The sequence below is a fragment of the Parachlamydia sp. genome (assembly GCF_050255895.1).
Lineage (GTDB): Bacteria > Chlamydiota > Chlamydiia > Chlamydiales > Parachlamydiaceae > Parachlamydia > Parachlamydia acanthamoebae.
Genome location: NZ_JBFWIR010000005.1, coordinates 1 through 57,671, shown reverse-complemented (window position 1 = coordinate 57,671; position 57,671 = coordinate 1). Strand labels below are relative to the sequence as shown.

At 39.7% G+C, this 57,671-nt stretch carries 51 protein-coding genes, 1 tRNA gene and 3 pseudogenes (1 of these 55 running past the window's edge); 30 read left to right on the top strand and 25 right to left on the bottom strand.

The window, feature by feature from the left end; translation table 11 throughout:
* Both der and AB7E63_RS01825 read left to right on the top strand, forming a co-directional pair.
* A protein-coding gene (gene der / locus AB7E63_RS01830) for a ribosome biogenesis GTPase Der (protein ID WP_013924338.1) crosses the window boundary here: on the top strand, positions 1-1,348 show its 3' portion. Its footprint begins 119 nt before the window's first position; 1,348 of the gene's 1,467 nt are visible here — the last part of the coding sequence; its start codon lies beyond the left edge, outside the window; its stop codon occupies positions 1,346-1,348.
* A gap of 734 nt (positions 1,349-2,082) precedes the next feature.
* The gene (locus AB7E63_RS01825) at positions 2,083-2,406 is read left to right on the top strand and encodes a hypothetical protein (RefSeq protein WP_013924336.1); all 324 of its coding nucleotides are present in this window, start codon (positions 2,083-2,085) and stop codon (positions 2,404-2,406) included.
* Positions 2,407-2,466: 60 nt separating this feature from the next.
* Here AB7E63_RS01825 and AB7E63_RS01820 read toward each other — a convergent pair.
* Both AB7E63_RS01820 and AB7E63_RS01815 read right to left on the bottom strand, forming a co-directional pair.
* Positions 2,467-3,171 (bottom strand): annotated as a pseudogene (locus AB7E63_RS01820) (SDR family oxidoreductase).
* A gap of 103 nt (positions 3,172-3,274) precedes the next feature.
* Positions 3,275-6,979 carry a DEAD/DEAH box helicase gene (locus AB7E63_RS01815; RefSeq protein ID WP_428418531.1) on the bottom strand — a complete coding sequence of 1,235 codons (3,705 nt, stop codon included), beginning with the start codon at positions 6,977-6,979 and terminating at the stop codon, positions 3,275-3,277.
* 123 nt (positions 6,980-7,102) lie between these two features.
* Between AB7E63_RS01815 and AB7E63_RS01810 the strand changes: the two genes are divergently transcribed.
* The 7 genes from AB7E63_RS01810 to AB7E63_RS01780 all read left to right on the top strand — a co-directional run bounded on the left by AB7E63_RS01810 (position 7,103) and on the right by AB7E63_RS01780 (position 13,849).
* Positions 7,103-8,302 (top strand): amino acid permease, encoded by a 1,200-nt coding sequence (locus AB7E63_RS01810; RefSeq protein WP_006340333.1) that lies wholly within the window; start codon positions 7,103-7,105, stop codon positions 8,300-8,302.
* Between the two features lie 186 nt (positions 8,303-8,488).
* The gene (gene pcnB, locus AB7E63_RS01805; protein WP_006340332.1) at positions 8,489-9,760 is read left to right on the top strand and encodes a polynucleotide adenylyltransferase PcnB; all 1,272 of its coding nucleotides are present in this window, start codon (positions 8,489-8,491) and stop codon (positions 9,758-9,760) included.
* Positions 9,744-10,511 (top strand): alpha/beta hydrolase family protein, encoded by a 768-nt coding sequence (locus tag AB7E63_RS01800; protein ID WP_006340331.1) that lies wholly within the window; start codon positions 9,744-9,746, stop codon positions 10,509-10,511. Before pcnB ends, AB7E63_RS01800 begins: the two co-directional genes overlap by 17 nt.
* A gap of 65 nt (positions 10,512-10,576) precedes the next feature.
* Positions 10,577-11,296 carry a glycosyltransferase family 2 protein gene (locus tag AB7E63_RS01795; RefSeq protein ID WP_006340330.1) on the top strand — a complete coding sequence of 240 codons (720 nt, stop codon included), beginning with the start codon at positions 10,577-10,579 and terminating at the stop codon, positions 11,294-11,296.
* Positions 11,293-11,982 (top strand): lipid-A-disaccharide synthase N-terminal domain-containing protein, encoded by a 690-nt coding sequence (locus AB7E63_RS01790; protein ID WP_013924332.1) that lies wholly within the window; start codon positions 11,293-11,295, stop codon positions 11,980-11,982. Before AB7E63_RS01795 ends, AB7E63_RS01790 begins: the two co-directional genes overlap by 4 nt.
* Entirely contained in the window at positions 11,979-13,151 is a 1,173-nt protein-coding gene (lpxB, locus tag AB7E63_RS01785) for a lipid-A-disaccharide synthase (protein WP_006340327.1), read from the top strand. The genes AB7E63_RS01790 and lpxB overlap by 4 nt, the downstream gene beginning before the upstream one ends.
* The gene (locus AB7E63_RS01780; protein WP_006340326.1) at positions 13,148-13,849 is read left to right on the top strand and encodes a lysophospholipid acyltransferase family protein; all 702 of its coding nucleotides are present in this window, start codon (positions 13,148-13,150) and stop codon (positions 13,847-13,849) included. Before lpxB ends, AB7E63_RS01780 begins: the two co-directional genes overlap by 4 nt.
* A 128-nt stretch (positions 13,850-13,977) precedes the next feature.
* Here AB7E63_RS01780 and AB7E63_RS01775 read toward each other — a convergent pair whose 3' ends face one another.
* Entirely contained in the window at positions 13,978-14,289 is a 312-nt protein-coding gene (locus tag AB7E63_RS01775; protein ID WP_006340325.1) for a GNAT family N-acetyltransferase, read from the bottom strand.
* A gap of 165 nt (positions 14,290-14,454) precedes the next feature.
* On the opposite strand from AB7E63_RS01775, the gene AB7E63_RS01770 reads away from it, so the two are divergent.
* A complete protein-coding gene (locus tag AB7E63_RS01770; protein WP_332370251.1) occupies positions 14,455-14,760 on the top strand; it encodes a DUF6176 family protein in 306 nt (101 codons plus the stop codon).
* A gap of 87 nt (positions 14,761-14,847) precedes the next feature.
* Here AB7E63_RS01770 and menC read toward each other — a convergent pair whose 3' ends face one another.
* From menC to AB7E63_RS01755, 3 genes and pseudogenes are all read right to left on the bottom strand, one after another.
* Positions 14,848-15,819, bottom strand: coding sequence for an o-succinylbenzoate synthase (gene menC, locus AB7E63_RS01765; protein ID WP_006340323.1), 972 nt, complete (start codon positions 15,817-15,819; stop codon positions 14,848-14,850).
* An 89-nt stretch (positions 15,820-15,908) separates the two neighbouring features.
* On the bottom strand, positions 15,909-17,084 hold the full coding sequence (locus tag AB7E63_RS01760) for a trypsin-like peptidase domain-containing protein (RefSeq protein ID WP_006340322.1): 1,176 nt from the start codon (positions 17,082-17,084) through the stop codon (positions 15,909-15,911).
* Between the two features lie 223 nt (positions 17,085-17,307).
* A pseudogene (locus tag AB7E63_RS01755) lies at positions 17,308-17,744 on the bottom strand (hypothetical protein).
* Between the two features lie 76 nt (positions 17,745-17,820).
* Between AB7E63_RS01755 and AB7E63_RS01750 the strand changes: the two are divergent.
* From AB7E63_RS01750 to AB7E63_RS01740, 3 genes and pseudogenes are all read left to right on the top strand, one after another.
* A pseudogene (locus tag AB7E63_RS01750) lies at positions 17,821-18,540 on the top strand (IS1 family transposase).
* A gap of 395 nt (positions 18,541-18,935) precedes the next feature.
* A complete protein-coding gene (locus tag AB7E63_RS01745; RefSeq protein WP_039378372.1) occupies positions 18,936-19,349 on the top strand; it encodes a hypothetical protein in 414 nt (137 codons plus the stop codon).
* Positions 19,350-19,378: 29 nt separating this feature from the next.
* The gene (locus AB7E63_RS01740; RefSeq protein ID WP_428418525.1) at positions 19,379-19,630 is read left to right on the top strand and encodes a hypothetical protein; all 252 of its coding nucleotides are present in this window, start codon (positions 19,379-19,381) and stop codon (positions 19,628-19,630) included.
* A 223-nt stretch (positions 19,631-19,853) separates the two neighbouring features.
* Here AB7E63_RS01740 and AB7E63_RS01735 read toward each other — a convergent pair whose 3' ends face one another.
* From AB7E63_RS01735 to AB7E63_RS01715, 5 genes are all read right to left on the bottom strand, one after another.
* The gene (locus tag AB7E63_RS01735) at positions 19,854-21,125 is read right to left on the bottom strand and encodes a trypsin-like serine peptidase (protein ID WP_059360240.1); all 1,272 of its coding nucleotides are present in this window, start codon (positions 21,123-21,125) and stop codon (positions 19,854-19,856) included.
* A 44-nt stretch (positions 21,126-21,169) separates the two neighbouring features.
* Complete coding sequence (gene plsX / locus AB7E63_RS01730) at positions 21,170-22,183, bottom strand: phosphate acyltransferase PlsX (protein ID WP_041534457.1); 1,014 nt, start codon at positions 22,181-22,183, stop codon at positions 21,170-21,172.
* A 105-nt stretch (positions 22,184-22,288) separates the two neighbouring features.
* Positions 22,289-22,474, bottom strand: a complete 186-nt coding sequence (gene rpmF / locus AB7E63_RS01725) for a 50S ribosomal protein L32 (protein WP_079891743.1) — start codon at positions 22,472-22,474, stop codon at positions 22,289-22,291.
* Positions 22,475-22,509: 35 nt separating this feature from the next.
* Positions 22,510-22,983 (bottom strand): YceD family protein, encoded by a 474-nt coding sequence (locus AB7E63_RS01720; protein ID WP_006340245.1) that lies wholly within the window; start codon positions 22,981-22,983, stop codon positions 22,510-22,512.
* Positions 22,984-23,097: 114 nt separating this feature from the next.
* Complete coding sequence (locus tag AB7E63_RS01715) at positions 23,098-24,360, bottom strand: hypothetical protein (RefSeq protein ID WP_059360242.1); 1,263 nt, start codon at positions 24,358-24,360, stop codon at positions 23,098-23,100.
* A 63-nt stretch (positions 24,361-24,423) separates the two neighbouring features.
* On the opposite strand from AB7E63_RS01715, the gene AB7E63_RS01710 reads away from it, so the two are divergent.
* From AB7E63_RS01710 to AB7E63_RS01680, 7 genes are all read left to right on the top strand, one after another.
* Positions 24,424-24,807, top strand: coding sequence for a hypothetical protein (locus AB7E63_RS01710; RefSeq protein WP_013924319.1), 384 nt, complete (start codon positions 24,424-24,426; stop codon positions 24,805-24,807).
* Positions 24,808-25,174: 367 nt separating this feature from the next.
* Complete coding sequence (locus AB7E63_RS01705) at positions 25,175-26,713, top strand: Rne/Rng family ribonuclease (protein WP_006340241.1); 1,539 nt, start codon at positions 25,175-25,177, stop codon at positions 26,711-26,713.
* Positions 26,714-26,721: 8 nt separating this feature from the next.
* Positions 26,722-27,729: a 1-acyl-sn-glycerol-3-phosphate acyltransferase gene (locus tag AB7E63_RS01700; RefSeq protein ID WP_428418520.1), complete on the top strand. Its 1,008-nt coding sequence runs from the start codon at positions 26,722-26,724 to the stop codon at positions 27,727-27,729.
* A 9-nt stretch (positions 27,730-27,738) separates the two neighbouring features.
* Entirely contained in the window at positions 27,739-29,130 is a 1,392-nt protein-coding gene (locus AB7E63_RS01695; RefSeq protein WP_059360246.1) for an NAD(P)-binding domain-containing protein, read from the top strand.
* Between the two features lie 84 nt (positions 29,131-29,214).
* Positions 29,215-29,679: a hypothetical protein gene (locus AB7E63_RS01690; protein ID WP_013924316.1), complete on the top strand. Its 465-nt coding sequence runs from the start codon at positions 29,215-29,217 to the stop codon at positions 29,677-29,679.
* Positions 29,680-29,698: 19 nt separating this feature from the next.
* Complete coding sequence (locus tag AB7E63_RS01685; RefSeq protein WP_059360248.1) at positions 29,699-30,742, top strand: hypothetical protein; 1,044 nt, start codon at positions 29,699-29,701, stop codon at positions 30,740-30,742.
* Positions 30,743-31,094: 352 nt separating this feature from the next.
* The gene (locus AB7E63_RS01680) at positions 31,095-31,661 is read left to right on the top strand and encodes a hypothetical protein (protein WP_428418518.1); all 567 of its coding nucleotides are present in this window, start codon (positions 31,095-31,097) and stop codon (positions 31,659-31,661) included.
* 76 nt (positions 31,662-31,737) lie between these two features.
* Here the strand turns inward: AB7E63_RS01680 and AB7E63_RS01675 are convergent, their stop codons facing one another.
* The 4 genes from AB7E63_RS01675 to AB7E63_RS01660 form a co-directional block, all read right to left on the bottom strand.
* Entirely contained in the window at positions 31,738-33,054 is a 1,317-nt protein-coding gene (locus AB7E63_RS01675; RefSeq protein WP_428418516.1) for a hypothetical protein, read from the bottom strand.
* Between the two features lie 207 nt (positions 33,055-33,261).
* Positions 33,262-34,365 carry a phosphodiester glycosidase family protein gene (locus AB7E63_RS01670; protein WP_100067476.1) on the bottom strand — a complete coding sequence of 368 codons (1,104 nt, stop codon included), beginning with the start codon at positions 34,363-34,365 and terminating at the stop codon, positions 33,262-33,264.
* 13 nt (positions 34,366-34,378) lie between these two features.
* On the bottom strand, positions 34,379-34,534 hold the full coding sequence (locus AB7E63_RS01665; RefSeq protein ID WP_226987496.1) for an SDR family oxidoreductase: 156 nt from the start codon (positions 34,532-34,534) through the stop codon (positions 34,379-34,381).
* Positions 34,535-34,609: 75 nt separating this feature from the next.
* On the bottom strand, positions 34,610-35,023 hold the full coding sequence (locus AB7E63_RS01660; RefSeq protein ID WP_006340231.1) for an SDR family NAD(P)-dependent oxidoreductase: 414 nt from the start codon (positions 35,021-35,023) through the stop codon (positions 34,610-34,612).
* A 252-nt stretch (positions 35,024-35,275) separates the two neighbouring features.
* On the opposite strand from AB7E63_RS01660, the gene AB7E63_RS01655 reads away from it, so the two are divergent.
* A tRNA-Ala gene (locus tag AB7E63_RS01655) sits at positions 35,276-35,348 on the top strand.
* On the opposite strand, the gene AB7E63_RS01650 is transcribed toward AB7E63_RS01655, so the two are convergent.
* The 3 genes from AB7E63_RS01650 to AB7E63_RS01640 all read right to left on the bottom strand — a co-directional run bounded on the left by AB7E63_RS01650 (position 35,349) and on the right by AB7E63_RS01640 (position 38,940).
* Positions 35,349-36,029 carry an NYN domain-containing protein gene (locus tag AB7E63_RS01650; RefSeq protein ID WP_428418513.1) on the bottom strand — a complete coding sequence of 227 codons (681 nt, stop codon included), beginning with the start codon at positions 36,027-36,029 and terminating at the stop codon, positions 35,349-35,351.
* Positions 36,029-36,622, bottom strand: a complete 594-nt coding sequence (gene rdgB, locus AB7E63_RS01645) for an RdgB/HAM1 family non-canonical purine NTP pyrophosphatase (RefSeq protein ID WP_013924309.1) — start codon at positions 36,620-36,622, stop codon at positions 36,029-36,031. Before rdgB ends, AB7E63_RS01650 begins: the two co-directional genes overlap by 1 nt.
* Before the next feature lie 149 nt (positions 36,623-36,771).
* Positions 36,772-38,940: a GreA/GreB family elongation factor gene (locus AB7E63_RS01640; protein WP_036745875.1), complete on the bottom strand. Its 2,169-nt coding sequence runs from the start codon at positions 38,938-38,940 to the stop codon at positions 36,772-36,774.
* Positions 38,941-39,521: 581 nt separating this feature from the next.
* Between AB7E63_RS01640 and AB7E63_RS01635 the strand changes: the two genes are divergently transcribed.
* The 4 genes from AB7E63_RS01635 to AB7E63_RS01620 are packed head-to-tail and all read left to right on the top strand — an operon-like array spanning position 39,522 to position 43,014.
* Complete coding sequence (locus AB7E63_RS01635; RefSeq protein WP_039378337.1) at positions 39,522-39,968, top strand: hypothetical protein; 447 nt, start codon at positions 39,522-39,524, stop codon at positions 39,966-39,968.
* Positions 39,969-40,008: 40 nt separating this feature from the next.
* Entirely contained in the window at positions 40,009-41,178 is a 1,170-nt protein-coding gene (locus tag AB7E63_RS01630; RefSeq protein ID WP_006340226.1) for a glycosyltransferase, read from the top strand.
* A gap of 7 nt (positions 41,179-41,185) precedes the next feature.
* Positions 41,186-42,325, top strand: coding sequence for a glycosyltransferase (locus AB7E63_RS01625; RefSeq protein WP_006340225.1), 1,140 nt, complete (start codon positions 41,186-41,188; stop codon positions 42,323-42,325).
* A gap of 32 nt (positions 42,326-42,357) precedes the next feature.
* Positions 42,358-43,014: a protein-L-isoaspartate(D-aspartate) O-methyltransferase gene (locus AB7E63_RS01620; RefSeq protein ID WP_006340224.1), complete on the top strand. Its 657-nt coding sequence runs from the start codon at positions 42,358-42,360 to the stop codon at positions 43,012-43,014.
* Here the strand turns inward: AB7E63_RS01620 and AB7E63_RS01615 are convergent.
* Positions 43,008-44,843, bottom strand: coding sequence for an MFS transporter (locus AB7E63_RS01615; protein ID WP_428418509.1), 1,836 nt, complete (start codon positions 44,841-44,843; stop codon positions 43,008-43,010). The two genes, AB7E63_RS01620 and AB7E63_RS01615, sit on opposite strands and share 7 nt — an antisense overlap.
* Before the next feature lie 271 nt (positions 44,844-45,114).
* On the opposite strand from AB7E63_RS01615, the gene mutL reads away from it, so the two are divergent.
* From mutL to AB7E63_RS01600, 3 genes are read left to right on the top strand one after another with little or no spacing between them, the layout of a single operon-like run.
* On the top strand, positions 45,115-46,977 hold the full coding sequence (gene mutL / locus AB7E63_RS01610) for a DNA mismatch repair endonuclease MutL (RefSeq protein ID WP_059360260.1): 1,863 nt from the start codon (positions 45,115-45,117) through the stop codon (positions 46,975-46,977).
* 28 nt (positions 46,978-47,005) lie between these two features.
* Positions 47,006-48,088, top strand: coding sequence for a M24 family metallopeptidase (locus tag AB7E63_RS01605; RefSeq protein ID WP_006340220.1), 1,083 nt, complete (start codon positions 47,006-47,008; stop codon positions 48,086-48,088).
* A 3-nt stretch (positions 48,089-48,091) separates the two neighbouring features.
* Positions 48,092-49,855 carry an ATP-binding protein gene (locus AB7E63_RS01600; protein ID WP_006340219.1) on the top strand — a complete coding sequence of 588 codons (1,764 nt, stop codon included), beginning with the start codon at positions 48,092-48,094 and terminating at the stop codon, positions 49,853-49,855.
* On the opposite strand, the gene AB7E63_RS01595 is transcribed toward AB7E63_RS01600, so the two are convergent.
* The 6 genes from AB7E63_RS01595 to AB7E63_RS01570 all read right to left on the bottom strand — a co-directional run bounded on the left by AB7E63_RS01595 (position 49,843) and on the right by AB7E63_RS01570 (position 54,940).
* Entirely contained in the window at positions 49,843-51,465 is a 1,623-nt protein-coding gene (locus AB7E63_RS01595; RefSeq protein ID WP_039378325.1) for a ComEC/Rec2 family competence protein, read from the bottom strand. The genes AB7E63_RS01600 and AB7E63_RS01595 overlap by 13 nt on opposite strands.
* Complete coding sequence (locus AB7E63_RS01590; protein WP_006340217.1) at positions 51,443-52,045, bottom strand: hypothetical protein; 603 nt, start codon at positions 52,043-52,045, stop codon at positions 51,443-51,445. The genes AB7E63_RS01595 and AB7E63_RS01590 overlap by 23 nt, the downstream gene beginning before the upstream one ends.
* A gap of 215 nt (positions 52,046-52,260) precedes the next feature.
* Entirely contained in the window at positions 52,261-52,698 is a 438-nt protein-coding gene (locus AB7E63_RS01585) for a helix-turn-helix domain-containing protein (RefSeq protein WP_013924299.1), read from the bottom strand.
* A 660-nt stretch (positions 52,699-53,358) separates the two neighbouring features.
* Entirely contained in the window at positions 53,359-53,787 is a 429-nt protein-coding gene (locus tag AB7E63_RS01580; protein ID WP_039378320.1) for a hypothetical protein, read from the bottom strand.
* A gap of 132 nt (positions 53,788-53,919) precedes the next feature.
* On the bottom strand, positions 53,920-54,342 hold the full coding sequence (locus AB7E63_RS01575) for a hypothetical protein (protein ID WP_039378315.1): 423 nt from the start codon (positions 54,340-54,342) through the stop codon (positions 53,920-53,922).
* Between the two features lie 151 nt (positions 54,343-54,493).
* Positions 54,494-54,940, bottom strand: coding sequence for a hypothetical protein (locus tag AB7E63_RS01570; protein ID WP_013924296.1), 447 nt, complete (start codon positions 54,938-54,940; stop codon positions 54,494-54,496).
* A gap of 269 nt (positions 54,941-55,209) precedes the next feature.
* On the opposite strand from AB7E63_RS01570, the gene AB7E63_RS01565 reads away from it, so the two are divergent.
* Together AB7E63_RS01565 and AB7E63_RS01560 are read left to right on the top strand one after the other, a co-directional pair.
* On the top strand, positions 55,210-57,177 hold the full coding sequence (locus AB7E63_RS01565; RefSeq protein WP_013924295.1) for a S41 family peptidase: 1,968 nt from the start codon (positions 55,210-55,212) through the stop codon (positions 57,175-57,177).
* Positions 57,178-57,305: 128 nt separating this feature from the next.
* On the top strand, positions 57,306-57,671 hold a 366-nt coding region (locus tag AB7E63_RS01560; RefSeq protein ID WP_428418503.1), incomplete at its 3' end, for a glutamate--tRNA ligase family protein.

Genomic DNA, 57,671 nt, shown 5'->3' with positions numbered 1-57,671 from the left:
AGATCGTCTTTACGCCGAGGCAGATTTGTTTGGTCGCCATTTTCAAGTCATCGATACCGGCGGAATTAACCCTCGCTCTGATGCGCCATTCAATGAAGAAGTCAAAAGACAAGCTGAAATTGCCATCGAGGAAGCCGATACCATTGTGATGGTTGTCGATTCGCATGTCGGTTTAACGGCTCTGGATCATGAAGTTGCCCAGATTTTATTGCGCACCTCAAAACCACTTTGCTTAGCTGTTAATAAAATCGACCATCCTTCCCAAGAGCACCTTATTTATGAGTTCCAATCTCTTGGGATCACAAATAAAGTTGCCGTATCCGCCACACAAAGCTGGCGCATTGCCGAACTTTTAGAAGCCGCTTTAGATCCTTTAAGCCTTGAAATCGGGGAAGAAGAAACAGATAAGCCATTAGCAATCGCGATTATTGGAAGACCCAACGTCGGAAAATCCTCTTTGATTAACTACCTTTTAGATGAACAACGTTGCATCGTTAGTCCCATTCCGGGGACAACACGCGACAGCGTAGATGTGTCTTTTACACATAACGAACATGCCTACACGCTTATCGATACAGCTGGAATCCGTAGAAAACACTCTGAACACGAGGTCGTGGACAAATTTGCCGCGATTCGTACAGAACGTGCAATTGCCCGAGCAGATATCTGTTTATTGGTTCTGGATTCTCAACAAGGGATCACAGTTCAAGAAAAAAGGATCGCTAATCTGATTGAAGAAGCTGGAAAAGGATGCATTTTACTTTTCAATAAATGGGATCTTGTTAAAGGCTTCCGAATGGAGCATTGCCTCAAAGAAATTGAAAGTGAAGCCTCCTTCCTTAATCACTGCCCCAAGATTTTTATGTCCGCAAAAACAGGACGAAATGTTGAGAAGATCTTTGAGGAAATTCAAACAGTTCACGAAAATTCACAAAAACGGATTACCACTCACCAATTGAATAAGTTTATAGAAGTTGCGATGCAGCGAAATCACCCACCGATGATGATGGGTAAACGTTTACGTATTTATTACATGGCTCAAGTGGCAGTTAACCCTCCTAAATTTATCCTCTTCGTGAACTATCCAAACTTGATGATGGAGAGCTATAAAAAGTATCTATACAATCAGTTTAGGGAAGCTTACGGCTTCACTGGCGTGCCGATTCTGATGCACTTAAAAGGAAAAGAAAAAACCCGTCAAGAAAAGCAAGAAGAAGCCCGCGAACAAGCGCGTCCAAAACCCCCTAAAATGGCTTTCACCCCAAGTGAAGAGGAAGAACCTTTCGAAGTTGACGACGAATTATCCGATTGGGATGAAGAAGATGAAAATAATTTAAACTGGCCTTAAAAAGTCAGCTAAATGGGAAAGGATGCTGATTGAGCGGAATGTTCAATCAACATCCTTCATCAGCCTTCTTGACTCTCACTGAAAGTCCTGCTCTCATCATCTGTTAATTTTCCCAATTTTTTGCATCCATTTTAGACACTTAAAATACGAGGGAATAAATGCTGGGATTCACTGGGACTTTAAGTTGTGGGCGTGCGGCTGCAAAAAAATTTGACATCTTCAGAGATTCGATGGTGGGATAGATGACGGGATAAGCCTTAAAAAAAGAAAGCTTCCACTGTTCAATTGAGAGTTTTCAAGCTTGACATAATGAAAATTTTTCTACCCGCACTTCAAATTTATTCTATTAAACTATCTCTCATAAATGGTTTCCGATTTCCTAAAAAAGGATTTGGGTAATTTATCATCGTTTTTTACAGTTAGAGACATACTACCTCTTCAAAAAAAATGGAGGGGTTCTATTGCAGCATTTTCGCAAAAACTATGCACAATTAATAAACTAAATCGCCCTTTATTAAAGGTCATTGATTTAAATAAGTCATAGCTCGCTGGAATAGATTTGATCACCGCAATGAATTCATTCTCCATTCAAAAAAGACCCTATCATTATTTATTTACATAAATTCTTTAAATACCCAAGATAACGCAGAGTCTAAAAATTAGATTTTCTCAAATGGATCTCCATTTCGAGAGCATAGATACATTTCAATTAATCAAACTGAAATTGGAGAGTCATGAAAAAGCTTCTAGCAGCCTTTATTCTTGGTGCTTTGCTCTTTTGCTCAATTGTAGACAATCTTCTTGCTTCCGAAAAAAAACTTAACACTTCAAACAAAATTTATATCCAACCCCAAGATGCTCTCACAACTTTATCCGGTTTGTTTGTAAATATTGATGGAGTGCAACATCCAGTTTCTAGCATTCATTGTGATTCAGAAGGAATTTATATTTTTAAACCCCTCGACTGTTGGTGTGATAACGGCCATTCCACCGTCTGTTTTTTTTGTGAAGGGTGCAGTGTATGGTATTGCCCTTATCGCTGTGGTTGCCCTGAATAATTTGACAAATTCTGGGGAGGCATCTCTCCAGAATTACCCCAGCCACCATTGATCCTCTATCTATGCAAAGCCCCCATTGATACGAAGAACCTGAGAATTCACCCACCCACCGTCTGGCCCAGCAAGAAAAGACACAACATTCGCAATATCTTAGGGCTGACCAAGCCGCTCAAGAGGGGCCAATTTCGTAATTTGAGCAATCTGCTCTTGGCTTTTGCCATCAAGAAAGAGTTCTGTAGCAACTGGTCCGGGGGCTACGGCATTGACCGTAATGTTTCGACCGCGCAGCTCGTTAGCTAGCACGTGAACCAAGCCTTCCACACGCACTTTTGACGCAATATAGGGAACCATATGCTGGAAAGGATTTCGCTAATACGCTACTTGAAAAGGCAACAATTCTCCCTCCCTCAGCAACGCGTTTTGCAGCTTGTGTTGACACCAAAAATGTTCCTCGCAAATTTGTATGAATGACTTTATCAAAAAGCTCACATCTCCTCAAAGGAGAAAGTGACATGACACCAGCATTGTTCACGACCACATCGATTCTTCCAAATTTTTTCAGAGTTTCTTCAAATAAGTACTCAACATCCATAGGATTAGCGACGCCCCCCTTCAAGGCGATGGCGCATTTCCACCCGAAGACTTAATCTCTGCAACAACCTCTTCTGCATGATTTGCACTGTTAGCGTAATTAACGACGACAGAAAAGCCGTCGAAAGCTAATCGTTTCGCAACTGCGCGACCGATAATAGAGATCTTTGCCACGATGCCCCCTTATTTTTTCTAAAAAAACCATCATGACCAGGTCCTCATAAATTAATCCAAACAAAAACAGTAAGCATGGTCCGTTTCATTGGAGAAAAATCCCTTAACCTAAATCGATGAACTGTAAAAGTTGAATCAATTCTTCTCGATTGAATTGTTTTAACACTTGCTGTTCATCTACCCCTACAACATCCTCCAATAACTGCCCTTTTTGCGAAATTAACTGATCGATTCTCTCTTCTATCGTTCCTAAAGTAACCAATTTAAAAACTTGGACTCCGCGTGTTTGTCCCATCCGATGCACCCGGTCAGTGGCTTGATTTTCACGCGCAGCATTCCACCAGCGGTCATAGTGGATAACTACAGATGCGGCGGTTAAATCAATTCCCAATCCAGCTGCACGCAATGAACCGACAAAAATCTCGCAGTTGGGATCCTGATTAAAGCGTTTGATGGGAGCCCTTCGATCGACGGTTGAACCGCGAATAGTGGCGTATTCAATCCCATTTTGTTGCAAATACAACTCAAAAATATCGAGCATACCCAAATATTGAGAAAAAACCACAACCTTCTGCGAGCTTTCTCGCGCTTCATCTAGCAATTCTTTAAAGAGATCCCACTTACCAGAGGAATAATCTTGATATTCTTCAGGTGTTTTTAAAAAGGCCGCGGGGTGATTGCAAATTTGCTTGAGTGAGGAAAGCAAGGCAAAAATATGCATATATGGGATGGCAATCGTGCGATCATGCAAAACTTGCAGAATTTTTTCTCGGGATCTCTCTAAGACCTCCACATACAAATGTTTTTGATCATCCACCAAAGTGCAGTGAGAGATTTCTTCTGTTTTTTCGGGCAGATCCAGCAGCACATCTTCTTTCTTTCTTCGAATAATAAATGGCTTTACAAAACGAGAAAGCAGTTGCTTTCTTTCTACACTTCCTTGGTTTTCAATCGGTTTGATAAAAAATTCCCGAAAGGAAGCATCATTCGGCATGTAAGTAGGGACCACAATATCAAACAGAGCTTTCAGCTCCCTTAAATGGTTTTCGTTGGGTGTTCCGGTTAGGCCAATACGCATTTCGGCTTTTACATGCATCAATGAGGAATAGATTTGGCTGGTATGATTTTTTGCAATTTGGACTTCGTCAAAAAAAACGACGGTGAAAGGCACTTTAGTTAAAACTTTTTGTTCATTTCTCCATACTCCATAGGAAGTCAACATTACCTCATACTGCTCATCAAAGTCTTCCAAACGTCTTCCACTTCCATAAAAAGTAAAGACTTTGGCAGAAGGCAAGAAGATCGCCATTTTTTCTTGCCAGTGGTAGATGACGGATGTGGGGCAAATGATGAGAAATTTGGCCTGTATTTTATTTTTTTGTTTAGCTAGTGATTCCTGGATCATAGCCATTAAAGCCATGGCTTGGTGAGTTTTACCCAAGCCCATATCATCGCAAATAAATCCTGAAAGATGGTGTTGATACAAAAACCACAACCACAAAACGCCCACTTGCTGGTAGGATCGCAGCTGGCATTTCAGCTGGGGAAGATCGGGAAATTCTCGAGGATGAAAATAAAGTAGCTCTTGCAAAACGCTTAACGAAGCTTTATCGAGATGACTTAAATTCACATCTTCCAAAATTTGCAGCCGAATCAGCTCCAAAGCAGTCATTGCCATGCTTCTTGAACGCAGATCGATCCGCTTTTTATCAAATATACGCAGCCATTCATACCTTTTTTCCAGTAGGTCAAAACGGCCTGCATCTGTAAAAAGATAACGCTGGTTATTTTTAAGGGCGCGCCAAAATGTGGGAATATCAACCATCCCCTTATCTGTTTGATATGCCAATTTAAGAACATACCATCCTCGCTCCAGAACCTCTTTTTTGATGAGATTTAGGATGACTAAACTTTGATAACGAGGCACCCCAAGCTTAGGATCAATTGTCCAGGCATATTTTTTTACGCTTTCCCATTCTTCTGAAAAAAATTCAGCTTGTCTTTTGGATTCAACGACAAATGGGAAACGGTATTTTTCAGGCAGAAAACGTTCACCCGTTAATTCGTAAAAGCCTTCTCCTTCTACAAAGGAAAAGCCTTCAAAAATACGCACATTTTCAGGCTGATATCCCTTGGTATATTCATATTTGGGACTGATCATAACTTCTTGATCGTCATTGACCGAAATTTCCAGGCCACATTTGGCAACAGGACAACTGTCACTAAAAAATCGTGGGATCAGATGCAATTCATCTTGATTCATTCGGATAAACAAAGGGAGCTGCTCGGCCGAAATCGATAAACCTGGATGGGCGGCAATAAGAGCACTCGCTTCAGCTTTGGGATAAAAGCCTTCAGCTTCCAAATAGACCCAGGCCCCGAAATCGCACCCTCTAATTACCCCTTTCTCTCCCTCTACCGATTTAAAAAAATGCAGGCGATTATCATCATCCAAAATATAGCCCAAACGAGGCTCTTTGCCCGTTAAATGGACTTCAAAACCTGGTTGCATATTGAGCCATACACGATATTGACTCACAAAATCATTCATATCATTTTTTGCCACAACGACGTGCATTTCCTCAAAAAACTTCCCTTCAATGCGGAAAAAGCCCTGTGCTTTGAGAAATATCCAATCGCCAAAAATCCAGGATCCCGATTTAGAGAGATCTCCACGCTCAAATAAATGCGCTTCAATGTGCAAATTCCAGTGTGTATCAAATTGAAATGTATAGGAAAGGGGATGCGGGGTTGCTTCTAATTGAACCTTCTTCAAACGAGATTTAATAAAAGCATGATGGTTATCCAAAGCCTGAGCGATTTGTTCTCCGTGCAATTTTTTGGCAGGAAAAAGATGAGCAGGAGTTAAAGCATAAAATCCTTCGGATGGAAAATACATCCATTCATGAAAATGGATCCCATTTTTTTTAATCCAAGAGCCGTTTTCGGCAATGTGGATTTCCATAGTTCCTTTTTGATCGTCAAATTCAATTTGATCGATGGCCTCTTCGGGAAGAGAAAACACTTTTAAAGGAGAGTGGACAGTATTTAACGCAGGAATAATGAGCTCTAGGATATCTTTGGATAGTTTAAAGTATAGGTGCACTTCTTGAAATTGGATCGAAATGCCACCAGGAATTTCCCCTGTAATACCCTGAAAATCAATGGTATATGAACGCTCTAATTCTTGCATTTCCATCAGCCATTTTGCTAAATCGCTCCAAAAAGAAAGTACATAGCTCAAGCCAAGGCTCGGTTGCCCAGACCTCCACTGCATGAGCTCCTCTTGTGTGAGATTGGAAAATTTTAAAGAGGTCTCTTCCGTTTCATCTAGGGGAGAATCCAAAATTTGATGCCAACGCGTTTGCACCTCAGCAGATAGAAATTCGAGTTTTACCCAAACATCTGCATCCTTACTTCCCACATAAAGGGTGTCGTCAACCTTCGTCATCACATCTGAGGAGTAGCCCACTTGCATGGCACATCCGCGGCATAACTGGTTCCACAAAGAACGTTCAAAACGTTGATGTAGAGGCTCGTGATGCTTTCCATAAATGCCTAAAAAAGCAACAGAAAGGTGCAAACAACCAGGATTTTCTTCTTCTCCCATGCAGGAGCAAAAGCAATCCTTTATCTGCCCTTTTTCATCTAGCTGTAAAAACGCCCACTCTTTTCTTTTCGTATGTGGGTCTTTTACCTGAACTTGGTAAGTGGGACCAGAAAATTCTAAATCACGAATTGCATGATTTTTCCATGCGATTTCCGCACTTTGCTGGTAGAACTTTAAAAACTCTGGAAGTTCAACCATAGATTAACTCCTATCTAATCCGGCTTTAACCGAAGAATAAACAACTTGAAAAAGATTGCAATAGAACATACACTTTTACACGTATTTTCACTGAGAGATTTATTTATTTTTTTTAAGGTATATATGAGCCAAACTAGAGATATCATTCGCGGAACACTGCTAATTGCTGGGACCTCAGTCGGAGGTGGAATGCTGGCACTTCCCGTTTTAACCAGCCTTGGGGGATTTCTTCCTTCTTTGGTCATTTATCTACTTTGTTGGCTTTTTATGGCTTGCACCGGCCTTCTCTTTTTGGAAATCTCTCTTTGGATGGGTAAGGAATCGAATATCGTTTCCATGGCAGAACAAACCCTAGGCTTACCTGGAAAAATTGTCGCCTGGATTGTCTATTTGTTCCTTTTTTACTGTTTAACAGTCGCTTACATTGTGGGCTGTGGAGATTTAGTCGTCAATTTATTCCCGCACTCGATTTCTGAATGGCAGGGTTCTTTGCTATTTGTAATTTGTTTTGCACCAATTGTTTTTGCAGGAGCCCATGTTGTCAGCAGGGTCAATAGCTATCTCATGCTGGGACTTGCCATTTTTTTCTGTGCCTTTGTTGTCATTGGCGTCCCGTTTGTGGATCCTCAAAATTTAAGAGAGCGTAATTGGACGCTAGCACTGATTGGGCTTCCCGTTTCGTTTACAGCCTTTGCTTACCAAGGGATTATTCCTACGCTCGTGCACTACATGTCTTTTGATACCAAACGGATTCGATTTTCCATTTTGTTTGGTAGCGCAATTCCTTTCATTGCCTACATCATTTGGCAGTGGCTAATTTTGGGAATTGTGCCGACTTATGGTCCTGGTGGTTTGGCAGAAGCCCTCCAGAATGGAGATACGGCGGTGCAACCTCTTAAACACTTTATTGATCACCCCTCTGTCTATATTGTGGGACAGTGTTTTGCTTTTTTTGCGCTTGTGACCTCTTTTTTTGGGGTTACCCTAGGATTACTCGACTTTTTGGCGGATGGCCTCAAAATTGAAAAAACAGCGATGGGCAAGTTTTTTATTTGCCTACTCATTTTTATTCCTCCTCTTGCAATTGCCTTTACTTTTCCGCATATTTTTTTAACGGCATTAGAGTATGCAGGAGGATTTGGATGTGCTATTTTATTAGGCTTATTACCGATTTTAATGGTATGGTCTGGACGTTACCGTTTGGGTTTAAAGGGCCCATATGCTTTGTGGGGAGGAAGACTTTTGTTGAGCGTTCTCTTCCTGTTTGTTATATTTGAAATCATAGTAGGATTGACTTTGACTTTTCAGAAATTAATCAGCTAATTAATCCTGATAATTCGCTTGACATTTTACTAGTATTTTAATAATTTACTGATAATTAAGCTTTTGTTTAATTGAGAGTGTTAAAAAGTGATACTACAGATTAATCTGTAATTAGTGCACAATTTCTCTCTCAAATCACATTTCAAACGGATCTATTCCTGGTATTGAGGGAGCTGCGAATTTTCTGTGCAACCAAAAACCTATATTGCAAGCGAGCATGAAATTGATCATGCGATGATTGATTCCGATGCTCTTTATGTTCTTCAAAGATTAAGAGATGCGGGATACACTGCTTACCTCGTTGGGGGAAGTGTTCGAGATTTACTCATTAAGCAAACTCCTAAAGATTACGATATTTCAACTTCTGCTAAACCAGAAGAAATTAAGCAGCTTTTCCAAAAAAGCTGCCTCTTAATCGGACGACGCTTTCGTTTAGCTCACATTCGCTTTAAGCATAAAATCATTGAAGTTTCGACTTTCCGTTCTGGTGACAATGAAGGGGATTTAATCCTTCAGGATAACCAATGGGGTTCTCCGGAAGAAGATGTTTTACGTCGAGATTTTACGATTAACGGCCTATTTTACGATCCCGCTAACCACTCGATCATTGATTTCGTGGGTGGTTGGGAAGATATTAAACATAAACTTTTGCGCACGATTGGTGATCCGGCCATCCGGTTTAAGCAGGATCCCGTTCGCATGATTCGATTGCTCAAGTTCCGCGCTCGATTCGGCTTTGAAATTGATGCCGACTCCAAAAAAGCGCTTGTTCAATGTCGCAAAGAAATCATGAAAAGTTCGCCCGCAAGAGTTTTGGAAGAAATTTTTAGAATGTTAGAATCAGGTTCTGCGGCCTCATTTTTTCATTTGATGGCAAAGGGAGGAATCCTTGAGCTTTTATTTCCTCTTTTAACCCAATTTTTAGCGACGCCTGCAGGCGAACAGATTTATCGGCATTTAAAAACGGTCGATTATATCAACCAGAATGCTGGCAAAAACCTGCTTGAAAGGGCTGTCTTAAGCGCCTGTTTGATTTTTCCTATTTTACAACAGGAAGTCAAAAAGCAGTATCTCGATGACGGGAGAACGCCACATATGGGAGAGATTATGATGCTCACTTCCTCGATTATAAAGGAAGTCGTCACCTCTTCTTTTACCCATTTTCCCCGCCGTTTGAGCTCTACAATGGCATTTGTGCTGGCCATGCAATATCGCTTAACGCCCCTTTCAGGGAAAAGACATTGCAACCCTAAGTTGATGCGAAACAAAGAATTCATCTATGCCTTAAAATTTTTGAAGGTGCGTTCTTTAATGGATAAGTCTCTTGAAGAGACCTACACCCATTCCAAAAACCTTTGGAAACAGCAGGTTAAACATGGCTACAAGCGGACTCATCCGGTGACTTCTAGCCATATGCATTCTTCTAAAAAAGGTTCGCATCATGCCCAATCCTCATAAGAAGCAGGTTTTGATTGCTCCTTCTGGAATGGAAGTTTCTTTTCGTGGCCCCTCTCTTGAAGAGGGGCCTTTGCCTTCCGTTTTCTATTTCGCACTTTCTAAAAAGGATACCCTTTTTGTCGATCCTTACAATAAGCCCTCTACCGTATGGGATGCTCTTGGCATCCGTGTTTTTGCTGTCGATTTGCCAGGGCATGGAGATGGATTTGAAAATAGAGAAGCCATGCATTACTGGGCTCAAGCCTTAAGCCAGGATCCTTTTTTTCTCGAAAAATTTGTAGCTTCTTGTGGTGAGATTGTCGATTACCTGATTGAGAAAAATTATACCTCATCTGGAGCGATAGGGACAGCAGGACTCTCGCGAGGAGGATTCATCGCAACCCAACTGGCTGCTCAAAATACACATGTTTCGTCTGTTTTAGGATTTGCCCCATTGACTCAGCTTAGTTGCTTAACTGAATATCAAGAACACGCTGTTATCCCTTTCCCCCAGCATCATTTGGATACTCTCGCCCACTTGTTAATCGATAAAAATATCCGTTATTATATTGGCAATCGAGATCTTCGGGTTAGCACAGATGCCTGCTTTCAATGCATTCGCACCATTGCTGATGCAGCTTTTGAACATGGCAGGCGCTCCCCCACTGCAGAACTTGTACTTTTTCCTTCAATTGGACATAAAGGACATGGAACTCCACCTTATATCTTTGAAGAGGGAGCTCGTTGGCTAGCGGAAAAGCTAACAAACTGAACCTGCGTGCAGGATAATTGAGAAAAAGTTATAATTCTCCTCAAAATCAATTGGGACAATAAAAAATGAAGCATCCATATTACTCCATCGTGATTCCTTTAAAAGATGAAGAAGACAACATCATCCCATTAATCGCTGAAGTTGAATCAGTGATGGAAAAACTAGAACAGCCCTGGGAATTGATTTGCGTCGAAGATGGTTCGCAAGACAAAACGCCAGATATTTTAAAAGCTTTAGCGCAAGAAAAACCGTATTTACGCGCGCTTATCTTCACGCAAAATTTTGGACAATCGAGTGCATTTGATGCTGGTTTTAAAGCTGCACGAGGAGAGTTTGTGATCACATTGGATGGAGATCGACAAAACGACCCGAGTGATATCCCTCGCCTTTTAGAAGCCGCCAAAGAATATGATTTAGTTTGCGGTATCCGTACGAAACGGAAAGATAATTGGGTGAAAAGAATCACCTCTCGCATTGCCAACTTTGTGCGTAGTCGTTTATGCCAAGATGGCGTGCAAGACACCGGATGTTCCCTCAAAGTCTATCGTACGACTTGCCTTAAACAAATTAAAATGTTTCATGGCATGCATCGTTTTTTACCCGCTTTATTTCGGATGGAAGGATTCCGCATTACTCAAGTGCCCGTCAACCACCGCGAACGCACGCAAGGTACAACCAAATACAATTTCTTCAACCGCTCCTTCAATACCGTGGCAGATATGCTAGCAGTGCGTTGGATGACACAGCGTAAATTGAATTATACGATTGAAAAAGAGCTGCCATGAGTGACAATTGGCGTGAAGGATTATACATTTTAGGCTTTCTCCCCCACGCGTTGTTTACAGGGCGCGCGCTTTTGCAGTGGATGATCAGTGAAAAAGAAAAGAAGAGTTTGGTCACTCCAACTTTTTGGAAACTTTCTTTAGCCGGAAATCTGTTCTTGCTAGTGCATGCTTTTATTCAAATGCAGTATCATGTCTGTGTGATTCAAGCCGCGAATGCTGTGGTTTCTTGGCGCAATTTAAATTTAATGAAACCACAAACAGATCAAGCAGCATTTCGCACAGTAGTCCTGCTCTTTATGTTTAGCATTTGCAGCGTGACTTTGGGCTTTTATGGGCAAGCGCACTTCCTGGAAACCTCCAATTGGTTTCGGATCCCCTCTTCTCCCTGGCACCAAGGTGAAGAAACGAGCTTTTTTTGGCATTGCTTAGGCACAATTGGCCTGGCCCTATTCGCTAGCCGTTTCTGGATTCAATGGTGGTGTGCAGAAAAACACAAAAAAAGTTATTTAGGACCCTTATTCTGGTGGTTAAGTGCTGTTGGTGAATGCTTGAGTCTCGTTTACTTTTTACGCATTTTTGACCCTGTGCACTTTATTGGCCCAGCCTTTGGATTAATCCCTGCAATCCGCAATTTGATGTTGATTGCACAAGCAAAAAAACCTCTACAGGTAAAGCAGGAAGCATGAACGCAAAACAAAAATCTATTTTTCTTTTTGCTGGAGAACAAAGCGGCGACCTGCATGGTCAAAATCTGCTGCAGCATTTGCAACAAAAGCTACCCGATTATACTTTCTCAGGAGTCGGCGGACCATTAATGCGTCCTTTTTTCACCTCTTCCGTTTTGCGCATGGAAGATTTTGAGGTGATGGGTTTTTCAGATGTTTTACGTTCCCTTCCCAAGCTAACTCGTCAGTTCTATCAAGTACGAAATGCCATTCTCGACACACTGCCAGAAGCTGTCATTCTCATTGATTATCCTGGATTTAATCTAAGACTAGCTAAAGCCTTAAGAAAAAAAGGATACAAAGGTAAAATCGTCCAATATATTTGCCCAAGCGTGTGGGCCTGGGGAAAAGGGCGCATTGAGCATATGGCAAACACCTTAGATTTGCTGCTCTCGATTGTGCCCTTTGAAAAACAACTTTTTTCACACACCCCTCTACGTGTGGAATACATTGGAAATCCACTCCTTACCTCTATTCAGAGCTATTCTTATCATCAGGATTGGATGGAGCTTTTGGGTATCAAGCCCGCGAATCAATTGATTGCTCTATTTCCTGGAAGCCGCAAAGGGGAAATTCAACGCAATTTACCCATCCAGTTAAAAGCTGCTCAGCTGATGAAAAGAGAGGATCGCACATTTGCCATCTCTTGTGCACACCCTGAAATTATTCCTGTCATGCAAAGCATCCTTGAAGAGACAGACTTAAAATTGCACCAAGATGTTTTTCTTGTCCCCAAAGCGTATACTTACGAATTGATGAAGGACAGCCACGCCGCTATTGCGAAATCAGGAACTGTGACATTAGAATTGGCTCTCCATCAAAGGCCGTCGACAGTGATCTATCAACTGACGGCACTCAATCGCTTCATCGCTAAATATATTCTTCGATTGAATCTCCCCTACTATTCCATCGCCAACATTCTCGCTCAAAAACAGCTTTTCCCAGAGCTGATTGCGACTGGTCTTACACCTAAAAATGTACATGCCAAAATGGAAGATCTAGCTGATCCAGAGTCCAACAATCGCCAAACCTGCATCCAACAATGTCAAGACTTGGTCCCCTTTCTTTCGCAAAAAAACAATCCCTGTGAACAAGCCACTCAAGCGCTCTTGGAGATGCTAGGTAGATGATCCGTGCGATTTATCAAAGGTTCAAGAAAAAAAGTCTTCCTTATATCTTCGCTTACATAGGCAAAGCCATCGTGCGATTTCTGGTGTACACATGCCGATTTAAAGTCGAAGGAGTGGAGCAATTTGTTCAAATGGGTTCCAGCCGCCCTTGTATTGTCATGTTGTGGCATAACCGTTTGGCATTATGTGCGGAAATTGTTTCTCAATTTGCCCCACAGTTTATGTATGCAGCCTTTGTCAGCAACAGTCGCGATGGAGAACCTCTTGCCATTCTGGCTGAAAGCTACCCTTGTGGGACAACAATACGCGTTCCCCACACAGGTCGACACGAAGCCTTAAAAAAGATGATTGAGCGCCTGAAGCAAGGCAAAGAAGTGATGCTTATTACCCCGGATGGCCCCCGAGGGCCTCGCTACGAAGTGAAACCTGGAATAGCACTTGCGGCCCAACAAACCGGAGCGGCAGTATTTCCGATGAGCTGGTCAGCCACCCGCTTTTGGCAATTTAATACATGGGATCGTTTGATTCTGCCAAAACCTTTTTCGACCATCTCAGTGATCTTTGGATCACCTGTCGAACTCGAACAACAAAATTCGCCTCTTGAAGAAAGCACAAAAACGCTAGAAAATGCCTTAAAAGGGATTGATTTCAAGGCTTGCACTTCATTGTTTACGAATCCTGCTGAATGGCCTAATTAAAAAATTACGAACTAACCAACTATTCTGAACATTTTCTTCTGTAACAATTTTGACTTGTCTTATTTGAATAGTCATTCCAAGAACCACATTTACAGCAATCCCAAAACATATATCCTTCCCCACATTCGTCAAAGTCCTTGGACTATTTCATAACGACCTTTCGCCCATTGAAGGGCTTCTCGAATCAATTCCATGGCTAATCCACAGCCTCGATGAGCTGAATGTGTACAAATCCCATGCAGGACACCTATTTTATGCCATTTCCCTTCGATAAGCATCGGACATTCCAAAAGGGCGACATGGGATAAAATGTTTCCTTGTTCTTGCTTGATAAAGAGCTTACTTGCCTCCCAGGAAAATCCAAGAGCTTTGCGACGGATAATCACGTCTCTAATTCCCGGAAATGATTCGTCTAGAAGATTGATATAATTTTTTTCCATGAAACAGCCTTAGGTTTTCTTCCAGGTATTAGCTTTGAATGTTGCAAGTTATTCCGAAAATAATTTTTTGACTTAAATTTAAGCATTATTCAATGATCATCGGAAATGATCAAGGAAAAATTAATGAAAACAATATGCATCAAAACCAGGCTGTGAAAGGATTTAATTGAAGAAGTTAGACTGTGGTTTCAGACACTCAAAGAAAAGATGAACGAAACATTAGAGTCTTTAGAAAATGAAGGAGTTTTTGTGGAGTCAGCTTTTCTTGATCAGCAGGGGAATGACCTGTATCTCATTTACTATATGAAAGCCGAAGATATCACTCGTGCGTATGAGGTATTTACCAAATCAAATCTAGCAATTGATCATTATTACAAAAATTGCTGGAAAACATATTGTGAAGGACGCGAGGTGTTAGAGGAACTTTTAGACATTGATAGATTCGAAAGTTTAAAATCCTACAAGGAATAAAACAACCTTTAAACTCTATCAGTGAAAGCATCTTTTCAACAAATCTGTCCATGAGCCATCATTTCATGTTGATCTTAACTGAAAAACTCACGGATCATCCTCTAGCTTAGGAATGATTCTTTCCGGAATGTGGATATGTGCATTCGAAAACTGCAAGGGATACGTATTCAGATACTGGGAGAGATAATGATAGGTTCCCAATCCCACAGAGGCTGTTAACGAAAGCCGCTTCGCTAAAGATGCCACATGAGCAAGACCAATATCGCTTTCAAATGAACTACTTAATACGAGACTGATCCCTTTTTTAAGCGTCCATTCATGTAGATCAAGACATCCTAATAGCCCTCCCTGAATTGTTGGTTTATAAATCACCGCTTTCAAAGCAGGGATTTTTTCTAAATCTTCCAGAGACAAATCATGCGGGAAAGATTCATCAACAGCAAGTGGCAGTTGAAATAGGGTAAGATCCTGGGGATTTTGAAAAGGCTCTTCCACATAATCAAAAGCATCGAAAGAATATTGTGAGAAAAAATCAAGAGATTCTTTTGTATTCCATGCCCGATTAACATCTATGCGCAAACGGAATCGATTCTTCAAAAGCGCAATGATGCTTTCAGCCTCTTTAAAAGTTAAATTGCTGACCTTCAACTTGGCGGAAGTAAATCCTTCGGCGTATCTTAAAGTTGCCTGCTGCATAATCTCTTCTACAGACCCCATAAATAATGCACTGACAGGAATAAAAGTAGATGGAAGCGGATTTAAGATTGAAAAAAGGGCAGACTCAAAACCAAATGTAAGGGATGGACAGAGATCAAATTTTGCCAGTTCTTTTAAGCATGTAGACTTTTCCCATATATGATTTAATAGATCTTGTTTCTTTTGAATGAGCTCTGCTAAAGCCTCTTTCAATGTCTCTCGACTCCATTTAGGAAGAGGAGCAATTTCCCCCCAGCCACTATTCCCCAACTGATCCACAACATGCAACAAAACCCCTTCTCTCATTTGGTGGTTTTTTAAGGGAATCTGATAAGGAAAAAGAGACAGTGTTTGAATACGCATATTTATTCTAAGTTCAAATTTTTAATGAGCAACTTCCTAGCAAAACTCCGATTTAAAATGACTTGATGAATTAATGCGAGTGATTTTTTTTACTTATTGGGATAAAAATGAATGGACCAATACTTACTCTTTTCATCAAAAGTGGCCAAAAGATTGATGTAATCAGCTTCCCTAAGCTTTTTTGACATATTGTTGCTTAAAATGATATCTAATGGATTAATTTGCACGTGTATGTAAGGGATATCTCTTCTATGAGATATTCTAAGAGGAATTTGACATTTGACAATAGCTTGTGCCAACTCAACAACATCATCAAGATTAAACCATCGCAATAGACTTGTTTCTTTCTCTTCACCCGGCCAACAATGCGTGTATTTGGATTGCGCTTTTTCAATCACAATCCCTGGCACTCTTATTGCAGGCCGTCTTAAAACATAATTTCCATCTTCAAAATTTTTATGAGAAAAAAATTCCGCATGCATGTATGACAGAGGGCAAAAATCCAACTCGTAAACATATTGAGGGTTTAGCGGCAGCGTTACAGCATTTTGCTCAAGCTCATTTTTAGCAAAAGAGCTTAATATCCCCTCCGGGTGCACTTTCATTATAGCTTCAATAGAAATTGCAACACTTTGCAAATCTAAATGGGTTCTTTCTCGTTCAACGCCTAGGTGCATAGCAACAAAAGTTCCTTCTTGATTAATGTATGCTCCTCCTGAAGACCTATACTTAATTTCCCGGGTGAATAAACGGTTAGTGATTGCACCAACTCTTTGTTCTACCTCCATTTTATAAAAAGACACTTTTAAAGACTTCCCTATGGGGTAATGCAAAAAAATGGGGGTAGGAGTAAATGCTGAACCATCGCAAATTGGCAAAACACTGAGCATTTTTCCAGGTAATCCATCTAGATGGATAATGGCATAGTCTAAGATAGGATCACATTCGACGATCCCCAGTACCTTGGAAGATTGTCCTGGAAGTTCCTTTCCTTGATAAAAAACATTTCGAAAAACAGCTGTCAAATTTCTTACATCAACGTCAGCGATACAATGGTAAGGAGTAATGGCCAGGTTAAATGAAATGAGCGTACAGTTTCCAAGCTGGCTTGTAGAATCGTTTATCCTTCCTACAGCTTGCCAAATTTTTCGAAGCGTGAATGACAAATGATGGCTTACGGGTTCATTTCCGTTAGATTGCACAAACTGTTGGTTGCTCTCTAAACAGAACCCCTCTTGTGAAGAAAAATCAGTTGAAAAATGCATGACAACACCTCACTGCTTTCTAATTAAAGATAAAAAATTCTTAACAAGTTTTTTTTTATGAGAAAAGAGAAAAGTGCGCTTTCATACGCTCAATCAGATTTTGTTGGATGAAATGGACGGCTCCTGAAATACCGCTTAGCATAGAGCGAGGGGTGACATTACCGTGGCATTTAACCACAATGCGTTCAAGACCGCCTGGAGATTCGGCATGATCAAATAATTTTTAGATAGCATCAAAGTGTTCGCTATTGCCCAGTTGATTGCGAAGGAGCTTAAAAATCAGCGAAGAAATACCTTCACAAGATTTTAATAAAATATTCCCCATGAAGCCGTCCGTCACAACAACATCCACGTTTCCGCAAAAACATCTTTTCCCTCCACATTCCCAATGAAATTTAAAGGAAGATCTATTTTTTTGAGACGCCATGTCTCTACGTATTGTTGTAGTTCTTGATAAGCCTTCCTCAGTTCATGAGGCCCTTTTAAAGGTTCAATGCCAACATTCAGTAGACCCACGTTTGGACAGGTTGTCTTTTCAATGCTCTTTTGAAAGAGAGCTCCCAATTGGGCAAACTGCACATAATGCTCTGCTGTACACGTGATGTTGCCGCCTGCATCAATAAAGGAAACATTGCCTTTCTCATCGGTGGTCCTAAACATGTAATGCTGACTTAAATTTTATTGACTTTTCAGTGATAAAAGTCTTTCTTATTTAGATCTTACTTGGAGACCTACAATGACTTTGACTTGCCCAATCTGTACCTCGACGACGATCAAAAAGAATGGCCATATCCACAATGGAAAGCAAAATCATCAGTGTCTTAAATGTGGGTATCAGTTTGTCATAGCCCCCAAAACAAAATTATTAGCGAAGAGAGACGGGGTTTAATTCGTCAGTCACTTTTAGAACGGGTTTCATTAGAGGGCATTTGTCGAATTTTTACCGTCAATATGCCGTGGCTTTTACAATTCATTAACGAAATTGAGGATTTACCCGAGAACTTAAATGCCACAGTAATTAACACAGAAGAGTTCGAGTTGCCATTATTGAATTGGATGAACAGTGGAGCTATGCAGGGAGCAAGAATAATCAGCAACGGCTTTGGCTAGCTTTTCACTCGCCTACGCGACAAGTTTTAGCGATGCATGTGGGTAAACGCACACGAAAAGATGCTAAATGCTTGCGGGGAAAATTACCTGAAGACTTAAAAAAAGCCATCTTTTATGCAGATAAATTCTCAGTGTACTATGAAGTTGTTCCTTGGATACGACACCGACCAGTCGGAAAGGAGTCAGGAAAAACGAGTTACTTGAAAGATTTAATAATACGCTCAGAAAAAAATGTGCACGATGTATAAGAAAAACGCTATCATTCTCAAAGTAACTTGCAAAGTATGCCGGGATGATCAAATATTTTATTTGCGATTACAATCAACATCGAGCATTACATATTTAGGACTACCTGCAAGTGAACGATGGAAATAAAATTGGTTGGAAATATTGGTTTACAATAGAAGGAAACGTAATGGATGACTATTTAAATATCGAAAACACATTAAAAGGCATGTTCGAAAATGCATGTAAACTTATTGTTAATGAATACATAAATGAACCGAAATTTCAACTATGCGTTAATACAATAAAAACTACAATAACCCATTTTAATTCTAAAAAAACATAAGGAAAATGACAATTAATGAATATCGTATTTACGGAATGGGATAAAGCTTTAGTTTTATTAATTTTTTTTGTTTTTATATTTATTTTTTCATTTCTTTCCAGAATAACAATTTTTAATGAATTAGATTATTATGAAATCAAATATACACAAAAAACAAAAAAAAGGACGCTATGGCTAATATTTTTCAGTCTCTCCTCTGTAGCACTATGGTGGCATATTTTACAACGATTGCTTTTACGACTGCAACTCTAGTTTCTCCCCCTTTAATGGCTGCAAATCTTGATCTTGCTACTATCAATTTCGGGATTAAAATCGAAAAAATATATGAGAAAGTCAAAAGGTCTATTGATAAGGGTGAAACGAACAAACTTATAGGATACATGTATGATTTTAAACATGAAGTTGAACAGTATACTGGCACCAAAATTGATATTAATAAGCAGATAGATCAAGCCCAAAAAGAGGCGAGAGCACGAGGGCAAAAAATTGATGATAAATACATTAAACAAATAAAAAAAGACTTTAAGAAAGAAGATAAAAGCATAAACATCGCGCCGTTTGGTTTGCTCAATGTGACGAGTTAAACATTCCCTATACAAGTTTTGAAGCCGATATGCGTTTTGATATAAATTACACCATAGCAAAATCTGCAAAAGGAAAAGAAGAAAAGCGTGAGGAAGTGCCTGTAACTATTATGGTAGGTGTTACAGTTTCTTTGTGTGGATTATTTTTAATTTATGTTCCTCTTCCTGGATGTCAAATAGCAGGAGGTTGGTTGCTAAATACTGGAGTAGGAATTCTTGGAAGCGACGCTCTTGCTAGATGGGACGTTTACGATCAAGAACAAAGGAAGAAAGACAAGTAATATAAGGGCGGCTTAGCCGCTCTAAACGATAAATTCTATGTCTGAAAAATCCCCTAATAAATACCAGAGAACGTTGAAACTAAAAAAATTCAAGAATTTTTTTGAGGATTTGCAATTTGAATATTCACCTTCACGTAATGTTTACGAAGTTTTTCGCAACTGATAAAGGGCTAATCCATCGTAGCCCTTCTTGAATCATTTCGTGAAGATGTTTTGAAGCCTTTTATTTTTCAGGATAAAAATGAATCGACCAATATTTTGTCTGAAAATCAAAAGCTGCATAAAGGTTAACTGTGCGAACATTTTTTAGTTTTTTTGACAACTCTTTACTTACAAGAATATCTGCAGAATTTATTCTAATGAGGTTTCCTGCTACGTTTTTCGCATGAAATTCTCTAAATAATGGCCGACTCGCCATAATCGCCTCTGCCAATTCAATAATTTCATCTAAATAAAATCCGTTAAAAGAGCTCCCTTTTTTCCCTGGATATGGTTTTGGCCACTGCGGAGTATGCTTGGCTTGATAATGCTCAATCATCACTCCTGGCAAGTCCCTGGTAGGTTTTCGCAGTATATAATTGCCATTGCTAAGATTAGCATGAATAAATTTTTCAAGTGTAATATAGGGATAATCGTAAGGAGTTAATCTTTCAACACACTGCCTCGTTTGAATTGTTGCGTCTTGTGGAAGTTCTTTTCTAGCAAAAGCACTCAATAATCCCCTGGGATGATGTTGAATCATCGTTTCGATGGATATGGCAATCCTAAGTAAATTAAATCCTGTCATTTCTCGCTCTGTCCCTAAATGCATAGCGAAAAAATGTCCTCGAGGATTTACATAGGCCCCTCCAGAAGAGCCGTAATCGGTATCATGATAAGTCAAAAGACGTCCAAAAATAGGCGTCGTTTTTGTATCATTTTCCATATGATGAACGGACACCTTAAGTGGCTTTCCTAAAGGATGATGCAAAAGTAAAGGTTCAGAACAAATTCCAGAGTCTTGACAAAGAGGTAACCACCCATATTTTCTACCGGGATCTCCTCCTAATTGCATGATCGCATAATCTAATTCGACATCACACTCTACAACGCCTTGTACGGGAAACGGTTCTCCTCTACATTCGCGTCTATTGTAAATGACATTTTGAAAGACAACAGTCAAGTTTTTCAATTCCTGACCTGCAATGCAATGATAGGGAACAATGGCCAAGTTAAAAGAAAGGAGTGAACAGGTCCCTAATTGACCAGTTTCATCGTTAACCTTGCCTACAGCTGCTTGAATTTTTTTTAAAGTTTCTGCCAAAGAAACATCATAGAGGTCATTTAAATGCCCTTCTTCTACAGGATCTTTTTGAATAACCTCACAAATATTAGCCTGTGGAAGTCTTTGTACGCGAAATTGCCCCAAAAGAGAAGCGTACTGGCTTGCCCCGGTTGCGGGAATTAAAGATTCAAAAGCCTTTACACTAGAAGAATAATCCGTATAAGAATACATGACAGAGATCCTTTTTGATTGTGAATTTGATTAAAATCTGTTTCTTATGAGAAAAGAGAAAAGTGCGCTTTCATACGCTCAATCAGATTTTGTTGGATGAAATGAACGGCTCCTGAAATACCGCTTAGCATAGAGCGAGGGGTGACATTACCGTGGCATTTAACCACAATGCGTTCAAGACCGCATAGAAGACCACCTGGAGATTCGGCATGATCAAATAATTTTTCGATGGCATCAAAGTGTTCGCTATTGCCCAGTTGATTGCGGAGGAGCTTAAAAATCAGCGAAGAAATACCTTCACAAGATTTTAATAAAATATTCCCCGTGAAGCCGTCCGTCACAACGACATCCACGTTTCCGCAAAAAACATCTTTTCCCTCCACATTCCCAATGAAATTTAAAGGAAGATCTATTTTTTTGAGACGCCATGTCTCTACGTATTGTTGTAGTTCTTGATAAGCCTTCCTCAGTTCATGATGCCCTTTTAAAGGTTCAATGCCAACATTCAGTAGACCCACGTTTGGACAGGTTGTCTTTTCAATGCTCTTTTGAAAGAGGGCTCCCAATTGGGCAAACTGCACATAATGCTCTGCTGTACATGTGATGTTGCCGCCTGCGTCAATAATGGAAACATTTCCTTTCTCAGCCGGCATTGTGATCAACAAAGCAGGACGTTTTATATTGGGAAGAAGGGGTATATTCAAAGTCGCAGCAGCAATCAGCGCCCCGGTGTTTCCTGCAGAAACAAACGCATCGATTTTTTTATCTTTTAAATACTGGATGCCTTGCACAAGTGAAGAGAGAGGTTTACGCCGAATCGCTTCAAGAGGATGGTCTTCCATCAAGATTTCTTGCTGGACAGCGATGCACTTCACATGCATGTGAGAAGGGATTTTTTTTTGGAAATCTTCTGAGGATTCTTGTGGAATAAACACAAGCATAGAGAGGGCAGGGTGAAGCTCTGCTGCTTTTAATACAGCGTCAAAAAGGATTTCTGGAGAGCTATCGCTCCCCATTAAATCAATCCCTATACAGACTTTTTCTTGTTGTTTCCTCATCTTGGCACTCTAAAAAGAAAATTCCAATTAGCTCTGCTATAGTGAGAGCAACTGCTAAAGATCACGCAATCGTTTAGCTCGAGGAAAAAAGACAAAACGAACAGCTTACTCAGCTTCTGATTTACCTAGTACAACTCGATCGCCATATGCACCGCACGCTTGACAAATTGTGTGAGGAAGTTTTGATACTCCACAATTTGAGCATACAGATACACTTTTTGCTTTCTTAGCGTGGTGTGATCGGCGAGAATTTTTTCTTGCGTTTGACGATCTATTACGTGGGACTGCCATGAGTGACTCCTTTTAACCTTAAAACTGCCTAGGCATTAATTTAATTCAAGATCCGAAAACGGTTGATGCCCATCGGGATCTCCCCCATTTGAGGATGAATCATTAGTTTTTAAATATTTTTTAAATTTCTCTCTTTTGGGACAATTGCCTTCGCATTCGACAAATTCGGGAGTTTCCAACAAAATGCTTTCACGCAAAAGTTCCTGATAATCAAATATACCGGTCTTAATTTTTGCCAGAGGTTCGGCATGATAAAAACTCTCCAAGAATACGCCTACTGAAACATCCTCATTGCAAATTGCGCAGGGAATATGTGCTTCCGCTTCTGCTTGCAAATGCAAAATGAGTTCATCACCAGCTAAATAAGCTTCTCCATCCACGACAACCGGTTTCTTAAATGAAAGTTCATCTTCATGAACGTCCAAGAAATCTGGTGAAACTGTCTCATGAATTTCAACTTTATCTCCTGTTTTCAGGCGATCAACATAGATTTTAAACAAACGTTCCATAGGAGATTATCTTAAAATTAAGGGATTATATTTAAATAATCTTCAATTCTACAATTCTTTCTTCTTTTTTTCCATAAAATTCCTAGCCTTCGTTAACACTCCTTTTCTCAATAACTAATAAATGCCGTTTTCTTGAAGAATCGCAAGCTTTTCTTTTGCCGCCAAAGGGCTTTTATAAAGGGATGTCCCATGAAGAAACAAATGCACGTGCTGTGCTTGCCTTTTTGAAGAAAGTATAATTTTTTGCACAATGTAGCGAAACTTTTCGGATGTATTGATATAGGGCAATAAGCTTTCAATGTTGCTTTTTTTATCATTTTGCATCGCAAAATCCATAAACTCAGCAACCTTTTCTCGCGCTTTAGCAGAAAGAGAAAGCAGCTCTCTAACTTCGTTCACGCTAGCATTTTCGGTAAAAAGCATGATGAAAAAAGGAGATTCAATGCGGTGATCAAAATTGAGACAATCGAGAACTTCACTAATTTTTCTTTTTCTCTCATTTCTTAAATTGTTCAAGGCAACCGCCGTTGTTAAATAGACTCTTTCGCATCTTACTTTAGTATCCTCCCCTTTTTTTCTTAAAAGAGATAGAGAAAAGAGAGGTGTAAGCGTTTCTAAAAGAAGAAGATATTTTCTTATAATCTCTTTGGTCGAGAGAGGCGTGCGACAAATTGCCGAAAAAAGACTAAAGACCTGTTCTTCCCGATCTCGCATTTTTTTTAATCCGTTAACTAAACATATTAATTGGGGATCAGATAAATAAACAACGCCAGTGGGAAATTTTTGATATAAAGCTTTTAACGCACATTCATCATCGCCGCATTTATCCACAAAAACTCGGATCAGTTCCGAATCGATCATAGGGATAAGATCGAGTAAAGGCTCGAGCATTTTTTGCTCGATCCAGGGTTGTAAATAGGCTTCAAATTCCAAAGGAGAAAGAGTCTGAATTTGTTCTAGTTTTGGGACCTTGGGCTTCTTTTCTTCTTCGATTTTTTTTAAACTGATGCGCACTTTGCACAGAGATTCTAAACATTCTCTTTTTTCTGAAGATTTTGTTGCTTTAAGCTCGAAAAAATCCATCACATCCTTCAGTTTGGAACAATCAGTCAATTCCATCCATTCCTTATTTTTTTCACAAAACAAAGACAAAGAGCTTACCACATTTGAAATACGCATTGTTGTAAACCGATCTCCTGGAAGAAACGAGGTCGCCCACCTTAACCATTTATACCATCTCCCGTAAGATTTTTTAGGAAGAAGATCAATATCTAACCACCGTTGTCCCTCAAGGACTTGTGCAATTTGATCCATTTTTTGATGAAATTCCACCTGTGTAGCACATTTTTCCATCATCATTTGTTCCAAAGCTTCCATTGTTAAAATACTTATAAAATTTTATAATAATAAATGAGAGGTCCTCCAAACCAGGAGATTTTTATGGATTGGAAAGAATTTTCTCAAAATCCTTACATGCCCAAGCCTTTATGGATTATCCAGTTCAAAAAAGAAGCCGTTGATTTACCTTTAAAATATCCACCGGTCGATCTTTTAATTCCTTCTCCTGATCCCAATAGCCCAGATTGGGTGATTTCAGAAGCTAAAATCAATCAAGAAACCCTCAATTCCCTTGTCGCCATTCAAAAGGCATGCAAAAAAATCAAAAAGGAATGCACAGAAGAACTCAATAAAAAAATTGATCAAGATAACCCCGAAGAATGCGCGGCAAAATCTAAGCGTCTGCAAGCAAAAGTTGAAGTTTTACAAGAATTAATGAAGCAATTTCAAAAAATCCTCAAACAAATCAACACGCATTCCTCTTAATCACCTTTCCTCCAGTTATTTTTTTGTAGAAAAGATCCTGCTTTTATCTTAAAATAGATCCTTTAAGTGCAGTGCGATTTTATTCTGTTTATAACAGATAAAAAAGCGATCGCCTTTCCCAATTTTATTGGGATGACAATCAATCGAAAAAACAAGCTAAACAGAAAGGCTTTCACTGCGAAAAATGACGCCATAAATCTGAAGCATGGATGATTTTTCTGAAGAATTTATCTATTCAATCTAAAGCGTGGGTCAAAAGCTAGAGCCGTCAAATCTGGACATCTTCTGCTAAAATCGAACAGATGAGATCTATTGCTTTTAACCAGTCCTTTTTCGCATCCGCCTTTCCTACCTGTTAGGGTGACCAATGGATGAAATTCTACTTAATATCGAATCCAAAGAGCTTCGATATGCCCATCTTAGAAATGGGCAACTTTATAATCTCATTGTGGAGAGAAAAAGAGAGCGACAGCTGGCCGGCAACATTTACAAAGGCAGCGTGACCAATATTCTCCATAATATTCAATCTGCATTTATTGACATCAATGAAGGCGAAAACGGGTTTATTCACATTTCAGACATTTTGGAAAATACCAAAAAGTTTGAACAAGTCTATGACATGGACTTTGATTTAGATTATGATATTAAAGGACTCGATGATAAACAGCAAAAAAAGCAGGATATCGAAGAGGTCATGAAAATCGATCAACCTGTGCTCGTTCAAGTTGTCAAAGAGCCCATTGGTTCCAAAGGGGCCCGTCTAACTTCCAACATTTCTCTAGCTGGACGTTATTTGGTGTTGCTGCCTAACTCTTCACATCGAGGAGTCTCACGCAAAATTGAAGATCGCAATGCGCGCGAAAGACTGAAAAAATTGATTCGAGCCTTTGAAATGCCAACGGATATGGGTTTAATTTGCCGTACGGCCAGTGCTCGCGCCACACCGGAAATGTTAATTGCCGAAGCAACAGATTTGCTGAGCACTTGGCATACCATTATGGAAAACTTCCATAAATCCAGCGGCCCCTCTTTGCTATATGCAGAATCAGACTTAATCAAACGGGCAGTCATCACAGCTGTGGACAAACGTTTTGAGCGCATCTTAGTGGATGACTATGCGGTCTATCAAAGTTGCAAAAATCTCTATAGCCGTTATGCCAGTGAACATGCCTTGCGCATCGAATACTATCGAGATAATGTCCCCATGTTTGAACGGTTTAACGTAGAACGAGAAATCGATAAAACATTACGTCGAAAAATCTGGCTCCCAAGCGGTGGATATCTGTTCTTTGACCGCACTGAAGCGATGTATACAATTGACGTCAACTCTGGCCGCAGCTCCAATAACAAAGTGGATGTTGAAGAATCGCTCGTCAGAATCAACCTGGAAGCCGCTGATGAAATTGCGCGACAATTACGCCTACGTAATATCGGGGGACTTGTCATCTGCGACTTTATTGACATGCGTTATCGTAAAAACCAAAGAAGAGTCCTCGATCGCCTGAAAGAATGCATGAAAGAAGATTCGGCTAAATGTACGATTTTGGGGATGAGTGAATTCGGTCTTGTCGAAATGACACGTCAGCGCAATCGAGAATCTCTAATCCAAACAATCTTTACCACTTGCCCTTATTGTAGTGGAAGAGGCCTCGTTAAAACACACGAAAGCGTTTCTATTGAGATTGAGCGAGCCTTGAAAAAAGCCATCGCACACAACCAGCAATTTGCACTTAAGCTAGTCGTTCATCCAGAGCTGGACCACTATTTGGCCTCCATCGATAAGAGATTTTTATTAAAAATCGCTGAGGGTCTAAATGCTCGCTTAGAATTTGATGTGAATGACAATCTTCATCTGAATGAATTCCATTTCTATTCGACCATTACCGATAAAAAAGTTGAGGTATAAGAATCGACATGGACTATATCAAAAGGGTGGAAAAAACCTTGCACGAGGGGCTGATTTCAGAGTCATTCGCGCAAGCGTTAAAAAATTTCTATTTAAGCTATGCAGAAGCGATTACTTCGAATGGGCAATGCATGGCCTCTTTCGAACCGCTTCATCATCGCTTTTTAGATTTTGTGATTGAGCAAATTCGCTCCCCTTTTCATTTTGAGCCCTTTCACCAGGAAATTACCTCTCCCTTTAATTACTATGAATTTGGTCTTGATTACATGCGTCCTCTTGTTAAGCTGGACCGCTCCAAAGTTTTTCACTTGGAGCGAGTCGACGAAATGGTGGAATTGCTGGTTAAAAAACATAATGTGATCTTGTTTGCAAACCATCAAACAGAACCAGACCCACAAGCAATTAGCCTCTTGCTCGAGAATACGCATCCCAAATTTGCCGAGGATATGATTTTCGTTGCAGGTCATCGCGTGGTCATGGATCCAATGGCTGTTCCCTTTAGCAAAGGGCGCAACTTGCTATGTATCTACTCAAAGAAATATACTGAAAATCCACCAGAAGAAAAAGCTAAAAAGCTTCAGCACAATCAGCGAACAATGAAAAAGATGGCTCAGCTGCTTTCCGAAGGAGGCAAATGTATTTATGTGGCTCCTAGTGGCGGTAGAGACCGCCCTGATGAACACGGAAGACTTGATGTCGCCCCTTTTAATCCGCAGAGCATTGAAATGTTTTGGCTGATGTCACAACAAGCTCAACATCCGACACATTTCTATCCCCTAGCTCTTGCAACTTATGACTTACTGCCTCCTCCCAATAGCATTAAAAAAGAGCTGGGTGAGCATCGATATGCGCGTTGCACACCTCTATGCCTTTCTTTTGGTGCGGAATTTGACATGGAGAAATTTGATGGAAGTGAGATATCAGATAAAAAGTTGCGTCGAAAATTACGCGCCGATCAAATTTGGGAGCTTGTGCGCAAGGATTATAAAAAAATATCTGAATACATGAATGCTTAAGAGCGACCGATGGCTAGTTTTAAGTTGAAACAACAAATAGCCGAAGATTTAGAAAAGATTCAGTCCCCTTCCCCTTCTTGGATTGTCCCCTCCTCTTTTCAATATGATGTTGTGATTATTGGAGCTGGCATGGCGGGATTGGCCGCAGCTTTTGCCCTCCAACGCTTAGGCGTTTCAAACATCCAGATTTTTGATCAAAATGAAACAGGTCTTGAAGGACCTTGGCTCACTTACGCCCGTATGCCAAGCCTACGCTCTATGAAAGAACTCGTTGGTCCTGCTCTCGACATTCCTTCCCTCACATTCCATGCTTGGTATGAACATCTGTTCGGCAAAGAAAAGTGGGAAAGGCTGAGGAAAATTCCAACCAACCTGTGGATGGATTATTTGTGCTGGTTGCGCCATATCCTTAGCCTTCCTGTTGAAAACAAGCGAACCCTGACAAATATTCAGGAGTTTAACCAAGGCCTTCAACTTCAAATCAACGATCAAACCATCACCACGCGTAAGCTAATACTCGCAACGGGAAGAGGGGGATTCGGGGGATCGCGATTCCCTTTCTTTGTGTATCCTTTGCCCAAAAAATTTTATGCACATACCAATGAGAGCTTCCCCTATGAGACACTGAAAAATAAACGGATTGGAATTATCGGAGGAGGCGCTTCTGGATTTGACGCTGCAGAAACAGCTTTAGAATGCGGGGCTAAATCTGCTGACATTCTAATCAGACGACCCAGCTTACCCCATGTGAACAAAGCTGCGAGTCTGACGTATACGGGCTTTTTTGAAGGCTATTACGATCTTGATGATAACCAACGGTGGCAATTTCTAGACGCCTGCTATCGCGACGGAATACCCCCTCCTGTCGAGGTTCTAGAAAGAATGAAAGAGTTTCCCCATTTTCAAGTTCTATTGGGACGAGAAATTACCCGCGCCACAACCACCCAGCATGAAATTTTAATCGATACAAATAAAGGCTCTCTCACCTACGATTTTCTTATCTTGGCAACAGGCTTTGAGATTGATGGATTTAAACAACCTGAACTTGCCCCGTTTATGCATCAGATCCTTCTTTGGAAAGATCGTCCTGGAATTCAGCACTTAAACGGACCTTATTGGTTTTATCAAAGTCCCTATTTAGGCCCTCACTTTCAATTTTTGGAAAAAATGAAGGGCGAAGCACCCTTTCTTAAAAACATTTACTGCTTCAATTATGCTGCTACGCTGAGTCACGGTCAATTAAGTGGGGACATCCCCGGTATTGGAAGAGGAGCTCAACGTTTAGCAAGAGGAATTACCAAAGATTTTTTTACAGAAGATTGGATGGATTACGACACACAACTCAAAGAATTCCAAGTTAATGAATTTATTCAAGATAATTACAAATTTTTTCAGAATTAAAAATAATAGATCAGTTTTTATTCCAATAAATACTCATATAATTTAAAATTATATAACCATCCTAAACAAAAAAAGGGATTTATTATGAAATATTTGTTTCTCTCTATCGCTTTGTTTTTCGCTTCTTTTGCGGCACCCAATTACGCTTCTGCTGATTATCAAAGTTTATTAGATTCCACTTCGCGCTATGTCGAATTTGTGAACCAATTTGGTTCAGAAGAGGGGGGAGCTGAAGGTAGCGAATCCATATTTGCTCCTACATTTAGAAAATCCGTAAACGGTGAACTTTCCGATGAAACACCCGAAAGCTTTTTAGAACAAATGGAATTTGCCAAAATTTGGGTGGGCGGATGGTACGCACAGGTTTTAAACGTGACTGTCTCTCCCGAAACACAATCTGCGACAATCTATTACATCTGCACAACAAAAGAAGAAAAAGCTTACATTACTTTTGCCATGTTGCATTTTAATGAAGATAATCAGATAACAGAGCTTACAACTGTTTATAATCTCTATGCCGGTCAGGAAGATCTCGTGCATATTAACTAAAGCCCTATGAGCCATTCCAATGGACATCTCAAAAGAAGACTTTTTCTTGCACGCTTTAAAAGCAAATATCTCCAAAGAAAAAGCGGATGTCCTTTGGAAGGCGCTTCAAAATATACACTCTGTTTCTCAAGAAACAACCCCGTTTAAACTTCTGTACTATTTCGGCTCCTTGATCACCATCAGCGCCATAATTTTATTTATGGGCTTAAATTGGGAGCTTCTCGGCGGCGGGGGTATCTTTTTGATTGCATCCCTGTATTCCATTCTTCTGACTTGGTTTGGAAGTGTCCTATGGAAAAATAAAACCTTGCGAACGCCAGCTAGCTTACTCATTACGCTCGCCATTTGCATGGTTCCTTTAGCCATTTATGGATTAGAAGTCTATCTGCAAGTTTGGCCGACCGATTACCCTGGCGAATATGCCGATTTCTATTCCCGCGTTAAAGGAAGTTGGATATTTATGGAAATCGGTACGCTACTAGCGGGATTCCTCGCCTTGAGATTTTTTAATTCCTCTCTCATCACCATCCCCATTTTTGTGGCTGGCTGGTTTCTGGTTATGGATGGAGTGCATTTCTTGAGAGGTGAAAGCCAATACACCTATCCTCTTATCACTTGGGTATCTCTATATTACGGATTAGGACTTATGATCGCGGGGTATTTTTTGGACCGTTATGGCAAAGATAAATACGCCTTCTGGAGTTATTTCTTTGGAACACTCGCCTTTTGGTCTAGCTTATGTGATTTAGCGTGGAATCATAGTGAAAATGAATGGATTTTATTGATCTATCTACTGATCAATTTTATTTTACTTTCTCTTTCCATCCTTCTTCAAAGAAAAATCCTCTGTATTGTTGGAGCGATCGGTATTTTTGCCTATCTCAGTCATGTGGCATACCGTATATTTGAGAACTCAATTTGGTTTCCTATTGTTCTCAGCTTGATCGGTATTTTGCTCATTTATTGTGGCGTTTTATACCAAAAACATCGCGTCAAGCTCCAAAATTGGATGTTTAATCAAATTCCCGAACGCCTTCGAGACCACTTTTCGTTTAAACCTTAAGCCAATTGTAGTCGAGGTTCTAGTCCATATCTTTCTCTAAGGTTTGAATACGTGATTAGTTATTAACAAAATAGATCTTCAACTAATTATCTTTATAAAAAAGCTCTCATTACATAAAATTAATTTGATTAATCCCTCAAAAATGCATATAGAGATGCTTTTCCATAACTGTCTTTCTTATTTTAGAAAAATAATTTTTGGATGCGAGGTTTTTTAGTTTATTTTGCATAATCCCATTTAGCTAAAGGTTAAATTAATGATTTTAGATTTTTGTGTAAATCCAAGCCCCATCCCCTTATTTACAGAATTGTATACAAAAAAAGAAGATGAAGCCTCCATTAAATTGGCCAATTTGATTTTTTCAGAAGCTCAACCGCTTTTGATAGATCATGCGAAGAAAACCGATGATGATTATAGATTAGAATATCTAACATTTTACAACAGGATTCTTCAGGAACGAAGCCATGAACTTTCCGCACTAGATCAACGCATAACTAAAGTCATGCAAACAGTTATTTTGGGCTCTATGAAAATATTAATTCAAAAAGAAGCTCGACTTGTTGTTGAACCATTTGAATTTACAAAAAAATTATTAAATCCTGGAGAAATCAGTGATCATTTATCAAGGGTGACCACTGAGGTTAGGAATAAAATGGGATCTATCTTCGATGTATCTTTAAAAAATACTCAATCAGAGGGGGGTGACCTAGCTGCCATAGCAGAAAAATCTCTTAAATTATCTCAAGTGAGCTCTAGATACTCTGAACATTTATATGGGGAATATTTTAAAATAAAATCTTATCCAATTGCTAAGATGATGATGGCGGAGCTCGATGAGCAATCCCCTGCTATTGTGGATCAAGCTGCTGAGATTTCGGATGAGGAAAAAATGCTCCTGACATACTTTAAAATTTTTTAAAGAGTATTTCCATCCCTGCGTTTCTTGGGTTAAACAATAGAAGACATGGGATAGCCCCATGTCTTCTAGAATGACTTTAAATGACATAATCAAGCGAAAATAGAGGGAATGCTATCAAAGCTCGAGCGTTCAAAAGCGACTCGATATAATTCCTCAAATTATTGGACAAAGCATCATATGCTCGATGTGTAGAAAGAGAATCCACGTGCTTCAATATTTTTTTTATTTCATCCTTTTCTAAAACAAATGCTTGCTGATATTTCTGGATCAAATATTTAATTAAATTCTCGTCGAAAGAAACTCTCACAGCTAATTCTACGGCATTCACTCTTCCACAGTCTCCAAAACTGCATAAAGGCTGCAGCTGTCTGGGATCACGCTCTACAATTTGCTTGGCAATCTCTCTTAATCTTTCCGAAGAGGAACAATTTCTCAAAATGATATGTAAAAAATTCAAATCGCTTGTTTGATTGGATGCTTGAATGTAGTACTTGATTAGGTATTCAATTATTTCTACGGATAAAACTTTCTCTGTTGCTACCATGGCATTTTCCATGATAGAACGATCGTCATGATCTTCATCTTTTAAAGACTCCATTTTAACAACAAATTCATCTCCTCGCCTTTCAAAAAGATCCTTAATCTCTTGAAAACTGTTTCTTGCAAAAACGGTCATCAACTCTTTTTGCAATTCTAAGCATTTAATAGCCTGCTTGATTTTATAAGTGGGATCTACGATGGAATGTACTTTAGAATGAAGTTTTTTACCTACGTTCCTAACCAAAACCGCTTCGCTTTGAGTCAGTTCATTTATGCGCGCAAGTAATTCGCCCCTCTCTTTTTCACTGAGAGCAGATTTTTTAAAACATTCTTGAACCATGAAACTGATAGCGGAGTCATCCTGTGTGATCGGGAAACTATGGATACTCATTTCTACAGGAGTCAAACCTCTTATATTTTGTCCTTGGAGCCATTCAGGATTTTCTTGTACTGTTTTCTTCATTAACAATTGCATATTGGTTGATAGCTTATTTCGCGCAAATATATGCAAAAGATTGATTCCTGTATCTTTCGCCAGCATCACATACTGGTTGAGAAGAAAAGAAAGAGTTTCTTCAGGCAAATCGACTCGACTTTGTTCTAAAGCGACCTCTAAAATGGACCGATGATTAAGGACCCTATCTGCCCCTTCATGTTCTAAAAACATGTCTGCAGAAAATTCTTCTGCTCTTCGAGCAAAGATTTCTTTTATTACTTCAGCACCAACATTCTCTAGTATCTGTAAAAGCTCATCTTTTAATTTGATGCATCTATCTTCTTTGTGTTTGTCTTCATGAACTTCTTGTCTGACAAACCAATGACCACTGGATATTCCTAAGGCAGGTGGAAACATACTTCGCTCCTTATCTTATATTGATAAAAAATGTTTCTTTGAAGCTAATACGGAGTGATCATAGAGAACGAAAAAATTAATGGCACATAAAATCTTACTTCACACCTTTTTTAAGCATAAAATAAATGCTAAAGATCATCGAAGATATAATGAAAAGGGTTTCAAAAGAAGACATAGATTTCTATGCCTTCTTTATTGCATCAGGGCTTACCGATTTTTTGGAATAATGACCAACGCATCCGATACTTTTCTTCCTTTTCGAGTGCCATCAGGAGGATCATTGACAACCACATTTTTCAAAACCATTGTCGAACACTTGCCCCCACATAGGTTAAGCGCCTCTACACACCCAAGTTTTTGCATAAGCTCCGCTAAGTCTGGAATTGTGATTCCTTTTGTGTTCCATATATTTTTATAAAACCCATCTACAACGACAAATAGCCAATTTCCATTTTCTAAAATACCTACAGCAGTTCGAGCTAAACGTACGTTTAAAAAATGAGAACCGGTTTGCTCAGCACTAAAATCTGTAACAAGGCGTCCTCCCCTCACCAAAATTGGAGTTCCTCCTACAATATGAACGATATCACTCCATTCTTCACTTTTCGTGTAAGGAGGATGAGATTGAGGGGTAACATGAATATCCCATTCAAAATCGTCACCTTCCGCTATTGGGGGAAAAGAAAGCGTTTTAAGAACTCCAATCATTAGAGAGACCCCATCTGCAGGAATAGAGGCTCGCTTTTTTTCAATTTTGCTCACTTTTTGATCTTTGATCAACAACTGTAGTCCAAGGTTTGGGTAATCAAATTGTTTTCCGATGTGAGGCGTACACAAAATAACCTGCTGATCTTTTAGAATGCGATTAATTCCATCAATTGGAATTACGGCATTTCCACTATAACCATAAATTTGCGTTAAGATTTGATCAAAAAGTACCTTCTCATCAGCATGAGACCATCCAATAGCCCCTCTAGGTTTGTGCGGAGTTCCATACCAATGATTATCGATTTTTAAAATTCCCATTGGGAGATCCGCAAACTCACCTTTCATTTTGAAAAAGCCCCCATTCACTGCTGCAATAGCCTTATGCCGTTTGGCCATCGAGCTAACAGCTTCAACATCGCCCTTGTTTTTAACGGGAATGATATCAAAAAAATGAGGATTCACTTCAAGAACATGTACGGATGTTTGATCCGATAAAAAAATATGGCTATAGGAAATTCCCTCCGGAAGCTCGACTGCAATAGCAGTTCTCACAATGGCTAGACAGCTGATCAAAAATAGTCGATTGATGATTGAATTAAACATTTTTTCCTTCTTTTCAAATAGCGATTCGATACCCACCATCAACATACTGGATGGTGCCAGTCACATAGTCATTTTCAAATAAATAAAGAACACATTTCGCGATTTCTATGGGCTCCCCAAGACGTTTAGCAGGTAAACGTTTCACTAAAATTTTGAAGCATAGCTTCATTATCTTTTTCATATACATGGGCTAGACGTGGAGTATCGATACACCCCGGCGAAATAACATTCACACGAATAGGAGCTAATTCAAGTGTAAAACCCCTGAAAAAAGCACAATAGCACCATTTTTGCTTATATGAGGCGTGCCATATTTTATGGAATAATATTGCCCCCAAAATTTGCTATCAAAACTTGCTCGTGCAATCGATGTATCGAGTTCCAAACAAGATCCAGTAGAACTAGAAGAGCCTGGAGTTGCTAAATAATCGAAATGGCCTATCTCAGAAAAGAAATTTTTCACGTTATGTTCATCAGACACGTCGAGTTGTTTGACAATGACGCTTGAACCGATTATTTCTTTTGCCTTATCTAATTTTTGTTGCGAGCGGCTAGCAATAACAACCTCAAAACCTTTATTTACAGCAAGTTGCGCTATGGCAAGGCCAATCCCCGAGCTTCTTCCAATGATCACAATGCATTTTCCTGCAAGTGACATAAGTGTTCCTACATATTTTAATTAAAAAAGAAAAAACATCGTAATCTTCTAAGGTTAATAATTCAAGTTCTTAGTTGATATACAGGTTTTGTGAAAATATGGATTTAATCAAAAAAAATTGCCACATGATTAGTTTTTATCAGGGAAAACAGAAGATTTTCTCTTTATGGAGACGCCATAGAAAAAATCCCAGCGCTTTTAAAACGCGGTTATTGAAAAAAAAAGGGGCCTTCTCTATGATTAGCAGGTCCTGGGGTGTTAGCTCAGTTGGTAGAGCGCAACAATGGCATTGTTGAGGTCATCGGTTCGAATCCGTTACACTCCATCACTCTTTTTGATCTTCTTTCAACCTTTCATTAAACAGCCTTTCCCAGCGAGAATAATCAGATTCCAAGCGGACCTGTTCTTCTTGAATTTGTTTATCTTTTTTTAGCGATGCTTTTTTTCGTTTAGGGGGATTTTCTGCAATGAGCTTTTCTAAATTTTTTTGAAAGGCATTGAGATAGTAGGAAAAACAATCTTCTGCTTGAACAGCTGGTAGAGGTTCTGTGGGGACTTTTTTTGGTGGAGTTATTTGTTTTTTTTCAAGCTGAAGACGAGGGAGAATCCGCCGTCGCCCTCGATTGGCATAGCGCTTATTTAACCATCCGATAAACTCTTCAACTGTTTCTGTTTTAGCGGCTTGCAATCTAGACAGCCAGGCTAACTTTTTATCTGAGGTTACAACGGTACATTGAAACGGTGACTTGCGTATTTTCAATTCACTGATGATGAATTCATCCGCCGTTTCTCCCGTAGAAGAAAAGATGATTTCGAGCTGCTTATAATGTGTGCGGGAAGTCTCCCCCAGTTGATATTGCGCATCAAAAACAAGGGTCACATTTAAATTTAAAGCGGCAATTTTGGTGTGGAGATCTTCAATGATTTTTTCACGCTGTAGAGCGAGATTATCACCGACTCGCAAGACGCGAAACATGAGATTATAGCCATCAATAAAGTAATGCATTATAAACTCTGCAAAACTCCCAGCAGCTTTTCAAAAGCTTTGTAACGATGAGAAATACGGTTTTTTGTAGAATCATCTAGCTCAGCAAACGTTTTGTCATAATCATGTTTGACAAACAGAGAATCATAGCCAAAACCATACCTCCCTTTTTCTTCTTTCAGCAAAAAGCCTTCACAAATGCCTGTCACACTTTTTTTTACTTCCCCCGTTGGCAATGCAAGCACTAAAGAGCACTGAAAATAGGCAGAACGCTGAATTTCGCTTAAATGCTGCATATTTTGCAAAAGCTTTTGTCGGTTTTCTGCATCTGTAGCATCCTCGCCCGCATAACGTCGTGAATAAATGCCCGGCGCCCCATCTAAAGCGGGAACAACCAATCCTGAATCATCTGCCAGCACCCACTTACCTAATACTTTAGCTGCATCAACCGCTTTCAGCTGCGCATTTTCTTGAAAGGTTTTGCCTTCTTCGACTGGAGACTTATATTGTGGAAAATTAAGAAGCGAGAGAACATCAATTCTAGGCAAAGACTTAAACATTTCGCGGAACTCTCGAATTTTATGTAAATTCGAACTTGCAAGCACAATTTCCATTTCAGACTCCTTTAAGTAGATGACAGTTAAATCCGAGAGGGCCTCAATATAACAATCCCAACAAAGAAACTTTATAAGTCTCCCGTTGGGATTTTATAGCGCATATTAGACTCTATTCAAATCATCTGCTAAGAAAGAGTCAAATTTTATTAATCTTGGAAGATGTTTTTAATCGTCCGGATGGTGAAATTCTGATTTCTAAACTCAAATTCTTCTCCAACTTTTCGTCCTAACATCGCCTCGGCAAATTTAGATTGAAATGATAGAATATTTGTATCTGCATCTGCATCCCAAGGTCCTAAGATCGTATATGTCACCACATTTTTCTCAGGATCTTCCAATTCCACAATGCTTCCAACGCTAACTTGATTGAGATAGATATCGTCTTTCGTGATGATGCGTGCACGATTAAGTTGCTCGGACAAACGCTTTAGCTCCCCTTGAAGACGAGAACGCTTCTCTAAGGCAAACTTATATTCAGAATTTTCACGCAAGTCTCCCAAGGAACGCGCAGCTTCAATTTCACGCGCATTTTCCACAACTTCCGTTGTTCCAATCTGCCGAATTCTTTCCTGTGTTTGTAGGTATCCTTCTTCCGTCGTCCAAATCGTATTCTGATCGTTTTTTGTATCCTTACTTTGTCTAGCTGCGCCTAAAGTTGGATGAACGACAGTCGCAAGAGAAGCTAAGATTTTTAGATCATGCTCAGTAAAGGTCTGACATTTGGAGGCCAGCAACAGAAACTCTTTTACAAATTCTTTGCTCATCCCTTCAATGAGGGCTCGGATGACTGCATAGCGTTTTTCGCTAATGAGATTGTACATCTTGCGAATCAGCTCGCGTTGTTGAGGGTCTCCCTCTAGTTTATGCATGAGGACGAGGAAGCCATCTAAGAAACGACCTTGACCTTCTTTGTCATTGTAAGGAATCCCATCTGCTTTTTTAACCACTTTTTGGAAATACCAAACAAACAATTCCGGATTTTTTTCAGGGTAGTGGAGCAAATCTTCCAACATATTGAGGAGTAGAGTTTTCGCTTCTTCATCTGCACAGATTTCTTTAATCAAATATTCACGTAAAGTGGATTGATCTGTTTTCGCAAACATTTCGAGGAAAATGTGTGACCAATCTGCGCGTGAGTGTCTCACAACCATCAACGCCCGTTTTTTAAATGGGGTAATGTCGACTTTTTGAATCAGTTCAAAAGGCTGATCGGATTGCACAATCAAAGCTTGAGCCATTCTACCATGTTCCGAAAGACCTAAGAAGGAATCAAGAAACAGATGCGCTTGAACTTCTTGCTCGGGGAGAAGATCTGATTTTGTCAGCAATCCTGTGATTTTTGCTTGCAGAGTTTTCTTGACTTCTTGATCTTTTAAAATATTTGGGAAATCACGCACAAACTGATAAGAGGTTTGCAGAAGGTCATTTGTGTCCGTTTGGTTATCGATCGCATTTTGCCATCTGTCTTCGTGCTTCAATGCTGTTTTGCGAAGCCTGAAGGGTTCTTTTATCCCTTCTGGAGATTCAATCATCGTGTCTTTTTTCACTTTTGCACGAGCCCCTTGCCACCACTTATTCCAATCTTTTTCAGGAATCACTAATTCGCACAATTCATCTTTAACTTCGGCTGCAGTTTTGGGCCCTAAATCTTTGAGAAGAAGTTGAACAACTGCTACTGGATCGTCTTTTGCTTCTTTTTCTAATTCGTCTGGATTTGCAAAACGGCGTGCTAAGAAGTGATCATCAGGAAGTGGAATGAGGGTTTTAAATGCATTCGCAAAGGAGAGATCTTTTCGGCCAGACACCCATTCGAATTCGAGAATGACCTGCTCTCTGACCAAAGAAACATCCATGATTTCCCCTGTGCCCCATCCGGCATTGTGGAAAACGACTTTCCCTTTCTTCATGTGGGCTAATAAATCATAGTTTGCGATGGCTCCTTGGAATTTATCTTTTTTGCGCAATCCAATTAAACGCATCCTTTCTTCAAATAAAGGATCATTTCCGTGATGTTTTTTGAGAATGTCGTGGGTAATTTCGGCTAAAAGAGGAGTGTTTGTCGTTTCTAAGTCAATCAGAAGTTTCAAAACCTCGTAAGAGTCTTTGGGATTTTCGATTTTTTCCCATGTCGGAAGTGCGCTTTCCACATACTCCCCAAATGGCTTAGCCAGATCTGATTTTTTGATCATGCTAAGTAATTGAAGAAGCTCTTCAACATCGACAACATCGCACGTGCAATACTCTTCCCAAAGTTGAAAAAATTTATTAAAATCTCTATTTTGAATTTGAGTGTGAAATTCTTCCAAATAGCCCATTGCCGTCATCCCTCGTTTGTCTAACATTTAAATAAAAAAACTAATTAGCCAGGATTACTCTACAACAATTGCTAGAATAAACCCTGCATTCAATCATCAGTTGAGTTTGCGCTATTAAATTTTTTTAGAATCAGTGGAGCACTTTGTCCCAACATAAGACGCTTTCAATTAGAGTTCTTAAGTAAGAGTTTATTCGAATTAAAATTATGATTGTTCCTGCACGAAAAAGTATAGCTTTTCATTTGATTTATTTCAATTCTTTGCATGTAAATGCATATAATTAACAATTCGAGCTTAAGCAAATACGTTATTATTGCTCTTGCAACCCCTCTCTCGGCACACTTCACTATCAGCCTTAAAGGATAATCTAAAAGGAAAATAAAAAAACAGGGCGATAAGAAGGTGATATATTGCAGATATATTTTTTTTTAATATTGATTAACCAACATGCACTCTTAGCTTTAGCGCGTCTTTTTTCCCCTTCTTGAGCTTTTTTTAATGGCGTGATAAAATGTTATTAGAAGCGTATGGTATTCTCATTTTTAAAAATTGAGCCTTTTTCTTTGTAATTGAGAGCTAAAATGGTAGAAGACCCACCACCTAATATTTTTGATTTTGCTGGTAAAAAAAAGAGCCCAAAGAAAAAAATCCATCCCGCATCGCATCACACACCCGCTCCACTTCAAGAAAAAAAGCCATCCGAAGATAAAGAAATAACTCAAATGCTTGATAGAATGAACTTTATGCGCCGAGATTTGGAAAAAAAACTCGAGGAAGTTTATTCAAAATCAGGCATGTCTCCTTATGAAATCGACGCTTTTTTGAACAATCCGAAAAATGTCGGAACCCCTCTCTGGGAAAAAATGCAAGAGCAAAGGAAGCAAGTCGCCGATCGGTTGCGATCGATGGCTGGAATTGAACAAAAAACAAGAAACGAAATCGAAAAGCACAAAGAAATTGAAATTGAAATCAAAAAAAGAAAAAGCAAGTTACTAGGAACACGTAAAAAGTGGATTCCAATTAAGTGATCTTATCTTTCGCCATTATTTACAATACATTAGGTTTCATATGATCAACCGAATCGATATTTTCATCCCCGCTCGTAGCCAATATGGCGTTTTGAATCAATTCACGACGGACTTCGCAGCGGCGCTTACTCGCCAAGGCGTTAACTGTCGTATTCTGAAAGCCGAGAGGGATAATCCCAGACCTTTTCTAGACCAAATATTTCAAGATCCACCCAATTGCACCCTTTCTTTTAATGGACTCTTACCAGATGAAGAGGGCCGTTTTTTTTGTGATCTGATTAACATCCCTCACGTGGCCTATCTTGTGGATGCTCCCACACTTTTTTTTTCTTTAGCCAATAGCCCCTTAACGATTATCACCTGTGTTGACCGACTGGGCAGCCAATTTTTTACTGAGCTCGAAAGTGCTCAGTCTTTTTTCCTTCCCCATGGAGTTGATCAAGACCTTAAAGATCTACATTTGGAAAAAAAGTACGAAGTTGTCATGTTCTCCTCTTGCATCGACTATGAAAAAATTCGAGAAAATTGGGAGCAACGTTTTTCCAAACCTTTGATCAACGCGCTGAATGAAGCGATAGACGTTTCACTGAATCAAGATGGGATCTCTTATATTCATGCATTTGTGCAAGCCGTGGATAAACAAGCTAAACAAGGCAATCCCATCCCCTCGCATGAAATTAACTTTGTCGAAGTTTTAGACATGCTAGAACGCTACATTCGGGGAAAAGACCGTGTGGAGCTAGTGCGCAACATTCGAGATGCCCAGGTCGATGTTTTTGGAGCCCCCGATGAATCCAAAAGTTGGAGCGACTACTTTAAAGATATGCCTAATGTTCGCTGCCATGATCCTGTTCCTTATCAAGAGGCCATTCAAATCATGCAGCAATCAAAAATTGTGCTAAGTAGCTGCGCCTGGATCAAAGACGGTCTGCATGAGCGCATTTTGGCTGGCACTCAATCGGGAGCTCTGGTTGTTTGCCAAGAAAACCCCTATCTTCTGGAAGAGTTTCCTCGGGATAAAAGTTTACTTTATTACCGACATGGCCAATGGGATGCGCTAAATGCTAGCATTTATCACTTCCTTAACAACGAAAACGAAAGACAAGATCGCGTGCAGCAAGGACAAAATATTGTCCAAAATGGGCATACCTGGGATCATCGCGCCAGACAGCTTCTTCGCGATTTAAATACTTACTTTTCATCTGAATAGGAATTGCATGATTGAAAAGATCGACGTTTTAATGCCCGAAAGCAGCCAATACCAAGTTTTGCATCATTTTTCACAAAAACTTTTTGAGGCGCTATGCCGAACAGGCCTAAGCTGCCGCTTATTAAAAGGGCTGGAAATCGAAGCAACGCTTTTGAGTGATCCACCAGATCTGACCATCTGTTTTAATGGAGCGCCACAAGATGCGGAAGGAATTTTTTTATGTGATATCATTCAAAAACCTCATCTTTCATATCTTGTGGATGTCCCCTATCACTACTATGAGCTTCTTCAAAGCCCCCATATGGCCATTGCATGTGTCGATGAATTTTATGGAGAACTCCTAGACTCGCTTCGTTTTCCCAATCATCTATTTCTGCCTCATGCTGTTGAGAGAGAAATTTTTGAAGACACCGAGCGAGAGAAAAGCTTTGAAGTTGTGATGCTAGCTTCTTTCATTGACTATAAAATTCGTATGCAAGACTGGAAGAAAAAATTTCCCACTTATGTTGTAAAAGCCATGCAATTTGCTGTCGAGCAAACCTTTGCAGATGCCTCCACCTCATTCATCGAAGCATTTCATGCTGAACTCAACCAGCAAATCAAGCAAATAACCCATTTCGATTTGCGCGCCATTCCTTACTTCACCATTTTCCGCGAAATTGAGTTGTGTATCAAAGGAAAGGGACGCATCGATCTTGTCAAAGCTCTTAAAGATTTACCTGTACATCTATTTTGTTCAGAGGAAGATCAAAGCTATTGGAAAAAAGCTTTGGGGAAAAAAACGCGAACCGTTTTTCATCCCCCAATTGACTATGCTTCTTCTTATGATTTGATGAAAGCAAGTCGCATTGTTTTAAATAGTAGTCCCCACATTAAAAGAGGGGCGCAAGAACGAATTTTTGGCGGCCTTGCTTGTGATGCTCTGGTTGTCACAGCTGAAAATGCTTACCTGAATAAAATATTCAGGAATAACGAGGATCTACTTCTCTATCAGCCAACAAAATTGGATCAATTACCTGAACAAGTCTCTTACTATCTTGAAAATGAAGAACAGCGCAGAACTGTGGCACAAAGTGGCAAACTAAAGGTCAAGCAAGCGCATACTTGGGATCATCGGGTAAAAACTTTAATGGATCAAATCAATTGATCAAAATGAAATGTTTTTTGTAATAAAAAAATATGGAAGACATTTATACAAAACAACGCCATTTAATGGTGGAACAGCAACTCATTCCTCGCGGCATTTATGATCCTCGCATTTTAAGAGCCATGAGAGAAGTTCCACGCCATGAATTTGTTCCCTCAAAATTTGTCCATTATGCTTATGAAGATGGCCCTTTAGCGATCGAAGAGGGGCAGACCATTAGCCAACCATATATCGTAGCTTTGATGATCCAAGCGGCTCAAGTGGATGAAAACTCCATTGTGTTGGAAATTGGAACAGGGTCAGGATATGCAGCGGCGGTATTGGGTAGCATCTGTCAAAATGTTTACACAATCGAAAGGCTTCCTCATCTAGCCCAAAAAGCACAAGAGCGGCTGCAACGTTTGCACTATTCAAATGTTCATGTAGAAATTGGGGATGGCTCTCTTGGATTACCAGATAAAGCGCCCTTTGACGCCATCATTACGACAGCAGGCAGCCCTATCATTCCCCCTTCATTGTGTCGTCAACTCAAAATGGGGGGACGCCTGGTTATTCCTGTCGGAAGTTCTTTTGATCAAGAGCTCATCCGCATCCGTGCCCTACCGGATCTCACCTTTTCAAAAGAAAATCTCGAGTATGTCCGCTTCGTCCCACTTATTGGAGAAGAAGGCTGGAAAGAGCGTCAGTGATTAAGAGAACACATCTCATTCTCATGAAATTTTTTACAGACGAGCGCTCCAAATGAAATGGAGGCCGGCACACGAAATTTTTCAAGTAAACGAGTAAAAAATGGGGAAGCTGTCTCTTTCTCACCCTTTTCAATCGCCACCGGAATAATTTGATAAGGAGTATCTTTTAAAATCTTCTGAATCGAGTAGGCTTGCTCTAATTTATACAATTCTTCACAAACGTTTTCATTTTCAACAAAGATACAAACAGAACTTCCGCGGTCGAGAGATTTTTTAATATCCGTTAAGCAATCTGCATTGTTTTCGAGAGGCTGGATTGATGGAATTTGGACAACACGCAAGAGATGGTAAAAACGCTTGAACCATTTTGTGTGGTCTTGTTCTTGCTCAATAAAAAAACGAATGCGGCGTCTTTGCGCTCCTAATAGGATTAATGTATCATTCCATGCCGTGTGTGTGCATACATAAATTGCAGGAGTTTTGGGGATATTTTCTACTCCGTTAAAACGAATTTTAAAGTGCAAACGCGATAAAATCATCGCAACAAATCTGCTGAGGTAATCAAAGAATTGGAATGTCACCGCAATAGTCACGATGAGAGAAATATTTCCAATGATCGTAAAGCCTTTGTCTGCTCCTAACCCAAAAACTTCTGCCAAAATGTAGAGAAGGCAGGAGGCACATAGCACCCCGAAAAAGCTTAAAAAGTTTGTTGCTGCTATGATTTGCCCTCGATATTTATTCGGACTTGCCACCTGTATATAGGAATCTAAAGGAATTTGGTACATCCCACCGAACATACCAAGTATCATCACTAATGGGATAATTGCGGCTAGGCGATCTGAAAAAAGATCCATCAAATAACAACTGAAAACAATACCAATTCCCGCTAAAGGAACTAATCCTAGTTCCACAATTTTTCCAGAAATTTTACCAGCTAATAAAGAACCGGTTCCAATTCCCATAGCTGTCAATAAAAAGAGGTATCCACCCTGAATATCCGTTAAATGAAGCGATTGTACTGCAAAAGGAATCATATTTAATTGCACGAATGCGCCTAAGAACAGGAAGAATGCGGAGCCCAAAATAGCGGCTAAAAGAGAAGGTTCATTTCGGGCAAATTTAAGAGTTTCATAAATCTCGTGTAAAAAGCGAATATTAAAGCGCTTGGAAGATCCGGCCGGAGGTGTATATTCAATACAAAAGCTAGTCAGCATGCCAGCAAAAGCAATTAAGGTACAAAAGATTGAAGCTGCGATGAAGTCACGTCCCGTAATATCTAACAAAAATGAGGCAGAAAATGTGCCTAAAATAATGGCCAAAAATGTAAAAGATGTCATCAATCCATTTGCCTTCGAAATCTTATCCGTTTCGACTAGCTCTGGTAAAATTCCATATTTAGAGGGACCAAAAATCGCACTTTGTGTGGCCAGCAAAAATAAGATGCAACAAGACCCCAATTTACTTTCATAGAGGAAGGCAAGAATCCCCAATCCCATGATCACTAATTCGAAAACTTTCGTTAAAACAATGATATTACGTTTGCTGAAACGATCGGCAAGAGTTCCTGAAGAGGCCGAAAACAAAAGAAACGGAAGCACGAAAATGGCTCCGGACATTGCTAAAATTTTATGACTGTTCTCAATACCTTCAAGCTGAATGAAAAAATAAACAATTAAAAGTTTGTAAATATTATCATTCAAGGCACCTAAAAATTGGGTAACATTTAAATACGTAAATGAGGAAACCCGACGGATCATGGGTTGATTCAAGCTCTTTTTATTGACTCGTTTAAGAGCTTTCACCATCCGGTTTTTCGCTTTTGCCATATGATTCTTTTGGTTGATTAATCTAAGTCGATCTGCTTTGATTTTTTATAGCCCTTTCGTTTTTATCATTCTTAGGCTATTTAACTTATTCAATGCAAATCTGTACTATTAAGAAGTATGTCGACTCTTATCTTTAGCTACAAGAGTTTTTTTTGGTGAATTAAACGCAAACATACAATGATTTAAATCACTAAGTTTGTAGCGATAAACACAGAAATACGTTAAACTTTCAACTATAAAAGTTATCATTATAACCCAAAAAGAAAAGAGTATGCTCTCCAAAATTCGGATCTTAGATGAACACACTATTAACAAAATTGCAGCTGGCGAGGTGATTGAAAATCCCGCATCTGTTGTGAAAGAAATTGTTGAAAACGCCATCGATGCAGGCTCCACCGAAATTTGCGTTGAAATTCAGGAAGGAGGTAGGCAACTCATTCGAATCTCCGATAATGGATGTGGGATGACACAAGATGATGCACTTTTATCTTTGGAAAGACATGCCACTTCGAAATTGCGAGAAGTGGAAGATATGGAGGCTTTGGCAACCATGGGCTTTCGAGGAGAGGCGATTCCTTCTATTGCAGCGATCTCCAAATTCATGTTGCTGACCTGCCCCGCTACTCCTGAATCTGGAAGCAACGATTCCAAAGGCACTCTCATTTTAGTTGAGGGAGGGAAAATTTTACGCTGCTGTCCAGCCGCCCGTTCACCTGGAACTACCGTGGAAATCAAATCTCTTTTTTTTAATGTCCCTGTGCGTAGAAAATTTCAAAAATCTCCCACTTACGATGCCAATGAAATCCTTAAAATTTTGACCATGCAAGCCCTGGCGCATCCCGATATCCAGTTTGAGTTGATCAGCAACCATGAAACATTGTTAAAAACACCTACCTCAAAACAACCAGCCTCATTTGCTGAAAAATTATCCGATCGCATTGGTTCTGTGTTAGGCCATGACCTAGCCCAGGAGATTTGCTTTATCGAAGGGGAAAAAGAGGGATGCAAAATAACGGGTTACATCGGGTTTCCTTCCGCGAGTCGTCCAAACCGCGCTTGTCAGTTTCTTTTTATCAATCAACGTACCGTCACAAGTCCTGCGATTTCTTTTGCAGTGCGGGAGGGCTATGGGACTGCACTCGCCACGAATCGACATCCCTTATTCATTTTGCATTTATCTCTTCCGGGAACTCTAGTCGACGTCAATGTTCATCCGCAAAAAAAAGAGGTACGCCTAAGGCAAGAAGCCATGATCAAAGAGTTAATTATCTCTGCAGTTCAAAAAGCCTTATATCCCCATGAAGTTGAGAGCACCCCCATTCATTTTGCAGAACCCCCTATTTTTACGCCTGCTTTCGACGAAAAGTCAGACTTTCAACCTTCCACTTCTTTTGGAAGTTTCGGTGGCCATTTTTTTGATCACTCTCTCTTGGAGGAATTGGCAAATCCGACACCCTATCCGCAAAGATCTTTTGATCCACCTAAAACACAAGAAGAATTCCAGCTGCCCGAACAGCTCCCCTTGCCTCCTCAAAAAAATGTCCCCCTTGTCCTTACCACCATCAAGGGATTTATTTTGACGCATTACACAAATGCATTTCCCATGACAAAACAGGAAGAGATTGGAATTGGCCTTATTGACCAACGCGCAGCACATTTTCGTATTTTATTTGAGCAGCTTCAGTCTGCCTCTCCCACTTTCTCTATCCAAACTCTTTTAATTCCTTACACGATAGAAACTACACCTTTGGAAGCTGCTCTTTTGAAAGAACACTTGATGGAGTTTAATGCGATGGGCATCCAAATCAAAGAATTTGGATCAACCACTTTCACAATCGATGGCATCCCTTCGCTTTTTGGAAATAGTGACATCACCTATTTTGTCGATGAGCTTATCAAGACTTTGGCAGAAATGAACCAATCTTCTGCCTTAAAAAAAGAAAAAGATAAGTGTCTCGCACAGATTGCGAGCAAGGCTGCTATTCGAAAAGAACACATCCTCTCTTTGCTAGAAGCTCAAAATCTTGTACGTCAACTTTGGGAGTGCCAATCTCCTTTATATTGCCCTTTTGGAAAACCGATTGCCATCCATCTGTCTCGTGAAGAAATTGCGAGACAATTTCAAAAATGCTAGTTAGGAAATGATTTTACGGAGCTTGATTATGCCAACACCCCCTAAAGATCTCTTAAAAAAATTGTTCTCTCAGCTTCCATGTGATGCCTTGCTGATTGAAGACGAAATCAATCTTTTGTATTTACTTGGATTTCCCATTTCAACCGGAACACTCCTTCTTCACCCGGAAAACAGCTATCTCATTGTCGATGGGCGCTACTATGAGCAATGCTTAAAGCTCAGCCCTTTTCCTGTTTTGCTGGCAAAAGACGAAGTCTTAGGTACTTTATTGAGCGACCTCCCCTCGATCAAAACACTCGGCTTTTCAAGCGATCAAACAAGTTATATGCGTTTTTTAAGTTTTAAAGATTTAGAGAAAAAAATTACCCATTCTCTCTCCCTCGTTCCAATTGATTCCCCTCTACGATCTTTGCGCATGATTAAAACCCCCGAAGAAATGGACTTACTACGGCGTGCAGCGATTTTAGGCTCGCAAGGATTTGATTATGTTTGCCGATTATTAAAAGAAGGGATCACTGAGGAAGAAATTGCCATTGAGCTTGAATTATTCTGGAAAAAGCATGGAGCGAAAGGCGTCGCTTTTGAGCCCATCATCGCGTTTGGCATGAACAGTTCCATGCCTCATTATCGAGCTGGGGCGCATCAACTTAAGAAGGGCCAACCCGTTTTAATTGATATTGGTGTGACGTATGCCCATTACCATTCCGACATGACGCGTACCCTCTTTTTTGGGCAACCCGCCCCACAGCTTGTTACCATCTACCACTGTGTTCTAGAGGCCCAAATAGCAGCTTTAGACCTCTGCCGCCCTGGGACCAAAGTTGGAGAACTCGACTTTGTAGCCAGAAGCCTGATTACACAAGCCGGCTATGGAGAAAATTTCACACATAGCTTAGGGCACGGCATTGGACTCGCTGTGCATGAATTTCCTATCCTCCGCAATAAGCCTCCTTTTGCAGAAGTCACTTTAGAACCCGGCATGGTCATCACGATCGAACCTGGAATTTATCTGCCTAATGTTGGGGGTGTCCGTATCGAAGATAGTGTGCTCATCACAGAAGATGGGTATGAGAATCTGACTAACCGCTCAAAAGAGATACAAATTTTATAATTTATGTTTAGTTTTCGACAAAAAATTTTAATTGCCTACATTATTGCGTTCTTAGTCTTTATTGCATTGCTTTATCCTTTTGTTTCTTCAACGGTCAAGAGAATCGTCATCAATGCGATGGAAGAACGTGCAACGGAACTGATTGCGCGGATCAAATCGGCCCCCGATAACGATGCTTTAGTGAGAAGATTGAAGTATCAAAAGTCCGCAATTTTTTTCCGTGTGAGTGTAATCTCTAATGACCATAAGGTGCTTTATGACTCACACACAAAACGATTGCTTGGACTACGCTTTAGCCAAGATTACGTAGTCTCTCATCCCGAAGTACTTGATGCGTTCAAAAATGGTTATGGATACAATGAAGAATATTCCAATCTCCTTTCTCAAAAATTTGTGTATATCGCGAAAGCCTTTGACTTTCATGGCAAAACTTATGTGGTTCGCACAGCATTCCCGTACTACTATGTCGCAGAACTCACACACGATTTCGAGTTAAATTTCTTAGGTCTTTCAACTGCTGTTCTTCTCCTGTTTAGTTTAATGACCTGGTTTATCATTAATTATTTAACAAAGCCTATTGAGGAAATTTTACGAGTTGTCAAACCTTTTCAGAATGGAGAAGAAACATCTGTTCCCGAAATCAGGTTGCGCTGGGCCAGTCGGACAGATGAATTTGGTCAATTAGCCTCCACGCTGAATGCATTGTCTTCAAAAATTAAAAATCACATTCACAATCTAACTTCTGAGCGGAAAGAAAAAGAAACCATTCTGGAGTCCCTCATTGAAGGCGTCATCGCTGTCGATACGAATATGATCGTCACCTATGCAAATAATCGAGCTTGTGAATGGTTAAAATTACCAGCTAATCAGCTGGTAGGAAACCCCTTTAGCATCACTAAACAATCGAAATGCTATGCTTTGCTTGCGGCTTGCCAGCAAGACAATCATCCTTTAACAGATAATATTCAGATTAAAACTCCCCAAGAAAAATTCTATCTAGATGTCATTGCAGCCCCAAAAACGGATAATACCGGTGCTATTTTGGTGCTTCAAGATAAGTCCTCTCACTATAAAATCTTGGAAATGCGCAAAGATTTTATTGCTAACGCTTCACACGAGCTCAAAACTCCGATCACCATTATTCATGGGTTTGCGGAGGCCTTAAATGACAATCCCGAACTCCCCTCGAATGTTAGAAAAGAGGTGCTAGGGAAAATTGTCCGCAATTGTCAAAGAATGGCAACGCTCATCAAGGACCTCCTAACGATCTCCGATATTGAACATATTCCCTCTTCTCATCTGGTGCAATGTGATCTTTTTCAATTAATTGAAAGCTGTGCAGGCACGATTAAAGATATGTCGCCTCAAGCCAAGATCACGCTCATTAAAACTGAAGATGTCACCGCGACAGTCGATGCCGATTTAATTGAAATGGCCATTATCAATCTGTTAGAGAATGCGGCTAAATATTCGAAAGGACCTGCTAAGATCACGATTACACTTGCAAAAGAGGACAATATGGCCAAGCTGACAATTTCTGATAAAGGGATCGGTATTCCTCAACAAGATCTTGAGCATATTTTCGAACGTTTTTACACAGTAGATAAAGCACACTCCCAAAAAATGGGGGGATCAGGCTTGGGACTATCGATTGTACACACGATTATTGAAAAACACTTTGGGAAAATTTCGGCTGAATCCGAATTGGACAAAGGCACCACCTTTACCATTTTTCTCCCTATTCAGAGAGATATTCAGGTAAAATAAGGGCTTGAGGATTGGGCTTTAGGGCTCAGAAAAATCCCTACTGTGAGAAGCACGACTAGATAAACAATCAGTGCTTCTCCAGAAAAATACCGCACGCGCAAAAAATAATCCATGGATGTAGGCATATTAAAAGTGAAATCCAACATCAAAGCCGTATACTCACTTGTTACCACATAAAACCCCTTCGCCGCATAAGGCCAGATCAAACCAATCCCCATGCTAATAACTAACAAAAACATGGCAATGCTGACCAAAAAAGGGAAAAAAAGATTGTAAAGAATGCTTAATAAAGGAAATTTGTGAAAATAAAAGAGTGTTAAAGGGAGCGCGATTAAATTCACGGACAGGCAAAGAGCTAAAGCGTCTCGAAACATGCTTAAAATCACATAACCATGCTGATCGGTGAGACGCATAAGGACAGCCTCTTTCAAGGGGCGCTTGGGCCAGATTTTTTCCAATAAGGTTGTCATGACAGGCATAAACAAAAGAATGGATGCTGTAGTAAGAATGCTAAACTGAAAGGCCAGGCTGCGGTAGCTGAGTGGATTAATCACGAGCATGACAATTAAAGCGACTCCAAGCGAATTAAGCCCAAAGGCTCTTTTATTTAACAAATAACCGCAAAGGCTAATTGAAATCGTGATCCACGCCCGCATAATTGAACATGCTGGACCTAAAAATACAAAATAGCCTGTCAATAATAGCAATAAAATGAGCGTTTGCACATTCTTTGAAAATCCCTGCCTCAGAAAAAATCCCAATATCGATGCAATAATCGCAAAATGAAACCCTGAAATTGCCATGATGTGCTGTAATCCAAAACGGGAAAACTCAAAGCTTAACTGACCATCATCAAACTCACCTGTCACAATACCAGCTAGAAAACGGGCACTTCTTTTTTCGGGAATATGTTTTAAAATGTAATCGAAAAGCTGCTGTTTCCACTGCAGCCGCAGCTCTGCCATGCTCCAAGTCTGAGACACTGGCGCCCAAACTTTTCCTTTTTTCAATTTTAAGATGTAATAACCTGGCCGCCATTCCTTTAAAATCCCCTCTACAAAATAAGAGCAAGTCGCGTCGAAATGTTCAGAATGAAACAGCGTATAAGGCACATGACACGCAACGGAATCTTGTCCGTCTAAAGGAACAAAGCTCTGAATCGTTCCCGTGTATTTCCAACTTTGGCCTTGAAAACTTTTAGCGGATTTAATGGAAGAAATGTCAATACAGGCAATTCCCTGAGTACCTTCAGCGGATACTTGCGGATATAAATAAAGTGAATGCGCATATAAATAAGCTGCTGCAATCACAGCAAGAGCAATAAGCAGCCGTTTTTTTAGCCGAGGGAAGAGTCCAAGTGGAGTTGTCACCACAGGAAACCAGATCACGCAAAAAGGCAAAAAAAGGACAGGGAGGCTAAAAAGAGCGGCTTGTATCCCCATTAACATGGCAAGACCGTAGAGCAAAGCGGGATGAAATCTCCAAAAAAGATCGTATGTTGCCGCTAATGGATGAAAAAATTGACTTATCAAAGGTGTTCGTTGCCACGCAATGAAGCGCGCAAGAACCAGCTCAGTCGCCCCGCGGCTATTCGCCCAACTGTAGCTCATATAGGCGTTTATTTGAGCGCAAATTTAGGGAAGAGGTCTCGTTATTTTTGGGACACGGCACATTGGCCACGTTTTTAGGAAGGGATTCTTTGTCAGAATAATAGGTTGATTTTTGAATACTTTTCATTTTGTGCACCTCAGAAGAACTGGCTTTCATAACGCTTGTTCTTTTTGCCTGCACGCGTAGAGCACTAAAAAGAGCTTGTAAAGCAAGGGTAAACTCTTCTTCTTTTGCAGAATGATCTAAAATGGATTGATCTTGCGTGACCAAGATTAAGTGCTGATAAGATACCACAAGGTGATTGCTTAACCAAACTTGTTTTGTCTGCCGATTTAGAGAAGCCACCTCACCTAATAAAGAACAGGCATCTGGAAAAATTTCATGGATTGCATGCTGAGTGACTCCTTCACGCGTCAATTCCATTAAAGCTTTATGCTTGAGTTCATATAAGAGAGGCTGTAAAACTTGGTGATTGCGGGCAATTAAAACAACTTCTAGAGAGAGGTATTGATCTTTTTCATTCGGAAAATTAAGGTCTTTGAATTCAATATTGACGGCAAATAATTTCCCAAATTCCATCTTTTCCTTCTTCCTCATTTGTGACAATAGCTCCCTACGCTTCTAGGAAACTATTTAAAAATAAGCAACCATAGCAAAAAAAATGTTAGTATTCCACCTTTTTTGCTATGGTGCAGAGAGGGCCATCAAAATGATGTTTATTACAAGAGACGAGAGGTAGGAATTTCCACCATTTCTATTGCTATTATCATTACAAATTTAATCAGCGACAGAAATTAGCTCGCTTTGCGACGGCTATTTTTCTTAGTCAAATAGCTTTCTTTATATAGATCAACATCATCAGAATGAATGACCCAAGCAGCTCCCTTACGATGCGCTTTTAAAATTCCAATACGTGTAGCATAGTAAATTTTTTGAGCTGGTACATTCAACATTTTCGCAACTTGGTTAACGGAGAAAAAGCCTCTGCCGTTATCAAACAATAATTCACCATTGAACATCGATTTTGTTCTGGAGTATTTTTGTTTGCGATAAGCTTCTAAATCGTCAAGATTAATAGTCCACCGAGTTGTCTCTTTTTGTGCTTTAAGCTTATTCAATTTAATTGCAACATAGATTGCTTGTCTTGTGACTTTATTTAATTTAGCTGCTTCTGTAATTGAAACGACTTTTTTTCCATTTTGATTTTTTTGACTTTCTTTATTTTTAGGCATTTTATACCTCCTACCCACAATAATATTTTTGTTATAAAAGACAATTTATCACTTTTAGAACCCACAATGACGCATAAAAACCCATCGGGATTCGATTTTTAAAACTTGGGACGATGCCGCATCATATCTTTAAGATCTAGCGATGTCCGTCTTAATGCGAACCATCCATTTTACATAAAAAGGAGTTTAATTCAAGCTTTTTTTTACAAATTTCTTAATATCAAAAAAGCCACTCTACCCTCTGAAAGGTTCGATCTTTTATTTTTGTAAAAATAAAAATCAAAGCGGTAAATAGATTAAAAAATATAGCAAAAAAAATCTAGCAGAAATTAACAAAAATTAATAATCCATCATTTTTTATTGAAATCCATCATCGTTCACATACAATTTAAATTCGATTTCAAATCACAACCAGATAAAGAAAACATTAAAATTCACGGCATAAAAGTTAGGCATTCAATTCCTTAATAAATCTTTCTACCAGGCACTAAAGCGAATGATTTCAGTGCATGCATTAAAAGAATCGCAGAAGAAATGAAATAATAATTGTAACAATAAAATATTTCTATTCTTTTAAGAGTTTATTAAGAAATTGTTAAATAAAGAAATTGACGAAAGAAAGAGAAGAGACAATTAGCCTCTTCTCATAAATAGATCGAATTAATAAGGAAGGTTCGCTTTTGATTGCTCTTCTGTATATTTGCCATATTGAAAAAATGGAGCAAAATGGTCTTCCTTCCACATGTTGGGAACAATCATCTGAACGTTTCCCAGCCCAAATGTACAGGTTCCCAACAATAACACACCAAACCCTCTTAAGGCGTTTAAAGCACCGTGAATCATGTGTTCAGCGCCAAACATAGTCACCTTTTTAAATGTTTTTTGTCCTTTTTCATCATCTGCCAACGCCGAAATTAAAAGGCCAACTCCACCCACAGCAGCACAACCCAGACCAAATACGACTTGTCCATAAGCGGCTTTCACACGCAAGGCAGACGATAACATCCCAACAATTGGCACACATTCGGCCACATTCAAAAATTTCTCGACTTGCGTACATCCGTGGTTAATATTTCTAATACTTAGCATATCTCTCCTTGTCCCAATAACTGAGAATTATCATTAATAAAAAAACTAGTGCTCTGTTTTCAAGGCATCGAGCTTATAACAATTCACATTATTAAAAAAGCATTCGCCGGGATAAACGATCTATTATATGTATTAAAGATAATCGACAGTCCGTCTTTTTTCTGTGAATTCTCCATATTTAAAGAATGGAGTAAACATCTCATCTTTGGCCATGTTTGGAGCAAGCATCACCACGTTACCTATTCCAGAAGTACATGCGGAAATGAACACAACGGTCGCACCTCTGATCATATTTAAAGCCCCATGCAGAGTATGCTCAGCACCGAATCTTCCTACAGCCTCAAATTTTCTTTTCGCTTCTTGATCGCGCAAACAATTGGAAGCAAAAATACCAATGCCCGCAACAACCATGCAAACAAGCCCGGCAACAGCTTGCATTGCCCCAAGCTTAGTACGAACTGCAGAAGTGAATCCTCCAACAATAGGAACGCACTCCAAAATGTTAAAACCTGTCTCTAAACTATTACATGCACTACTAAAACGATCTACATTCATGTTATATCCCTATGGTTTTGTAAAAAATACAATTAAGCCCGGAATATGTTTTTGTTTATTTAAGGATTTGTTAAGAATTGATTAATTATGAAAAAAGTGAAAAAAAGGAAATAACCAAATTTTTTTAGCTATTTCCAGAGAGAAAACATCTTTAGACAATCGGATTAAAAAGCTCTGGATTAAAGGAAGACGAAGAATCTGTAAATGAGCCATAAACAAAGACAGGATTGAATTTCTCTTCCTTCACCAGGTTTGGAATCAACATAAACACATTACCCATTCCAAAAGAACATCCAGAAAGGACTAAAACTGTATAACCTCGTAAAATATTTAAAGCGCCATGCAATAAATATTCCGTTCCTACATGAATAACAAAGGTATACCTCTTCTTAGATTCTTCATTTTTATAAAAGTACATAGAACCAAGAAGACCGATTCCCCCCACCACTAAAGTGATAACAGCAGCAAGCTCCTGCAAGCATCCCGCTTGAATTCGAATTGTTGAGGAAAGAATTCCCACAACCGGCACACATTCAAGAACATTTAACGCATTTTCGGTTGCCCAGCAAACCTGATTAATATTTTGTACATTTAACATCATCCACCTTAATTTAAAACATTAACAAAAAAAACAAATGCCACTTTATTTATTAACAATAAATAAGATCAGTCCATTATAATCATTTATTCTTAACCGAATTGGGCAAGGGAGAATTGCCAAAAAAATCAATTCAAGCTATCGAATGTTTCATTGGGAAGAAAATGTCCTAACACTTACTATCTAAAATAACTGACATAGAAACCGATGATTCCTCTCCCGAGGAAAGCGAACATTCCTTAATCATGAATAATCAAATGAGAGTCTACATGAGAATTTCACAAGTATTCCGATTTACCTATGTGCTTCTTCTTTTTTGCACAATTTCTATTCAGGCAAAACTCCCCGAAATAACGCCTGAAATTGCCCATGCAAAACTAGAAGAAATCATGAAGTCTCATGCTTCTCATCATCAACTTACTCCAGTTTTAATCAAACGAGTTTTAGCTAACTACATGGAAGAATTGGACCCCACAAAAACCTATTTTATTGAATCTGATATTTCAGCATGGATGCACCCTTCAGACGCCCAAGCCGAGCAAATCTTGGTAGATTATCAAAATCGCAATTTTAGTGTATTTGAACAAATTCAAAAAACAATGACCGATGCCATTCATCGCCGCCGGCTTTTAGATCAAAAGGTTGACACTCAAAATCTTCCAACACACGTCAACCCTGAAGAATTTAAAGATATGAAATGGGTAAAAAATGAAGACGAACTTCTGACCCGTTTATCTCGCATTAAAGCCCTTCAAATTGAGAGCGCAGCCAAGCTAACAAACGAGTTAAAAGAAAAGTCTTTGCAGAGAATCAAAAAACGACAGGAAAAATACGAAGAAGAAATTCTAAATTCCAATCCTGAAGAACTTAAAAAGCGCGTTTTAACCACCTTTTTAAAAGCAAGTGCCTCCGCATTGGATTCACACACGGCGTACTTTACACCCGACGAAGCTACCGAATTTATGATCAATGTGCAGCAGCGGCTTTTAGGGATCGGCGCACAGTTAAGAGATGACTTAAATGGCTTTACGGTGGTTAAAATCATTGAAGGGGGGCCGGCCTCCCTTGGAAAAGAACTAAAAGCTAAAGACCGGATCATCGCGGTCGATGGAGAACCTGTCGTTGGAATGGATATCACAAATGCCGTAGAACTTATTCGCGGACACGAAGGGACGCCCGTCATCTTGACCGTGATTCGAGAAAGCAATGATAACGGCCACCCTATGGAACAGAAATTGGATATCCCCATTTTACGTGGCGAAGTGGTTTTGAAAGAAACACGCTATGAAGCTTCGCACGATCCTTTTGGAAATGGCGTGATTGGATATCTCAGACTTTACTCTTTCTATCAAGACCCTGATAGTGCCTCTGCCACCGATCTTGAAAATGAAATCAAAAAAATGAAGAAAGATCATAAGCTTCAAGGAATTATTCTAGATCTCCGCTATAATTCCGGGGGTATGCTTTCCCAAGCCGTGAATGTAACGGGCCTATTTATCACCAAAGGCGTGGTCGTCACGATTAAGGATAGCGCAGGAAAAGTTCAGCATTTGCGAAACTTAGAGACAAAAACAACTTGGGATGGCCCTCTGATTGTCTTGACCAATCGCGCCAGTGCTTCAGCCTCTGAAATTGTCGCCCAAACTTTACAAGATTATGGACGAGCCATTGTCGTAGGAGATGACCACAGCTATGGTAAAGGGTCTTTTCAAACCTTTACCCTAAATTCAAACGCAGTAGATTCTGTGAATCCTCAGGGAGAATACAAAGTTACACGGGGCCGTTATTACACTGTTTCAGGAAAAACGCCGCAACTAAATGGTGTTTATGCCGACATCGTTGTACCTGGTGCTTTATCCGAATCTGAAATCGGGGAAAAATTTGCTAAATTCCCTCTTGAGAGCGATCAAATCAAAGAAAATTTTGATGACGATTTAGCAGACATCCCTTTTGCTCAGCGTGCTAAAATTCGGATGCTCTACAAGTTTGACCTTCAACCAAAATTAAACATCTATAATAAATACTTAGAAACTCTTAAGACAAATTCGGCCTACCGCATTGAGCACAACAAGAATTTTCAAGCTTTTTTGAAAGATCTAAAGAAAAAAGAAAAAGAAAAGGACTCGATCCCGAACGAAGAAGAAGAAGAAAGCTCATTTGGACAAAACGACTTGCAGCTCACTGAGACGTACAACATCATGAAAGATTTAATTTTAATCATGACAAATAAACCATGATGGCCGCCCATGTTTTCCTTGAATTCTAAGTAGACGTTATTATAATACTTATTCTTAATAACCTGTGGTTTCAGCTTTTTTCTTCGAAGCCCAGGTTAATAAGTTGAACTATTAAGGAAAAATTTATTATGTCAGTACGCGTCCGCATCGCGCCCTCCCCGACAGGCGATCCTCACGTCGGGACAGCTTATATGGCTCTCTTTAACATGATTTTTGCTCGTCATCATAAAGGGAAGTTCATTTTACGAATCGAAGACACCGACCAAAGTCGCAGCCGCCCAGAGTATGAACAAAACATCTACAAGGCGTTGAAGTGGAGCCAAATTGAATGGGATGAAGGCCCAGATATTGGTGGCAACTACGGCCCCTACAGACAATCTGAACGACTTCCTATGTATAAAGAAGAATGTGAGCATCTCCTCGCACGAGATGGTGCCTACAAATGCTTTTGCACAGCTGAAGAACTCTCCGAGATGCGTGAACTTCTCGCTAAA

Coding starts and splice junctions, on each gene's coding strand:
- AB7E63_RS01825 (WP_013924336.1), top strand. CDS start 2,083: ATGAAAAAGCTTCTAGCAGCCTTTATTCTTGGTGCTTTGCTCTTTTGC.
- AB7E63_RS01815 (WP_428418531.1), bottom strand. CDS start 6,979: ATGGTTGAACTTCCAGAGTTTTTAAAGTTCTACCAGCAAAGTGCGGAA.
- AB7E63_RS01810 (WP_006340333.1), top strand. CDS start 7,103: ATGAGCCAAACTAGAGATATCATTCGCGGAACACTGCTAATTGCTGGG.
- AB7E63_RS01800 (WP_006340331.1), top strand. CDS start 9,744: ATGCCCAATCCTCATAAGAAGCAGGTTTTGATTGCTCCTTCTGGAATG.
- AB7E63_RS01795 (WP_006340330.1), top strand. CDS start 10,577: ATGAAGCATCCATATTACTCCATCGTGATTCCTTTAAAAGATGAAGAA.
- AB7E63_RS01790 (WP_013924332.1), top strand. CDS start 11,293: ATGAGTGACAATTGGCGTGAAGGATTATACATTTTAGGCTTTCTCCCC.
- lpxB (WP_006340327.1), top strand. CDS start 11,979: ATGAACGCAAAACAAAAATCTATTTTTCTTTTTGCTGGAGAACAAAGC.
- AB7E63_RS01780 (WP_006340326.1), top strand. CDS start 13,148: ATGATCCGTGCGATTTATCAAAGGTTCAAGAAAAAAAGTCTTCCTTAT.
- AB7E63_RS01775 (WP_006340325.1), bottom strand. CDS start 14,289: ATGGAAAAAAATTATATCAATCTTCTAGACGAATCATTTCCGGGAATT.
- menC (WP_006340323.1), bottom strand. CDS start 15,819: ATGCGTATTCAAACACTGTCTCTTTTTCCTTATCAGATTCCCTTAAAA.
- AB7E63_RS01760 (WP_006340322.1), bottom strand. CDS start 17,084: ATGCATTTTTCAACTGATTTTTCTTCACAAGAGGGGTTCTGTTTAGAG.
- AB7E63_RS01745 (WP_039378372.1), top strand. CDS start 18,936: ATGGCTAATATTTTTCAGTCTCTCCTCTGTAGCACTATGGTGGCATAT.
- AB7E63_RS01740 (WP_428418525.1), top strand. CDS start 19,379: ATGCGTTTTGATATAAATTACACCATAGCAAAATCTGCAAAAGGAAAA.
- AB7E63_RS01735 (WP_059360240.1), bottom strand. CDS start 21,125: ATGTATTCTTATACGGATTATTCTTCTAGTGTAAAGGCTTTTGAATCT.
- plsX (WP_041534457.1), bottom strand. CDS start 22,183: ATGAGGAAACAACAAGAAAAAGTCTGTATAGGGATTGATTTAATGGGG.
- rpmF (WP_079891743.1), bottom strand. CDS start 22,474: ATGGCAGTCCCACGTAATAGATCGTCAAACGCAAGAAAAAATTCTCGC.
- AB7E63_RS01720 (WP_006340245.1), bottom strand. CDS start 22,983: ATGGAACGTTTGTTTAAAATCTATGTTGATCGCCTGAAAACAGGAGAT.
- AB7E63_RS01715 (WP_059360242.1), bottom strand. CDS start 24,360: ATGGAAGCTTTGGAACAAATGATGATGGAAAAATGTGCTACACAGGTG.
- AB7E63_RS01710 (WP_013924319.1), top strand. CDS start 24,424: ATGGATTGGAAAGAATTTTCTCAAAATCCTTACATGCCCAAGCCTTTA.
- AB7E63_RS01705 (WP_006340241.1), top strand. CDS start 25,175: ATGGATGAAATTCTACTTAATATCGAATCCAAAGAGCTTCGATATGCC.
- AB7E63_RS01700 (WP_428418520.1), top strand. CDS start 26,722: ATGGACTATATCAAAAGGGTGGAAAAAACCTTGCACGAGGGGCTGATT.
- AB7E63_RS01695 (WP_059360246.1), top strand. CDS start 27,739: ATGGCTAGTTTTAAGTTGAAACAACAAATAGCCGAAGATTTAGAAAAG.
- AB7E63_RS01690 (WP_013924316.1), top strand. CDS start 29,215: ATGAAATATTTGTTTCTCTCTATCGCTTTGTTTTTCGCTTCTTTTGCG.
- AB7E63_RS01685 (WP_059360248.1), top strand. CDS start 29,699: ATGGACATCTCAAAAGAAGACTTTTTCTTGCACGCTTTAAAAGCAAAT.
- AB7E63_RS01675 (WP_428418516.1), bottom strand. CDS start 33,054: ATGTTTCCACCTGCCTTAGGAATATCCAGTGGTCATTGGTTTGTCAGA.
- AB7E63_RS01670 (WP_100067476.1), bottom strand. CDS start 34,365: ATGTTTAATTCAATCATCAATCGACTATTTTTGATCAGCTGTCTAGCC.
- AB7E63_RS01665 (WP_226987496.1), bottom strand. CDS start 34,534: ATGAAGCTATGCTTCAAAATTTTAGTGAAACGTTTACCTGCTAAACGT.
- AB7E63_RS01660 (WP_006340231.1), bottom strand. CDS start 35,023: ATGTCACTTGCAGGAAAATGCATTGTGATCATTGGAAGAAGCTCGGGG.
- AB7E63_RS01650 (WP_428418513.1), bottom strand. CDS start 36,029: ATGCATTACTTTATTGATGGCTATAATCTCATGTTTCGCGTCTTGCGA.
- rdgB (WP_013924309.1), bottom strand. CDS start 36,622: ATGGAAATTGTGCTTGCAAGTTCGAATTTACATAAAATTCGAGAGTTC.
- AB7E63_RS01640 (WP_036745875.1), bottom strand. CDS start 38,940: ATGGGCTATTTGGAAGAATTTCACACTCAAATTCAAAATAGAGATTTT.
- AB7E63_RS01635 (WP_039378337.1), top strand. CDS start 39,522: ATGGTAGAAGACCCACCACCTAATATTTTTGATTTTGCTGGTAAAAAA.
- AB7E63_RS01630 (WP_006340226.1), top strand. CDS start 40,009: ATGATCAACCGAATCGATATTTTCATCCCCGCTCGTAGCCAATATGGC.
- AB7E63_RS01625 (WP_006340225.1), top strand. CDS start 41,186: ATGATTGAAAAGATCGACGTTTTAATGCCCGAAAGCAGCCAATACCAA.
- AB7E63_RS01620 (WP_006340224.1), top strand. CDS start 42,358: ATGGAAGACATTTATACAAAACAACGCCATTTAATGGTGGAACAGCAA.
- AB7E63_RS01615 (WP_428418509.1), bottom strand. CDS start 44,843: ATGGCAAAAGCGAAAAACCGGATGGTGAAAGCTCTTAAACGAGTCAAT.
- mutL (WP_059360260.1), top strand. CDS start 45,115: ATGCTCTCCAAAATTCGGATCTTAGATGAACACACTATTAACAAAATT.
- AB7E63_RS01605 (WP_006340220.1), top strand. CDS start 47,006: ATGCCAACACCCCCTAAAGATCTCTTAAAAAAATTGTTCTCTCAGCTT.
- AB7E63_RS01600 (WP_006340219.1), top strand. CDS start 48,092: ATGTTTAGTTTTCGACAAAAAATTTTAATTGCCTACATTATTGCGTTC.
- AB7E63_RS01595 (WP_039378325.1), bottom strand. CDS start 51,465: ATGAGCTACAGTTGGGCGAATAGCCGCGGGGCGACTGAGCTGGTTCTT.
- AB7E63_RS01590 (WP_006340217.1), bottom strand. CDS start 52,045: ATGGAATTTGGGAAATTATTTGCCGTCAATATTGAATTCAAAGACCTT.
- AB7E63_RS01585 (WP_013924299.1), bottom strand. CDS start 52,698: ATGCCTAAAAATAAAGAAAGTCAAAAAAATCAAAATGGAAAAAAAGTC.
- AB7E63_RS01580 (WP_039378320.1), bottom strand. CDS start 53,787: ATGCTAAGTATTAGAAATATTAACCACGGATGTACGCAAGTCGAGAAA.
- AB7E63_RS01575 (WP_039378315.1), bottom strand. CDS start 54,342: ATGAATGTAGATCGTTTTAGTAGTGCATGTAATAGTTTAGAGACAGGT.
- AB7E63_RS01570 (WP_013924296.1), bottom strand. CDS start 54,940: ATGTTAAATGTACAAAATATTAATCAGGTTTGCTGGGCAACCGAAAAT.
- AB7E63_RS01565 (WP_013924295.1), top strand. CDS start 55,210: ATGAGAATTTCACAAGTATTCCGATTTACCTATGTGCTTCTTCTTTTT.